General features: G+C 42.8%; 49 protein-coding genes, 1 tRNA gene, 1 rRNA gene, 1 pseudogene and 1 riboswitch (1 of these 53 running past the window's edge). Of the genes and pseudogenes, 25 read left to right on the top strand and 27 right to left on the bottom strand.

What is annotated here, in order from left to right; translation table 11 throughout:
- Together BM736_RS17550 and BM736_RS17545 are read right to left on the bottom strand one after the other, a co-directional pair.
- Window positions 1–323 carry the 5' end (the start) of a leucyl aminopeptidase gene (locus BM736_RS17550; protein WP_076414552.1) on the bottom strand. 1,225 nt of this gene lie to the left of the window's left edge, so only the first 323 of its 1,548 coding nucleotides appear in the window; its start codon is at window positions 321–323; the stop codon falls past the left edge of the window.
- Window positions 324–785: 462 nt separating this feature from the next.
- Window positions 786–1,289, bottom strand: coding sequence for a GFA family protein (locus BM736_RS17545; RefSeq protein ID WP_076414550.1), 504 nt, complete (start codon window positions 1,287–1,289; stop codon window positions 786–788).
- 460 nt (window positions 1,290–1,749) lie between these two features.
- On the opposite strand from BM736_RS17545, the gene BM736_RS17540 reads away from it, so the two are divergent.
- A complete protein-coding gene (locus BM736_RS17540) occupies window positions 1,750–1,959 on the top strand; it encodes a dodecin (RefSeq protein ID WP_076414548.1) in 210 nt (69 codons plus the stop codon).
- Between the two features lie 51 nt (window positions 1,960–2,010).
- Here BM736_RS17540 and queG read toward each other — a convergent pair whose 3' ends face one another.
- On the bottom strand, window positions 2,011–3,216 hold the full coding sequence (gene queG, locus BM736_RS17535; RefSeq protein WP_076414546.1) for a tRNA epoxyqueuosine(34) reductase QueG: 1,206 nt from the start codon (window positions 3,214–3,216) through the stop codon (window positions 2,011–2,013).
- A 417-nt stretch (window positions 3,217–3,633) separates the two neighbouring features.
- Between queG and BM736_RS17530 the strand changes: the two genes are divergently transcribed.
- From BM736_RS17530 to BM736_RS17510, 5 genes are all read left to right on the top strand, one after another.
- Window positions 3,634–5,001, top strand: coding sequence for an MFS transporter (locus BM736_RS17530; RefSeq protein WP_076414544.1), 1,368 nt, complete (start codon window positions 3,634–3,636; stop codon window positions 4,999–5,001).
- A gap of 88 nt (window positions 5,002–5,089) precedes the next feature.
- Window positions 5,090–5,914, top strand: coding sequence for an aspartate dehydrogenase (locus tag BM736_RS17525; RefSeq protein ID WP_076414542.1), 825 nt, complete (start codon window positions 5,090–5,092; stop codon window positions 5,912–5,914).
- Window positions 5,915–6,031: 117 nt separating this feature from the next.
- Window positions 6,032–6,475 carry a VOC family protein gene (locus tag BM736_RS17520; RefSeq protein WP_076414541.1) on the top strand — a complete coding sequence of 148 codons (444 nt, stop codon included), beginning with the start codon at window positions 6,032–6,034 and terminating at the stop codon, window positions 6,473–6,475.
- A 96-nt stretch (window positions 6,476–6,571) separates the two neighbouring features.
- Window positions 6,572–7,297, top strand: a complete 726-nt coding sequence (locus BM736_RS17515) for a TSUP family transporter (protein ID WP_076414539.1) — start codon at window positions 6,572–6,574, stop codon at window positions 7,295–7,297.
- Window positions 7,298–7,595: 298 nt separating this feature from the next.
- Window positions 7,596–9,215: a methyl-accepting chemotaxis protein gene (locus tag BM736_RS17510; protein ID WP_076414537.1), complete on the top strand. Its 1,620-nt coding sequence runs from the start codon at window positions 7,596–7,598 to the stop codon at window positions 9,213–9,215.
- A gap of 85 nt (window positions 9,216–9,300) precedes the next feature.
- Here BM736_RS17510 and add read toward each other — a convergent pair whose 3' ends face one another.
- The 3 genes from add to BM736_RS17495 form a co-directional block, all read right to left on the bottom strand.
- Window positions 9,301–10,296: an adenosine deaminase gene (gene add / locus BM736_RS17505; protein WP_076414535.1), complete on the bottom strand. Its 996-nt coding sequence runs from the start codon at window positions 10,294–10,296 to the stop codon at window positions 9,301–9,303.
- 110 nt (window positions 10,297–10,406) lie between these two features.
- A riboswitch (purine riboswitch) is annotated at window positions 10,407–10,506 on the bottom strand.
- Between the two features lie 36 nt (window positions 10,507–10,542).
- A complete protein-coding gene (locus BM736_RS17500) occupies window positions 10,543–10,866 on the bottom strand; it encodes a 2Fe-2S iron-sulfur cluster-binding protein (protein WP_076414533.1) in 324 nt (107 codons plus the stop codon).
- Between the two features lie 59 nt (window positions 10,867–10,925).
- Entirely contained in the window at window positions 10,926–11,600 is a 675-nt protein-coding gene (locus BM736_RS17495; RefSeq protein ID WP_143562425.1) for a malonic semialdehyde reductase, read from the bottom strand.
- A 139-nt stretch (window positions 11,601–11,739) separates the two neighbouring features.
- On the opposite strand from BM736_RS17495, the gene BM736_RS17490 reads away from it, so the two are divergent.
- From BM736_RS17490 to BM736_RS17465, 6 genes are all read left to right on the top strand, one after another.
- Entirely contained in the window at window positions 11,740–12,564 is an 825-nt protein-coding gene (locus BM736_RS17490; protein ID WP_083700303.1) for a sulfite exporter TauE/SafE family protein, read from the top strand.
- A 294-nt stretch (window positions 12,565–12,858) separates the two neighbouring features.
- Entirely contained in the window at window positions 12,859–13,794 is a 936-nt protein-coding gene (locus BM736_RS17485) for a fumarylacetoacetate hydrolase family protein (RefSeq protein WP_076414531.1), read from the top strand.
- A gap of 14 nt (window positions 13,795–13,808) precedes the next feature.
- The gene (locus BM736_RS17480) at window positions 13,809–14,354 is read left to right on the top strand and encodes a VOC family protein (protein ID WP_076414529.1); all 546 of its coding nucleotides are present in this window, start codon (window positions 13,809–13,811) and stop codon (window positions 14,352–14,354) included.
- Between the two features lie 52 nt (window positions 14,355–14,406).
- On the top strand, window positions 14,407–15,231 hold the full coding sequence (locus BM736_RS17475; RefSeq protein ID WP_076414527.1) for an alpha/beta fold hydrolase: 825 nt from the start codon (window positions 14,407–14,409) through the stop codon (window positions 15,229–15,231).
- A gap of 59 nt (window positions 15,232–15,290) precedes the next feature.
- The gene (locus tag BM736_RS17470; protein WP_076414525.1) at window positions 15,291–16,931 is read left to right on the top strand and encodes a thiamine pyrophosphate-binding protein; all 1,641 of its coding nucleotides are present in this window, start codon (window positions 15,291–15,293) and stop codon (window positions 16,929–16,931) included.
- A gap of 1 nt (window position 16,932) precedes the next feature.
- A complete protein-coding gene (locus tag BM736_RS17465; RefSeq protein ID WP_076414523.1) occupies window positions 16,933–18,393 on the top strand; it encodes an aldehyde dehydrogenase family protein in 1,461 nt (486 codons plus the stop codon).
- 40 nt (window positions 18,394–18,433) lie between these two features.
- Here the strand turns inward: BM736_RS17465 and BM736_RS17460 are convergent, their stop codons facing one another.
- Window positions 18,434–19,216, bottom strand: coding sequence for an ABC transporter substrate-binding protein (locus BM736_RS17460; protein ID WP_076414521.1), 783 nt, complete (start codon window positions 19,214–19,216; stop codon window positions 18,434–18,436).
- Between the two features lie 149 nt (window positions 19,217–19,365).
- Window positions 19,366–21,810: a hypothetical protein gene (locus tag BM736_RS17455; protein ID WP_076414520.1), complete on the bottom strand. Its 2,445-nt coding sequence runs from the start codon at window positions 21,808–21,810 to the stop codon at window positions 19,366–19,368.
- Window positions 21,811–22,450: 640 nt separating this feature from the next.
- Here BM736_RS17455 and BM736_RS17450 point away from each other — a divergent pair.
- Complete coding sequence (locus BM736_RS17450; RefSeq protein ID WP_076414518.1) at window positions 22,451–23,035, top strand: hypothetical protein; 585 nt, start codon at window positions 22,451–22,453, stop codon at window positions 23,033–23,035.
- 62 nt (window positions 23,036–23,097) lie between these two features.
- Here BM736_RS17450 and BM736_RS17445 read toward each other — a convergent pair whose 3' ends face one another.
- The gene (locus tag BM736_RS17445; RefSeq protein ID WP_076414516.1) at window positions 23,098–23,550 is read right to left on the bottom strand and encodes a hypothetical protein; all 453 of its coding nucleotides are present in this window, start codon (window positions 23,548–23,550) and stop codon (window positions 23,098–23,100) included.
- 206 nt (window positions 23,551–23,756) lie between these two features.
- Between BM736_RS17445 and BM736_RS17440 the strand changes: the two genes are divergently transcribed.
- Window positions 23,757–24,617, top strand: a complete 861-nt coding sequence (locus BM736_RS17440) for an ABC transporter substrate-binding protein (RefSeq protein ID WP_076414514.1) — start codon at window positions 23,757–23,759, stop codon at window positions 24,615–24,617.
- A gap of 82 nt (window positions 24,618–24,699) precedes the next feature.
- Here the strand turns inward: BM736_RS17440 and BM736_RS17435 are convergent, their stop codons facing one another.
- Window positions 24,700–26,595 carry a GGDEF domain-containing protein gene (locus BM736_RS17435; RefSeq protein WP_256717951.1) on the bottom strand — a complete coding sequence of 632 codons (1,896 nt, stop codon included), beginning with the start codon at window positions 26,593–26,595 and terminating at the stop codon, window positions 24,700–24,702.
- Window positions 26,596–26,987: 392 nt separating this feature from the next.
- Between BM736_RS17435 and BM736_RS17430 the strand changes: the two genes are divergently transcribed.
- Together BM736_RS17430 and BM736_RS17425 are read left to right on the top strand one after the other, a co-directional pair.
- Entirely contained in the window at window positions 26,988–27,425 is a 438-nt protein-coding gene (locus tag BM736_RS17430) for a DUF3069 domain-containing protein (protein ID WP_076414510.1), read from the top strand.
- 694 nt (window positions 27,426–28,119) lie between these two features.
- Window positions 28,120–29,814, top strand: coding sequence for an amidohydrolase (locus BM736_RS17425; protein ID WP_076414509.1), 1,695 nt, complete (start codon window positions 28,120–28,122; stop codon window positions 29,812–29,814).
- 93 nt (window positions 29,815–29,907) lie between these two features.
- Here BM736_RS17425 and BM736_RS17420 read toward each other — a convergent pair whose 3' ends face one another.
- From BM736_RS17420 to BM736_RS17395, 6 genes are all read right to left on the bottom strand, one after another.
- Entirely contained in the window at window positions 29,908–30,780 is an 873-nt protein-coding gene (locus tag BM736_RS17420) for a LysR family transcriptional regulator (RefSeq protein WP_076414507.1), read from the bottom strand.
- Between the two features lie 563 nt (window positions 30,781–31,343).
- The gene (locus tag BM736_RS17415) at window positions 31,344–33,032 is read right to left on the bottom strand and encodes an NAD-dependent malic enzyme (RefSeq protein ID WP_076414506.1); all 1,689 of its coding nucleotides are present in this window, start codon (window positions 33,030–33,032) and stop codon (window positions 31,344–31,346) included.
- 201 nt (window positions 33,033–33,233) lie between these two features.
- On the bottom strand, window positions 33,234–33,698 hold the full coding sequence (locus tag BM736_RS17410) for a DUF1456 family protein (RefSeq protein WP_076414504.1): 465 nt from the start codon (window positions 33,696–33,698) through the stop codon (window positions 33,234–33,236).
- A gap of 114 nt (window positions 33,699–33,812) precedes the next feature.
- Window positions 33,813–35,237, bottom strand: a complete 1,425-nt coding sequence (locus BM736_RS17405; protein WP_256717950.1) for a serine hydrolase — start codon at window positions 35,235–35,237, stop codon at window positions 33,813–33,815.
- A gap of 11 nt (window positions 35,238–35,248) precedes the next feature.
- The gene (locus BM736_RS17400) at window positions 35,249–36,559 is read right to left on the bottom strand and encodes an Nramp family divalent metal transporter (protein ID WP_179079070.1); all 1,311 of its coding nucleotides are present in this window, start codon (window positions 36,557–36,559) and stop codon (window positions 35,249–35,251) included.
- Window positions 36,560–36,725: 166 nt separating this feature from the next.
- Window positions 36,726–37,100 (bottom strand): response regulator, encoded by a 375-nt coding sequence (locus BM736_RS17395; RefSeq protein WP_076414502.1) that lies wholly within the window; start codon window positions 37,098–37,100, stop codon window positions 36,726–36,728.
- A gap of 119 nt (window positions 37,101–37,219) precedes the next feature.
- Here BM736_RS17395 and BM736_RS17390 point away from each other — a divergent pair, with 119 nt between their 5' ends.
- Complete coding sequence (locus tag BM736_RS17390; protein WP_076414658.1) at window positions 37,220–37,843, top strand: glutathione S-transferase family protein; 624 nt, start codon at window positions 37,220–37,222, stop codon at window positions 37,841–37,843.
- Between the two features lie 112 nt (window positions 37,844–37,955).
- On the opposite strand, the gene BM736_RS17385 is transcribed toward BM736_RS17390, so the two are convergent.
- From BM736_RS17385 to BM736_RS17370, 4 genes are all read right to left on the bottom strand, one after another.
- On the bottom strand, window positions 37,956–38,456 hold the full coding sequence (locus BM736_RS17385) for a DUF4447 family protein (protein ID WP_076414500.1): 501 nt from the start codon (window positions 38,454–38,456) through the stop codon (window positions 37,956–37,958).
- Window positions 38,457–38,591: 135 nt separating this feature from the next.
- Window positions 38,592–38,993 (bottom strand): SMI1/KNR4 family protein, encoded by a 402-nt coding sequence (locus BM736_RS17380; RefSeq protein WP_076414498.1) that lies wholly within the window; start codon window positions 38,991–38,993, stop codon window positions 38,592–38,594.
- Between the two features lie 66 nt (window positions 38,994–39,059).
- Window positions 39,060–39,848, bottom strand: a complete 789-nt coding sequence (locus BM736_RS17375) for a RelA/SpoT domain-containing protein (RefSeq protein ID WP_076414656.1) — start codon at window positions 39,846–39,848, stop codon at window positions 39,060–39,062.
- 200 nt (window positions 39,849–40,048) lie between these two features.
- Window positions 40,049–42,133 carry a M13 family metallopeptidase gene (locus tag BM736_RS17370; protein ID WP_076414496.1) on the bottom strand — a complete coding sequence of 695 codons (2,085 nt, stop codon included), beginning with the start codon at window positions 42,131–42,133 and terminating at the stop codon, window positions 40,049–40,051.
- 461 nt (window positions 42,134–42,594) lie between these two features.
- Between BM736_RS17370 and rsuA the strand changes: the two genes are divergently transcribed.
- On the top strand, window positions 42,595–43,284 hold the full coding sequence (gene rsuA / locus BM736_RS17365; protein WP_083700300.1) for a 16S rRNA pseudouridine(516) synthase RsuA: 690 nt from the start codon (window positions 42,595–42,597) through the stop codon (window positions 43,282–43,284).
- 89 nt (window positions 43,285–43,373) lie between these two features.
- Here the strand turns inward: rsuA and BM736_RS17360 are convergent, their stop codons facing one another.
- From BM736_RS17360 to BM736_RS17345, 4 genes are all read right to left on the bottom strand, one after another.
- The gene (locus BM736_RS17360; protein WP_076414492.1) at window positions 43,374–44,321 is read right to left on the bottom strand and encodes a DUF4097 family beta strand repeat-containing protein; all 948 of its coding nucleotides are present in this window, start codon (window positions 44,319–44,321) and stop codon (window positions 43,374–43,376) included.
- Window positions 44,318–44,881: a hypothetical protein gene (locus BM736_RS17355; protein ID WP_076414490.1), complete on the bottom strand. Its 564-nt coding sequence runs from the start codon at window positions 44,879–44,881 to the stop codon at window positions 44,318–44,320. The genes BM736_RS17360 and BM736_RS17355 overlap by 4 nt, the downstream gene beginning before the upstream one ends.
- Window positions 44,881–45,417 carry an RNA polymerase sigma factor gene (locus tag BM736_RS17350; protein WP_083700298.1) on the bottom strand — a complete coding sequence of 179 codons (537 nt, stop codon included), beginning with the start codon at window positions 45,415–45,417 and terminating at the stop codon, window positions 44,881–44,883. Before BM736_RS17350 ends, BM736_RS17355 begins: the two co-directional genes overlap by 1 nt.
- A 230-nt stretch (window positions 45,418–45,647) precedes the next feature.
- Window positions 45,648–46,607, bottom strand: coding sequence for an ornithine cyclodeaminase family protein (locus tag BM736_RS17345; RefSeq protein WP_076414488.1), 960 nt, complete (start codon window positions 46,605–46,607; stop codon window positions 45,648–45,650).
- 263 nt (window positions 46,608–46,870) lie between these two features.
- On the opposite strand from BM736_RS17345, the gene BM736_RS17340 reads away from it, so the two are divergent.
- The gene (locus tag BM736_RS17340) at window positions 46,871–48,733 is read left to right on the top strand and encodes a methyl-accepting chemotaxis protein (RefSeq protein ID WP_076414486.1); all 1,863 of its coding nucleotides are present in this window, start codon (window positions 46,871–46,873) and stop codon (window positions 48,731–48,733) included.
- 146 nt (window positions 48,734–48,879) lie between these two features.
- Here BM736_RS17340 and BM736_RS17335 read toward each other — a convergent pair.
- Both BM736_RS17335 and BM736_RS17320 read right to left on the bottom strand, forming a co-directional pair.
- Window positions 48,880–48,955: transfer RNA gene (locus BM736_RS17335), tRNA-Phe, on the bottom strand.
- Between the two features lie 553 nt (window positions 48,956–49,508).
- Complete coding sequence (locus BM736_RS17320) at window positions 49,509–50,270, bottom strand: outer membrane protein assembly factor BamD (protein ID WP_076414480.1); 762 nt, start codon at window positions 50,268–50,270, stop codon at window positions 49,509–49,511.
- A 122-nt stretch (window positions 50,271–50,392) separates the two neighbouring features.
- Between BM736_RS17320 and rluD the strand changes: the two genes are divergently transcribed.
- From rluD to BM736_RS17300, 4 genes are all read left to right on the top strand, one after another.
- Window positions 50,393–51,367 (top strand): 23S rRNA pseudouridine(1911/1915/1917) synthase RluD, encoded by a 975-nt coding sequence (gene rluD / locus BM736_RS17315; protein ID WP_076414478.1) that lies wholly within the window; start codon window positions 50,393–50,395, stop codon window positions 51,365–51,367.
- A gap of 12 nt (window positions 51,368–51,379) precedes the next feature.
- Window positions 51,380–52,099: a peptidoglycan editing factor PgeF gene (gene pgeF, locus BM736_RS17310; protein ID WP_076414476.1), complete on the top strand. Its 720-nt coding sequence runs from the start codon at window positions 51,380–51,382 to the stop codon at window positions 52,097–52,099.
- Between the two features lie 104 nt (window positions 52,100–52,203).
- Entirely contained in the window at window positions 52,204–54,777 is a 2,574-nt protein-coding gene (clpB, locus tag BM736_RS17305; RefSeq protein WP_076414474.1) for an ATP-dependent chaperone ClpB, read from the top strand.
- 227 nt (window positions 54,778–55,004) lie between these two features.
- Window positions 55,005–55,319: a hypothetical protein gene (locus BM736_RS17300; RefSeq protein ID WP_076414472.1), complete on the top strand. Its 315-nt coding sequence runs from the start codon at window positions 55,005–55,007 to the stop codon at window positions 55,317–55,319.
- A gap of 68 nt (window positions 55,320–55,387) precedes the next feature.
- On the opposite strand, the gene BM736_RS17295 is transcribed toward BM736_RS17300, so the two are convergent.
- Window positions 55,388–55,831 carry a DUF4124 domain-containing protein gene (locus BM736_RS17295; RefSeq protein ID WP_083700296.1) on the bottom strand — a complete coding sequence of 148 codons (444 nt, stop codon included), beginning with the start codon at window positions 55,829–55,831 and terminating at the stop codon, window positions 55,388–55,390.
- A 131-nt stretch (window positions 55,832–55,962) separates the two neighbouring features.
- Between BM736_RS17295 and pssA the strand changes: the two are divergent.
- A pseudogene (gene pssA / locus BM736_RS17290) lies at window positions 55,963–56,667 on the top strand (CDP-diacylglycerol--serine O-phosphatidyltransferase); the annotation flags it as partial.
- Window positions 56,668–57,402: 735 nt separating this feature from the next.
- Window positions 57,403–57,671: ribosomal RNA gene (locus BM736_RS17285) — 16S ribosomal RNA — on the top strand; the annotation flags it as partial.

Genomic DNA, 57,671 nt, shown 5'->3' with positions numbered 1-57,671 from the left:
GTCGAATCGCCAAGGCCTATGACGAGTAGGCGTTTTGCATCTATGCCGCTGGGCATTAATATCTCAACCTGCTGGTTACTGTCGCCATTAAAGCCCTGTAGTGTTAATGCATTTGAGATTTGTTGCTGTGATAGGGTGTCGAGGCGTGCTAAGTCGCTAGAAGCCTGATCATTAGTTTGGAAAACAACGAGGGTCTCAGCTGATGTTGCTGCCTTATGCTCGATGAATTTAAATGTTTCGGCCTGTGCGGCAAAGCCGCTAAATAGACTTAAGCCCATTGAAGCTGTGAGGGCAGTAGATAGAAGAGTTTTTTTAGTTAGCATTATTTTCTCTATGTTGAATAATCTGTATGGCAAATTCAGTGTTGGAGTAACTTGGTAATAAATTTGTTGAGTTTAACCTGCTTTTGTTACTTTCTTTGCTAGTCTACAAAACGAAAATTAGCCGAAACTGAACTGGCCTACAGGATCCATACATATGTACGCTTACTTAATTAGTGTTGGGTGTTGGTTTAAGCCAACACCCTCATATTCTGATGGGGGATAGCCTAGAAGGGGGAGTGGTTTATTAGAAAGCTGAAGGGGTTGCCTTGAGCATTGCAGGAGTATCGACAAACGATGATTTTAACTTGCGCTGAGCTCATGAATGCAAGAATCTAAACCTAGGAAGCAAGTCGTTAAGTTCGAACGTTCTGCCTAAATATACAGCCATAGAGAAATAGTAGAATCAGCCGAATCTTAATGGAATCTATTATCCAAATAACTACATTTTTTTCGAATTACGACTTATGGTTCATCCTTGTGATTTTTTGTATTATTCATGTTTTCATCAGCCTCAACATGGCTGCCAAAGGCTTTTGGATGTTGAATCCCATCTCCTGCAATCTCGTCCCAGCTGGCCTTTGAATCAACCCAGATATGGTGAGTTACTTTTAGATTGCTAGTGCCAGTACCAGTATTAGTGCCAGTATTAGTACCTGAGTCATTGTTTTTGTCATCAGGCAGCAGACCCGCAGGGATATACATCCGAGCGTCATCATTTTTCCCTGGCAAGCTTGAGCCACATTGAGTACAAAAGCTGGTTTGCCAATCATGGTTAGGTTTGGTCCAAGTCTTAATAGACGCCTCACCTTGAACCCAGTGAAAGTTATTATTATCAATAACTACAACCGCAATGCCATTTGCGCCCGTACTCCCCCTACAAATAGAACAATGACAAAAATAAACATCTTTGAGCTCACAGGCGATCTCAAACACCACCTCACCACAATTACACTTACCTATAGTCATTCATACCTCAGTAAATAATGTTCGCCAGAACAGCGTTTTTAGTTTGCTTAGTTTGTGCAGTGACACCGGATAAATTGAATATCTTCGGTTTTCATCTTACTGAATTTACATAACTTACTATCTCCTCACAATAGCAGGCCTTAATTTCCCTAAACTGAGATCTGTTTCTTGTGATTTCAGGGGGGAATCGAAAAATGTATAGGGAAACCTTTTATGAGAGCAGCAGCGACTCGCAGAACTTTCTCAAAATAAAAAGTGTACATCCCTCGCCGGTCAGGCGTTAGATAATCATGAAGTTAAAATTCAATCAGCACACCACCCAATATAAAACTAAACCAGCGTTAATCGTTATTACGCAATAATAACGTCATCCTTAGAGTGAAAATGACTCTCTTTTAACTAGACTATACTCATTACAACGCTTTACTGAACCTATTAGCCAGAGATGTTGGAGTGAGTCATGAGTCATACCTATAAACTGATTGAACTAGTCGGGTCTTCGCCTATCAGCTCAGATGAAGCGATAAAGAATGCGGTGAACAGTGCGGGGCAAAGTTTGCAGCACCTTAGGTGGTTTGAGGTGGTGGAGACTCGGGGACATATTGAAGCTGGCTTGATCGCCCATTGGCAGGTGACCATCAAGGTTGGGTTTACGATAGATGAAAGTTAGGAGCAAGTTGCGAGGAGCTAGCACCTAAACCCTCGTACCTCGATTCTGCCATCATGCATCTCTTGGTAGGCCTTTTTCGACACTGCGGATCACTCTTTGGGTCTTTCGGTTCGGTGAGCTGCTTTGCTGAAGGCTATGTTTGAGCTTCTCTTCCTGTTGGCCAATGGCCCAGTCAATATGCTCAATGACTAACTCATCGACTTCATCGGAGCATCTTCTTAGGCTAAGAGCATCGATCACGCTTTGCTGGGCTGGGGCATTACCAAGCGCTACAGCGATATTTCTCAGCCAACGTTTGTGGCCAATACGGCGAATAGGGCTGCCCTCGGTTATTTTGAGAAACTCAGCCTCACTCCAGTTGAACAGAGCCAGTAGCTCAGGCTGTTTCAACAGATCCCGGGTATGAAAATCACTCTCTACAGTGAGCGGGGCTTTACTGTTCACTGGGCATACTAGCTGGCAGTCATCACAGCCGTATATTCGGTTACCTATCTGAGTGCGAAACTCCTCAGGAATAGCCCCTTGCAGTTCTATGGTTAGATAAGAGATACAGCGTCTGCCATCGACAATATAGGGTTCAACAATTGCATCAGTTGGGCAGGATTTGATACAGGCGACGCAGGTGTTGCAGCCCTCTTCGATGGGGATATCAACAGGTAGAGGCAGGTCGATTAATAGCTCCCCGAGAAAGAACCAGCTGCCCGCATCTTGATTGAGTAATAAACTGTGTTTTCCTGTCCAGCCAAGGCCTGCTTTATCGGCGAGTGGCCGTTCAAGAATTGGTGCAGAATCTACAAAGGGGCGAAAATTGGTCTTGCCCGCATCCATGCCGTCTAATTCCGCCTGAATCATTTGGCCTAGTTTTTTTAGCCGGTTACGGATCATCTTATGATAATCGCGGCCGCCAGCGTAACGGGAGATGTAAGCAAGATTGGGATCGCTTAGGTTCGTGGCAAAGCCTGCTTGCGGTGGCAGGTAGTTCATTCTCGCCGATATGACTCGAACCGTTCCTGGATGTAACTCATGGGGGCGTGCGCGCATCATGCCATGGGCCTGCATGTAATTCATATCGCCGTGGTAACCCTTGTCCAGCCAGGCTTGCAGCTTAGGCTCCTCTGCGGCCAAATCCGTATCACAAATACCTATCTGGGCGAAGCCTAACTCCTTGCCCCAGCACTTTATCTTAGTGGCAAGTTCTCGAAGCTGGGCTTGAGTAAAGGGGTAGGGGGTGATTGTTTCAGGCGCTGTGTCAGACATAGGGTAAATAGTAAAATGGGTAATTTAGATGCCCCATTATGATACCAGTAAAGCGCTAACTTGGCTGTAGCTTTCCTCTGTTTGTTGAGTTATGGGCTTTGGCTTGCCCAAACTGAAGCGGGTTTAAGGCAATGGCCTTTGGAGAACGCTTATCTTTACTAAGCCTTTGTTTGCGCTTTTAAATATAACTATTTCGTGGTTTAGGTTTTCTTTGTTATACACCTTTTGTTATGCCTTGAGTGGTATTTAAAATAGCAGTTTTTTAGATGAAAACGCTTATTCTTTAAACCCTTACAGCTATTGCGTTTGCGTGAAATTCGCTGTTGATAAAATTCATTTTGGCTCATTTCAGTGGCTTGACACTGTGACTTGTCAGCCTCTAGTTTGAAATTAATTAAAGCAATAAGAGAGCATGCAATGAGCAATGAAGAAGTGGGGCTAGAGAGTACAAATTCTGTTGTTGAACCTCAATCATCACAGGTTGCTGCCACGGCAAAACCTGGCGGCATATTTTATGGCTGGTGGATTGTGTTGGGCGCCATTATCGGTTTGTCACTGGGTTATAGTGTCATCGCTATGTCGTTTGGCACATTTATTAAGGAGTTTGAAACTGCTTTTGGCTGGACACGAGGTCAGATCTCCTTTGGCTCGACGGTGATAGGCATTACCGCGATACTCTTTTTCCCCTATGCCGGCGTGCTTGTTGATAAGTATGGCGTTAAAAAAATCCTGCTTCCATCGACCCTATTATTTGGATTAGTCATGGCGTCAATGTCCCTACTGACTCCCTCTATTTGGCATCTCTATGCCATGTGTATTCTTATCCCTTTGCTGGGCGCAGGTACAGCACCTTTGACCTATTCGCGATTATTGGTGAGCTGGTTTGATAAGAAGCGTGGGCTTGCTTTAGGTATAGGTCTGAGCGGCGTTGGTTTAGGTACCACTATGGTGCCATTTATTGCCTCCTATTTTATTGAGCATTACAGCTGGCGTGAGGCTTATCTCGCCATTGGTGCCTTGATTGTTCTAGTGGTATTCCCCATTGCTAAGTTTATTTTGGCTGATAAGCCCAAAGATAAGGGACTTGTCGCCGATGGTATCGCCTTGTCTGATGCAGAGGTGAGTGCCAGAGCCAAAGCTGATAAAGCGATGGAGCATGTGCGAGTCGGTTATACCGCTAAAGAAGCGATAAAACAGAAAGTTTTTTGGTTGATGGTGGGCTCTTTTATTATCACCGGACTGACCACGTCAACTTTGCTGGTGCATCTTGTTCCTATGATGATGGATAGAGGGGCAACACTGCCTGAAGCGGTTGGTACGTTTGCCTATTTGGGCATGTCTATTATAGGGGGGCGCCTCCTTGCTGGTTATTTGATGGATAAGTTCTTTGCACCTTACGTGGTCGTCGTCTTTATGTTGGGGCCAATCATCGGATTAGCGGCCTTTGCTATGGGCGCGACAGGGGAGATGGCGGCACTTTCTACTGGGCTTATCGGTATTGCGATTGGCGCTGAGTTTGATGTGATGGCCTACTTTACCACTAAGTATTTTGGTAAACGCTCATTTGGGGCTATCTATGGTTATGGTTATTCAGGGTTTAAGTTAGGTGCGAGTGTCGGGCCGCTGATTATGGGACTGGCTTATGACACTTTAGGCCGTTACACCGAGGTGTTATGGGCGATGTCAGGAACCATGTTTATCGCCTGTATCTTGATTCTTATGATGGGCAAGTATCCAGAGCTGCCATCAAGAACAGTCGATTCAAACTCAAAAGTACAAGGTTAAACGTGGATAGGGAGGCTAGCTATTTTGCTGGCTTCTCCTTAGTTAAATCTATATGTGAATAAACAGATAAAAACAGAGTGAGACGAGTATGAATCAAGCGTGCAAAAAACAGATAAAGGTTGGCATTGCTGGTTTTGGCACCATAGGCAAAGTGGTTGGCAAGGCTTTAGATAGTGGCATTGAGGGCATGGAATTGGTCGCCGTGACATCAGGAAATCTTGATAAGGCGCGGAGCAATATGTCTGACTTTACCTCACCAGCTATGGTCGTTGAGGCTGGAGAGTTAGCAGGTTTGGTTGATGTGATAGTGGAGTGTGCCCCGACTCAGGCTTTTATGGATGTGGCCGTACCTGCTTTGAGCAAAGGCAAAGTTTTAGTCACAGTCAGTGGCGCTGCAATACTTGAAAACCCGCAGATCATAGATATCGCACGTGAAAGCAGCGGGCAAATTGTGTTGGCTACAGGGGCCTTGCTCGGGCTTGATGCTGTGCGGGCTGCAGCTGAAGGGACTATTCACTCGGTGACAATGGTAACGAGAAAGCCACCCACCTCCCTCATCAAAGCTAAATACGTGATTGAAAACAATATTGATCTAATAAGTATTAGCGAGCCGCTGCGGTTATTTAAAGGCAGTGCCCGTGAAGGGGCGGTGAAGTTTCCATCGAACGTGAACGTTGCTGCGGCGCTTGGTTTGGCTGGGGTTGGGGCTGATGAAACGGAACTTGAAATCTGGGCCGATCCGAGCAAAACGAGAAACACACATAAGATCAGAGTTGATGCAGATAGCGCCAGCTTCGAGTTAACCATTGAAAATGTACCTACTGTTGAAAACCCAGGAACTGGGCGGATAACTGCACTTAGCGTTATCGCTGCACTGAAAAGTTTATCTGTGCCGCTAAGGGTAGGGAGTTAGCCCTTAATACGGTAATTCACTAATCAGTAGAACACTAACTTTAATAAGAGGTTTCCCTGTATAGCTTTGCTTGCTCACTCATGGTGAGGCGCTGCTATCGGGGACGAGGAGAGAGAGATGACTAAGAAATTAATCCCATTAAAACATATTGCTATGGCATCAGATAACCCAGAGAAAAGCAGAGACTTTTTCGTTAATGTGATGGGCTGGTCTGTTGCTGGCGTAGTGGCAAGCCGCAATGCCAATGGTTTCTACATGACTGACGGCAATATTAATATGGCAATTTTAAAGTTCAGAAATGGCCCTGCCGCAGGCAAGGAATTTCCACAAGGCTATGTTGGCTTGCATCATATTGGCTTCCAGTGTGATGATATAGAAGCTATGGTTGATGGGTTTAAAGATGAAGGTTATCAGCCACGCCATGATGTTAACTTGGCACAGGGGCTAGGTAAAAACCCAGCAAAAGACAATGCTGAGTATAAGATGACGGGCCCTGAAGATATTATGGTGGATATTTCAGAGCGTGGTTGGGTAGGTACTCAAACTTACAAAACCTTATAAAGCAGCTTATGGCGCCTAGCTGCTAGGTATCAGGTGTTAGGTATCTGGTGTCGGTTATTAGATGTAAGCAGCGACAAACTTTAAAAAGGGAGGTGTATGGATTTTTCGCTTATAGCCTCCCTTTTCATACTTACCACTTTCACCTCAACTGTTGCCGGAATATGTGGTTTAGGTGGTGGATTAATTTTAGCGGTCACCTTACCTTGGTTTGTTCCACCTGCAGCCGTTATTCCTCTCCATGGTACGACACAACTTGCGAGTAACTTCACGCGTTTAGGTTTTGCATTTCGCGCTGTTTACTGGCCTGTTGTGGCGCCTTTTGTGCTTGGTTCTTTATCTGGTATCGCCCTGTTTGGGCTGTTTCTAATTAATCTTTCCAGTGAATATATTCCACTATTTATTGCCACATACTTGCTGCTGACACTTTGGGTAAAGCCGATAGAGAATGTGTTAGGGCGACTTGAAAACTTCTTTATTGTTGGCGCAGTGCAGACGGGGTTGGGTTTAGTGGTCGGAGCGCCTGGGCCTTTAACCATGAATTTACTCTTGAAGCGCCTTAAGGATAAAGATCAGATCATTGCTACCGCAGCCTTGCTGATGGGGATGAGCAATATCGCTAAGGTGCTCACTTATGCTGGTTTAGGCTTCATCTTTATTGATTACTTGCCGCAGATCGTCTCGGCGATTTTAGGGGCTGCCCTCGGATCCTTTATTGGCACTCGTCTACGAGGAACTATTGATAACCGCAAGTTTATGCATCTTCTTAAATGGCTGTTAACTTTGCTGGCGATTCAAACATTAGTCAGATTTAGTTTTAGCTAAAGCACTTCTATTCATCGGACTCATTGAGTTGAAGTGAGCTGTTTTATTTAAACCTAAAGGAATGGCTAGTGATTAGCTTACTATTTTGGCTTTGGCGCTATCGGTGGATAAATAACCTGAGAGTAAGATTTAACCTGAGTTTATTATGGTGTTTAAAACACAACTGTTCACAGAGTAAATAATAGTTATTCATCTTAAATAGATTTTTATTGTTCTGTAAGGCTAGTTTCATCTTAATTTCAATGTTAATTATATAGGGCGGTACATAAAAACAACAATTCGCTAAGGTTTCTCTAATATGACACTTCGTAGCAAAATAATGACATTTGTTGGCGTACTCTTTATCGCCTTAATTAGCATTGCAGTTTTAGGATTGCAGGCCCTCTCTAAAGCCAGTGAGAGCGACAATATTGCGCGTATTAATCAGTTGATGAAGAGTACTGTGAACATTGTCGAGCAGTTTGAGCAACTCGCTGCAACAGGTAAGCTTGATGAGGCTCAAGCAAAGCAGTTTGCGGCCCAGATGCTTAGAGAAAATAAGTATCATGAATCAGAATATGTCTATGTGGTAGATGATAAATTAGATTTTCTGGCCACCCCCCATGACCCACAATTACATGGCAGCAGTTTTAATGATTTCAAAGATGCCAGTGGCAATAGCATAGGTCAGATGGTGGAGCGATTAGTAGGTAATAAGACTCAGCAGATCATCACATATCACTGGGATTCTGAACGTGATGGCGCCATTGTCGATCTCACCTCTGTGGTACAAAAGACCCCGCGTTGGGGCTGGTATGTCGGTACCGGGATCAGTTACGCCGAAGCCAATGAGCGTTACTGGTCTGTGGCTAAGTGGTTATTGACCCTGTCGATCATCATTGCTGTGGTGCTATCTACAATGCTATTTATGTTTGGTTTGAAGATGCGTAACGCCTTAGGCGCTGAAATTGATGCCGTACGCAATATTGTCATTAAAGTCTCGAGGGGCGATTTAAAACAGAATTCAGATTTTAAATTAGCCGATAATGACAGCGTTGTCGGTGCGATAAATTACATGCAAGAAGGGCTTCAAGGTGTTGTAAAAGAAATAAAAAGTGTGGCGGATACGCTCAATGAGCAGATGGAGGAGTCTGAGCGTAGAGCGACTGAGCTAGATGGCTTAACGACGGCGATGAACGAGGAGACTCAGATGGTCGCATCGGCCATTACTGAGTTAACGGCTTCATCTGGGACGGTCGCTGATCACGCTAAACAAACGGCTGATTCAGTGAAAGCGGCAGAGCATCAAGGGCAAAACGCTCACTTGCTGACAGAGGAAGCGTCGAAGACGATTTCGTTATTAGAAACACAGATAGAGAGTGCGGGTTCTAATATTCAATTGCTTGATGATGAGGTTAATAATATTGCTAACGTGTTAACCGTTATTCAGGGAATTGCAGAGCAGACTAACTTGCTAGCGCTCAATGCGGCGATTGAAGCGGCGCGCGCCGGCGAGCAGGGTAGAGGTTTTGCCGTTGTTGCTGATGAGGTAAGGCAACTTGCCCAGCGTACCCAAAGTAGTACCGGAGAGATCCATACTATGATCACTAAGCTTCAGGCTGCGACTCAGGATGCAAAAACTTCGGTGACTCAGAGTATTGAAACCAGTGAGGAGACCGTTGCTAAGTCTCATCAGGTATCAAGCGAGCTTAAGAACATTGCAGTTTCACTGTCTGAGATCTCTCAGATGAGTCATCAGATCTCTGAGGCAGCCACTGAGCAACTTGCCGCTGGAGAGGACTCTGCAAAACGAATCGTCAATATCTCTGAAACAGCTGAAAACACCGCTTTAGTCTCTCACTCTTCCCATGAGACGAGTGCTCAGATCCAACAGCTAACTAAGAACTTAGAGAGTGAAGTAAAGAAGTTTTCAATCTAGCTTTTTCAATTTAGTGAGTCCATTTGGCTAAGAAAAAAGCCCCGAGAAACATCATTCTCGGGGCTTTTTTATAGCTGATTAGAACTTATTCTGCAAATGTCAGCAGATGTTGTTTCACTGCATCTGATGCAAACGCTTGCTCTATGCTGATACGGTAGATATTGAAGTAATCTTCGCGGCTTAGGTTGAACTCTTGCATAACCTTGCGTACTTCATCTGTCATTGTAGTGTTAGAGACAGTGCGATTATCGGTATTAATCGTAATGGGCAAACTGTCTTTGTAGAAGGCTTTTGCTGGGTGTTCACTGAGCTTATTGACAGCCTTAGTCTGGATATTACTGCTTGGGCAAGTTTCTAATCCGGTATTTTGCTGTTTAACAAGATTGTAGGCACCTTGATGACCTGTGATATGAATACCATGGCCTACACGCTCAGCATGTAGCAATGAAATAGCATCAAATACATTTTGTCCTACACCTTGCTCACCAGCATGTATGGTGATGCGATAGCCCTTTTCGAGGGCGTAATCCACATAAGGGATAAACTCACTACAAAAACCGGGGAGCTCAGCGCCAGCCAGATCGAACGCTACGACACCTTTATTAAGATAAGCTGCCCCAGCATCGATAACATCACGGATATTATCTTTAGGGAAAGTGCGTAGGATTGAGAGAATGTAATTTCCCTTGATGTCATACATAGCTTCGGCGCGCTGCATGCCTTTGACCACAGAGCCGATGATTTGATCGAAACTGAGCCCTTGTTGCTGGTGCAGTTGTGGGCCGAAACGGACTTCAAAGTACTTAACGTTCTCTTTAGCTGCGTCTTCGAAAAGCTCAAATGAGATGCGCTCAATACCAGCTTCAGTTTGCATCACTGACAGTGGTAAATCGAAGCGTAACAGATACTCTTCAAGGTTAGTGCAGGTTTCAGGCGCTATCATTAATGATTTGATCTCATTAATGTCTTGGCTAGGGATGGTGATATTTTGCTCGGCGGCAAGATCAATAATTGTTTGAGGGCGAACACTGCCATCTAAATGACAATGTAGATCGATCTTGGGTAAGCTTAAATAGTTCATGAGTCTCTACCTTTATAGGATAGTGCCAATATGGGCTGTGATTATTGATAGGGATTTTAAGACCCAAACAATAAACGCCATCTATCTATAGATAGACCATATCTGGCGTGGCATAAAGTTACAGACTTCATAATCAAGAATTTAAGGCTCTTGGTAGAAACTCCCAAACCATATCATTGGGATTATACGAAGCGATTTTTCGGACTATAGCATTAGCTAAAATAGAGTGCAATGACCAAGTTAGGCTCAGGATGATTTCACTCTCACTCGAATATTAGCTAGCTTATCAGTGACTATCACTTGGCAAGCTAGTCGAGAACTCGAACTCACATGAGTTAAGTTTTTCAGCACTTGAGTTTCACCGCTATATTGCCCTGGGATCTGGTTAAGCACTGCTGTTTCAAGTTCAATGTGGCAAGTGCCACAACTGCAACAACCATTACAGAGGGCTGCTATTCCCTCTATTTGATGATCTTGAGCCGTAACCATTAAGCTAAGGCCTATCTCAGCTTGGACCTGCTTTTCAGATCCATCAGGCTCGATAAACGTGACAGGGATAGTTGAGCTCATTAGGTTTCCTTATTGTTTTGCTACGAGCAGAGAAACTGGCAGCACAAAACTTTTCAGCTTTAAAGCATTTCACACACTTCATCGAACTCAAACCTTGGTAGACGTTGGAAAATTTTGCTGGTATCGCCATAACCTAGTGAGCAGAGAAAATTACTTTTAATGCTAGTGCCTTTGAAGAACTCTTCATCGATAGCTTGGTTATTAAAACCTGACATAGGACCTATATCTAACCCGAGTGCCCGGGCGGCAATCATTAGGTAGGTGCCTTGGATTGTTCCATTTCTAAATGCTGATGTGTTAGCGGCTAGCTCATTGTTTTTAAATAGGTCCTGCGCGCCAGGGTTATGGGCAAACAGCTTAGGCATATGTTTATAAAACGCTAGGTCATGACCAATAATAACAGTCACAGGTGCTGCTAAAACCTTATTGACGTTAAGCGGTGCTAGACAGCCTTTTAGTCTCTCTTTCGCTTTTTGGGTGCGTATAAACAGGAATCGAGCTGGGCAGGTATTCATGCTGGTTGAGCCCATTTTCACTATGTCATAAATCTGATTGAGTAACTCGTCCGGCACTGGCTTATCAAGCCAGCCATTGTGGCTACGGGCTTCTCTAATTATCAGGTCTAAGGCGTTTTCACTTAACAGTTCACCTTTCTCTTTAAGCGACGAAGCGGCTGCTTGCGCCTCCTTAATCTGAGCTAATTGTTCAGGGCTAAATGAATGTTTTGTATTCATCTTCATTTCCTTATTTCTGAGAGAGTGACAAACTGTTATCACTAAAAAGTAATATCAATACACCATATTATAGGATTGTTAGCATGTCTATCTGCTGGGTATACTAAAATCACTGACTAATATATGAAAAGGTGAACTCATGATGGATACAGTAATGTCGCTATTGCCTTTGGCGGCAATGATGTTGGCTACAGGCGTTGTAGCAGGGATCCTAGCAGGGCTATTAGGTGTGGGAGGCGGTATAGTGATAGTACCTGTTCTCGATACTGCATTGGGGTTTTATGGTGTTGATCCCGCTATTCGCATGCATGTTGCCGTGGCGACCTCGCTGGCCTGTATTGTGGTTACCTCTATCTCTTCATCTCGTGCTCATCACGCCAAGGGCTCAGTCGATTTTTCTATTGTTAAAGTGTGGGGGCCGGCGGTATTTATCGGCTCAATTTTAGGCACTGTTGGTGCTTCATATGTTGATAGTCAGATTTTATCAGCGCTATTTGGCGGTATTGCATTGTTGGTTGCGCTGAAGATGTTGCTGCCTATGGACGATGTTAACCTAAGCCAAGATGTTCCCCGGGGGCTTGTTGCACCTTTTCCACCTTTGGTGATCGGTGGTCTGTCTAGCATGATGGGGATTGGCGGTGGTACCTTAAGTGTGCCTGTATTGACCTTGATGAACCAAACCATCCATAAGGCGGTGGGCACAGCAGCGATTTTTGGCTTACTGATTAGTTTGCCTGGCACCTTAGGCTTTGTTGTATCTGGCTTGAGCGATCCGCGCTTGCCAATAGGTAGCTTAGGCTATGTCAATATCATCGGCTTCTTACTCATCTCGCCAGTCACCGTATGGGCTGCCCCTATAGGTGCCAAGTTTGCGCATAAGCTCGATAAGCGAAAGCTAGGCATGTTGTTCGGTGGTTTCTTGTTTATCGTTTCTTGCAGAATGATCTATAGGACCTTTGTGTAATAGAAGGTTCTAGCGCCTAGGCTCAAGGCGCTAACCTCTAATCCTAACCTCAAATGCTAGGTATACACTTGTAGTTTGTTATTTGAGGTTGTTTATAATTAAAGTGTTATACCAAGCTGTTAAAAATTTAGTCGATCTTTATCTCCTATCCAAGCACATTGTCTATCAAAGCTTATAAGCTAAGTACGTTGGTTTAATCGGGCTATGAGCCTAAAAGCATTAAGCCAATGACTTAGCTCTCGGAAGACACTAGCAAGAATGACAGTTCAGCTTGCGACATAGGAGAGTTGAGAGATGAGTAAATATGGGTTAGCCACATACGACAAAAATGGTGTGAGTCATGCCGCCATTATTATTAATGAACAGAGATATGACCTGCTGACGGCCTATAAGGCGATTGCGGGTTGTGAGAGCATTCCTGTTTGGGCTTATAGCATCACAGAGGCTATCGCTCAGTGGGAAACCTTTAAAGATGAGCTTGATGGATTTGCCATCAAGGTCGAAGCCTTAGTTGCTCTCAATGAGTTAACGCCTGTTGATACAAGCTGCCAAATCTTAGTGCCATTTAAGCCTGCGACCATATTTGGCACCGCTTCTAATTATCATGAACATGCAGCCGAGATGAATACTATTTTGGCGGCAAAGCCTGATAGCTCTCCTTATGTATTTATGAAAGCGAATACCAGTGTTACCGCAAGCAACACCTATGTGATCTTGCCGCCCGAGACACAAAAACTGGACTGGGAAGTTGAGCTAGGGGTGGTGATAGGCAAACAGGCGCGCCGGGTAAAAGCGGAAAATGCCTTGGATTACATTGCAGGTTATACCGTAGTCAATGATATCTCAGCTCGAGATTTGAACCATAGAACTGATTACCCCTTCAAACATGACTGGTTTCGTGGCAAGAGCTGGGACACGTTCTGCCCAATGGGGCCAGTATTTGTACCAAAGAGCAGTATTGATGACCCCCACAAGGTTGGCCTTGGCTTAACGCTTAATGGCAAGCAGATGCAAGATGGTAACACTAGCGAGCTTATCTGGGATGCGTTTGAGCAGATTGAATATCTATCTAGCATCCTTACCCTGCAGCCGGGTGATGTGATCATGACAGGAACGCCTGCTGGAGTCGGCAAAGGCATAGGTCTGTTTCTTAAAGATGGCGATGTACTTGAAGCTTGGGCCGAAGGCGTTGGCTGTATTACCAATACCATTAAAGCTGAAGTCTTATAACTAAGGAGCCTTAAATGTCTGTTGAAAATTACTATACCCCTAAGCCAACACGTTTAGGTCACCTAGTGTTAAAGGTGAAAGATGTTCAAGCTTCGGTGAAGTTTTATCAAGAGGTGGTGGGGCTCACTGTTTCTGATTGGATTGATGATCGTATGGTGTTTATGCGCGCGAGCGCTGACCATCATGATCTCGCCCTTTTGCAGCTTCCACCTAATCAGTTGGCTCAGCAAGACCCGCTACAATCACGTATCGAACACTTCTCATATCGAGTAGAAAGCTTAGATGAAATGAAGCAAATAACGGAAATGTTACTTGCTCGTGGTATCGAGATAGATCGTGGTCTTGGTCGTCATGGTCCAGGTGAAAATACTTTTATCGTGTTTAAAGATCCCGATGGTAATAATGTTGAGTTCTACTCTGACATGCTGCAAATAACTGAAAACGCCCCCTATGAGGCATCGGTTTGGGACAGCAAAATATTGCACACCTTCGATCAATGGCAGCTCAAAGAGTTTGTGGTTGAGCCACCTGAACGTATTAAAGAGATCTTACCTGAGTAAGCTTTCAAACGTGCTTAACCGCATATAACAAATTAGATGGAAGGTGATTGAGATGGCGACTATCGATATCAATGGCAACAGTTTTTATTATGAAATTCATGGTGAGGGAGAGCCAATCGTATTGGCTCACGGCTTAGGGGGCAATCATGCAACTTGGTATAAGCAGGTCGCTGTATTGGCAAAAGCTTATCAGGTAATAACCTTCGACCATCGCGGTTTTGGTAACTCATCTGATATCGAGGGAGCCGGGCGTAGCGAGTTTTCAAGCGACCTTTTAGCACTGCTTGATCATCTTAAAATTGAACAAACCGCACTGCTTGGCCAATCAATGGGTGGTGGCACGGCTATCACTTTTACTTGTCAGCACCCAGAGAGAGTCAGTGGACTCATTATTGCAGACTCTCTCCATGGGCTGGTTGAGTCTGGTGAAGTCAAAAATATCATGGACCAAGCACGTGAAAACACCGCAAATATGAGCCAGATTGAGCGTGTGCTTGGCAACAATTTTGCGCAAAACAATCCTGGCGAAGCAATACTTTATCAACAGCTAAATAGCTTCAATTGCACTGACCGTTCAAACTTAACCGGAGTGTACGCTATGGATAAGTTTACTGCCGAGCAACTGGCACAAACTGGTGTGTTGACCATGTTCCTTGCCGGACAAGATGACATATTATTTCCCATAGAGGCGATTAGGCTAGTGCAGGAGCAAGTAGAGGGGTCATTTATCGTCGAGTTTGATGATTGTGGTCATTCGGCTTTTTTTGAAAAGCCCACTGATTTTAATGACAGCGTGCTCAGCTTTTTACAGATGGCTGGTTTAGCGCCGACTAGTGGCTCTGTACACAGTAACTCAGCAGGTTACGCATCAGTGTAATTGCGTTGATAAATAACTTTAGTCCAAGCGTTTTCAATAAATAGACAGATGGTATCACTATGACAATTACTCAAGAAGAAAGTAAAACAGTAGCCAAGCAGGTGATCGACGCGTTAGTCGAACTCGGTGTTAAGCATGTATTTGGCGTACCAAGCGGTGGCTGGGTTGATTACATGGAAGCGATGCGCACCACAAAAGGGATTGATTTTGTGCTCGCTACTCATGAAGGCGGTGCAGGATTTATGGCTGATGTTTGTGGTCGTATTACAGGTGTACCGGGTGTCTGTTTTGGCACTTTTGGCCCTGGAGCGACAAACTTAGCCACAGGGGTTGGGAGTGCCTATCTAGACCGTTCACCTATGATTGCACTGACTGATGAGTTTGCACCTGATAAACGCAACCGTATTGTACAGATGAATGTCGATCATCAAGCATTGTTTGCGCCTATAACCAAGAAAACAACCCGCTTAGAGGCGGATAAGGTTAGAGAGATTATTTTCGATGCTGCCCATGTGGCGCTATCGGGCGTACCGGGCCCTGTGCATGTTGGACTCCCTGCTGGAATGAGTGCTCAAGTAACACCAGTCAGTTCAGCAATGCCTTTGAAAGTAGAAGCTGAAAAAAGCGCTAAACTGTCTGATTTAATTGAGATGAATAAGTTATTCACTGAGGCAAAAATGCCTGTCATCGCCCTTGGAATGAGAGCGGTAACCAGTGATGTTGGCGAGCAGGTGGTTGCCTTTGCTCGCGAGCATAATGTGCCAGTGGTTATTACGCCTATGGCAAAGGGGATTATGGATGAGACCCACCCTAACTATGCAGGCGTCTTGTTTCATGCCTTAAGTGATGTGGTTGGCCAGACCCATCAACAAGCCGATCTAGTGCTAAGCATAGGTTACGATGAAATTGAGTTTAATTATGAAGATTGGATCCCCAATGTACCTCTTGTTAGCGTTGATATTGTAGCGACCGACTTAGATGTGAGCCAATACACCTTAGCCTGTGATGTGATTGGTAATATCGCTCATTCAGTCGAATACTTAGCAGGTGTGGAGTGTCAAATAAAGGCTTGGGACTTAGCTGCTTTAGCTGAGCGTAAGCAAGATATGTTTAAAAGAATGTCCCCAGATAGTAATGCTTTTGGCCCCTGTGCAGCACTAGATGTATTACGAGAAAAGTTTCCACAAGATGGCATCATGACCTGTGATGTTGGCGCGCATATTCATCTTATTGGGCAGAAGTGGCCTACCCCTAAACCGGGTAAACAGATTATGACTAACGGCTGGTCAGCAATGGGGTTTGCTATTCCATCAGCGATAACGGCGAAGTTGTGTCACCCTGATACGCCAGTTTGTTCTGTGATTGGAGATGGTGGTTTCTTAATGACGGCTGGAGAGCTAGCCGTTGCGGTACGCGAGAAGCTCAATATTGTGTTTGTGCTGTTTACCGATAATGACCTCGCCCTTATTCGTATTAAGCAGGAGAAGAAGAGTAACCCAATTTACGGCACACCGATTCGTGATCGTGGCACCATAGGCGGCGATAATATTTTTGGTGTGCCTGTGATTAAGGCCTTCGATACCGATGAGTTCTCATCTGCTTTAGATGACGCGTTTAAGCAGACGGGTCCGGTGATTGTCGAAGCTATTTTGAACTCGCGTGAGTATGACCAGTTAGTACTGCGAAAGGACAAACCATAATATGAATCTTGCAGTGAAAGCGAAGTGTCTTGTGGCATCAAAAACAGAAGCTACGCTACTTATCGATGGTCAGTGGTTAAGCAGTGATAAAACCATGCAGATCGTTAACCCTTTTGATAACGCTGTGCTGGCCAATGTGGCTTGTGCGAATGAAAGTCATGTTGCCTTAGCTGTTGCGAGTGCAAAACGTGCTTTTGAGACCTATAAACATCAAGCAAGTAGTGAGCGAGCTCAGGTCCTTCGTGGTGCAGCGGAGCTGATTGCTGAGCGACTAGAACTGTTTGCCACGACCATAGCTAAGGAAACGGGGAAACCGATACAAGCCGCTAGAAAAGAGGTGACGCGTTGTGTGAACACCTTGACGTTATCAGCTGAAGAGGCAACACGACTGACCGGGGAGACCATTAAGTTTGATAGCTTTGCTGGTGGCGAGAACCGTATCGGCCATTACGATCTTGTGCCTCTTGGGGTTGTGGTCGCTATCACACCATTTAATGACCCGTTAAATCTTGCAGCCCATAAGCTTGGTCCTGCCCTTGCTGCGGGGAACTCGGTTATTTTAAAGCCTTCGCAGCAGGCGCCGTTATCTGCACTTATGCTGGTAGAAGCTTTACTTGAAGCAGGCCTACCGACTGGGCGTATCAATGTATTAACTGGCTCTGCACGGGATTTTGCCAACCCTTTAGTTGCCAGTAAAGATGTCGCTATGGTGACCTATACTGGCGGTGAAGCCTCAGGGAAGATTATTGCTAACAAGGCTGGCATTAAAAAGTTGGCGATGGAGCTAGGGGCAAACTCGCCTGTGATAGTCATGGATGATTGCGACCTTGAGAAAGCGGTTGCCTCCTGTGTCTCTGGCTCATTTTGGGCTGTAGGACAAAACTGTATCGGTGTGCAGCGCATTTATATTCAGGAAAGGGTCTATGATGCCTTCAAGGCTGAGTTTGCTAAGCAGACTTGTGCGCTTAGCGTTGGCGATCCATTAAGTGATGCTACCGATGTTGGCCCAATGATCAATGAAACAGAGGCAAAGCGGATAGAGTCTTGGGTCAGCACTGCGATCAGTAATGGGGCCAACTTGCTTGCTGGTGGTCAGCGCGAAGGAGCCTGTTACTCTCCTACGGCATTAGAGTGTGTCGATGAGAGTGAAAGTCTGGTCTGCCAAGAGGCGTTTGGACCTGTAGTGAGTCTATTTAAGTTTACCGATTTAGATGAGACTATCGCCTTAGCCAATAATATCGATTTTTCCATTCATGGCGCAGTGTTTACCAATAACATTAATACAGCGATGAAGGTTTCTCGTGAATTAGATGTGGCAGGTGTGATGGTCAATGATTCAACCGATTACCGTCTCGATGCTATGCCTTTTGGTGGTGCTAAACGCGGAAGTTTAGGCCGAGAAGGGGTTAAGTTTGCTATTCGTGAAATGAGCCAGACGAAAGTTTTCTGTATGCATTTATAGATAATACTCGCTGCTAACTCTTAGGGGGATAGCCTGAGGGCTAAAGTGGTCTAGTATAACTCTGTAAATATTTCCTGTGAATGATAGAGATGGGATCCAGTCTCTCATCTCTGTTATGAAGCAGTTGTAACCCTGAATACAGTTTTTCTAGTATCTCAGGGGTTTGCATTCTTGGACTGGTTTTAGAGCACTGTAACCAGTTCTCTCTTGAGCTTAATGTATAGTAACCGATGGACAGATCATACAGTTCGGCTATGCTCTCTTGAGCACCGATAAAGCCATCGATGCGAGATTTCATTACCTGGGCGACTCCTTGCTGATAGTTGTTTAAATCGCTTTTACGGATTTTTTGATTGTCATCAAATTCAGAACCATAGTGTGCCCCGCGTATCCTACCGATATTCCTACCTTCAAAATCACTGAGATTTTTTGCCGAAGCTTGAGCAGGGCTATTAATTATGATCACAGGTTTTTTTGCGATTAAGCCCAACTGGAAAAAATCTTTTGAATGGATTTGAGAGGTGAAGAACATAGCACAATCAATACTCCCAGCTTTAAGTTCGTGGATCATGCGCTTATAGGGTGTTATCTCTATATTGGCTTTGATATTACTTTTGGCTAATAAAAGCTGAGTGATCTCCACTAATATGCCTGCTATATGGCCACTTGAATTAGTAAATTCGTAAGGTTCACCAATATTGATTACTGCAAATTTAAGCTCTGTCTGAGAGTTGTCTAGTGCTATCTCTGCTTGGCTCTGGCTCGATATGATTATCAAGCTGGCGGCTAAGCTTAACGTTAAAATGCCTTTACGTGAATTCATGCGAGTTACTGATGATGAAAGCCTATTAGAAGAATAGGATATGTTGGGAGTTTGTACGTTATCCAAGTAGCAAAAAGGGGGCTAGGCCCCCTTTAATTAACTTCATTCTGACGCTAATTAAGCGACATGATAAATAGGCTTAGCTGAGCTTAGCTACCACCTACGCCAGCTGTACCTTGATTTATCGTCACTGAGTTAGTTGAACCCACTTGAGTCACTACAGCAGTATTAGACATATCAGTCTGAGTGATGTTGGTGTAGTTAGATGTGCCACCCGTAGTTGTGACATAAGCAACATGGCTCTTACCTGTTTGAGAGACATATAGCTCGTTCTCAGCGCCCCAAGTTGAATCTACATCAGCGAAGTTAAGCTCACCATTTTGGTCGATATCAACCAATGAACCGTTATGGGAAGACTCAGCTGAAACTAAGTTATTGTCACCAACCTGGTCAATATACATAGTGTTGTCAGACCCAGTGGAAGTCGCACCAATATCACGGCCGCTTTCACCATTAGATACACGGTTACCATCACCATTTTGAGTAATGAATAACTCGCTACCTGCACCAGTGAAGGTACCTGCACCGGCAAAGTTATTTAAACCTGTTTGGTCGATAGTGATGCTATTACCATGGCTAGATGCATCTTGTCTTACGAGTACATCGTTACCTAAACCAGTTTGTGTCACAGCGGCGCTGTCGTTGTTACCGTCTTGGATAATTTCTACATTGTTGGCAACCAGCTCACTGTCAGAGCTCACTTGACTGACGGTAGCTTCGTTACCATTACCCGCCTGGATAATCAGTGCTTCTTGCTGGAAGTCTTGAGTTAAAGATGAGTCGTTGTTATTACCATCTTGTATGACAGTTGCGTTGTTGTTTGAACCTTGCGCGATGTAAGACTCATTGCCATTACCGTTAATCTGCAGTGAGAAAACAGTGTTAGACACACCCTGAGTCACTTCGGCATAGTTGTTATTAGCATTATGCTGAATTACACCTGCTTGGTTTCCAGAATCTTGAGTTATGTTTGATTCATTGCCGCTGGCGTTAAGTTGTAATGCAAACAGACTATTTGATTCGCTTTGTTCAACATTGATGTCGTTGTTATTACCACCATCTTGGATCACATCAGCTTGGTTATCAGAATCTTGTTCTACAAAAGCCTCGTTACCGTTGCCGTTAACTTGCAAAGCAGATACACGGTTATCGTCGTTTTGGTCAATCTCTATGTAATTATTATTGCCGCCATCTTGGGTAACTGTTGCTGTGTTGTCATCACTTTGAGTCAACCATAGCTCGTTTCCATTACCATTACCTTGGAATACATTAACCGTGTTGTCGTCATCTTGTTCTATCGACGAGCTATTATGGTTACCGTTGATTTGGTTGACGTTTACAGTGTTATCATCATCTTGATCGATATCAGAAACATTACCATTTCCACCAGTCTGGTTTACAAAAACGGTGTTGTCATCATCTTGGTCTACCCAAGACTCGTTATTGTTACCACCTGCTTGGTAAACGGTTAAAGCGTTATCGTCATCTTGTTGGATATCAGAGTAGTTACCGTTACCATTCTCTTGAGTCACATGAGTAATGTTATCGTCATCTGAGTTTAAGTATGATTCGTTGTTGTTACCATTTTGCTGGGTAATGTAGGCTTGGTTATTATCTTCCTGGATAACAACAGACGAATTACCGTTACCATTTAGCTGGTTAACAACTGCTAGATTATCTTCATCATAACGGCTGTCAGCTTGATCAACGCTAGACTCGTTATTGTTACCTGTCTGAGTGATAAATGCGGTGTTGCTGTCAGCCTGCAGAACTTCCGAGCTGTTACCATTACCCATTTGGCTAACTGTGGCTAAGTTGGTTTCACGTTGATCGACATAAGAGTCGTTGCCGTTTCCAACTTGGTCAACATTAGCTAAGTTTTTCCCAACGCCATCATCACCACTTTGGTCAATGGTGGAGTCGTTTCGATTACCAGTTTGTGATGACGTCGCTGTGTTCTCTAAAGCGCTTTGACTTATCAAAGCAACGTTATCGTTACCAGTCTGTGCGAGCGTTGCCACCGTTGTGTCAGCCGCTTCGCTATTAGTTGACTGCAGGATGTCACCATCGTTACCAGAACCTGATTGAGTCAGGTTAGCGGTTGCAGAGTCTGAGTCTGTTTGGTCTACATAAGCATCATTGCCTTGACCAACGTGTTGAGTAATAGTGGCGACAGCACTGTCGGAATCTGTATTTTCGATAAGGGCTGTATCACCATTACCTGTTTGAATAGTTGTTGATAGCGCTGAAGTGACGTTGACTTGCGAGACAGTTGCAGAGTTGCGATTGCCTGATTGCTGTATATCAGCAAGGTTTAAATCTGAGTTAACTTGATCGACTTGAGCGGTGTTGTGATTACCGTCTTGATCAACTAACGCTTGGTTGTCATTACTTTCAATAACCTGATTAATTGTTGCACCGTTATTATTGCCATCTTGTTCCACAGTCGCATTGTTATTAATGCTGGCAGCAGAAGCGCTAGAAGAAGCGAGTAATGCTGCTGATATCAGCATGGCGATCTTAGAGTGTTTCATTGAGATATTCCCTTATTAGTAGTAACTGGTTTATTTTGAGTTGTTAATGCTTTTGTTTATCGACTCAAAACAAACAGACAAGATCCTTGCTGCTGGACCAAGATTTCAAAAAGTTTATTTTTTCAGTGTTGTTGCCACTAATCCTACTGCTCGATTAGTGCTCTATCTTACTCAGGCTACTTATGTTCCACCTTTAGAATGACTAAAGCTTGTTTAAGCCTGTGATTGACTAAACACATTCCGTTGTTTCTCATACGTAGGATTGAGCATGTCAATTAATTGACGACAATTATGGAGAGTTAACGACTGACTAACATCAGTCCTGAGTATTAAAGGATCTAGGCGGAAAGCATATAATTAGTTCGGTGACTAATACTTTACTACTAGCTGGTTAATTGCTGATTTATATTAAGTGACTGTTAATATTGGCTATATGTTCTAAATTAGGGAAAGTGAATGCTTGTGCTAATAAGGACGAGATAACTAGAGTAATAGTGCTAAAGTACGACTGCAGTGTGTCAGCATAAGCGATGGGAAAAAATTTGTTATAACAAATCTTCTTCATTTGAGCTGCGAACCGTTATAAGACTCATATCTACCTGCGTGATAGGTTAACTAAAACTAAGTCACTGGAGTCTCTATGAAATCACAATCAAATTTAACTCTATCTGCTATTGCTATGGCTGCATTTTTCTCTTATCAGTTTTCCTTTTCTGCTTTAGCTCATAATGAGGAAAAACCAGCAGCACAGAGTGAGCGAGGTGTTATAGGTACCACTGTTTTACCTATGTCGATTGACTGGCACCTTTCATTTGAGCAGGTGAAAGAATCACAAGTGGCTAAGCCAAGTGATGAGCAGGCAAATAGACTGACCTATGAGAGTGAGCTTTTTGGTACTGAGTTCCATCAGGAGTTTCTGTTTACCGAGCAAGGCAAGTTGAAGAATATTTTGTTTTATCACTCTATTAATGCGGATTCTTTAACTTGTGTTGAGCAATATAAGCAGATAAGAAAAGGTATGGTGTCACAGTTTGGTGAGACAAAATTGAATGAGCTTTCTATTAATCCATTGGAAAGCATAGATAGGGCTAAGTTATGTGAGTTAACCGCTATTGGAGAGTACAAACTCTTTAGCGAGTGGCCACAGGCAAATGAGAAGGTCAGTTTAGTGCTAGATACTTGGAAAGGCCAAGCCTATATCGGTTTATCCTATCATCCTATCTAAGAGTTTTTAGTTCTGAGCTATTAGCATAGAGCTCCTAGGTTTTAGAACCTAGGAGCTTATCTTTAATCAATTTGATCAAGTAAGTTTGCCATTGACTGGGGGCCTTCGACTATGGTGCTGGTATAGCTATCGACGAACTCATTGAGCTTTAATGTGTAGTTATACCCGATAGGTAAGCCACGCTCTTTACCAACGCGCTCCATCTCATGTTCAGCGGTGCGATCAAAAGGCGGGCTCACACTGACAAAGTCATAACTATCACCGGATATCTTTCTGTACCACTTCATTGGAGGGAGTTTGATCACCTTATAAACCTCCTCCCATTCCTTCATGTATTCGATAAACTCTATATGTTTACCAGGATGAATCTTCCATACGGTAATGGTATAGATTGAGTTCTCTTCTGCTACGGCCATTACAGGTGCAGAGTAACCGACTAACCCGACACTTGAAAACGATAAACCTGTTGCTATCGCTGCAGCAGCTACGTGAGTTTTTAACTTTTTAAATATCATATTATCTCCTGAATCCCTAGGCTTATAGATGAACAAGTGCCACTGAATATTCATTGATGAAGGTGATGTTGAGGGGGTATCAAGATAATGACAATTAACTGAGGTGCAGGGGAAATACAATATGTCACTTTTGCTATAGTTAAATTGGTATAAGCTAGGCCTGTGTTATCAACTCTTCACAGGCTTTAAGCATACCAAGAGGATTTATGGGAAAGTGTTTAGCTCCATTCAAGTTTATGCTCAAGGCACTGACTTTGGCTTTGATTCTGACAGTGACTGTTGCCACATGTATGCTCGTTTCATTAAATGCTCAAGCCGCTCAGGTAAGAGCTGCCGTTTCCAGCCCTGAACTACGCCTAATTACAGAACCTTGGGCACCAGTCTCCTATGAGGAGTCCGGTGCTGCTAAAGGCTTTGCTGTAGAGTTAGTTGAGCAGTTGCAGCTTTCTGTCGAAAACGAACAACAGATTGAGGTAATGCCTTGGGCTAGAGCCTTATCTATTGCAGAGACACGGGCTAATGTGTTGTTGTTTGCCACATCAATCAATGAAACCCGCCGTAATAAATTTCACTTTGTTGGCCCTATTCTGAGCAGTAAGATATCTTTGTTCGCGCTCGCTGAAGATGAGATTGAAATTGAGCGTGCCGACGAGCTTAAGACTGTAGGCGCGATAGGGGTTTACCGGGACACCATTGGCGAGAGTTTATTAAAACAAGCTGGCGTGACAAACCTCCAGTTGGCAAGTTATCCCGAGCACTCCGCTAAGCAGCTTTTTAGAGGGAGAGTTCGTTTATGGTGTCAAGCTGATGTTGCTGTGGCTAGCTTACTTGAAAAAGTAGGCGAACAGGCTACGAGTGTTAAGCCTGTATTTGTTCTCGATGAAATTGTTCTCTATTTAGCTTTTTCAAAAGGGACTCATCAGCAGGTTATAGAGCATTGGGCTGAAGCATTAACGGCTTTCAAAACCTCTGGAAAGTTTAAGCGACTTTATACGAAATACTTTGATGATACACATCTGTCAATTTCAGTCTCCGACTCGGTTGATATCCTTTGGCTTAATCACTAATTCGCTTGCTTTTCTTACTCTTTGTTCTCCTACTCTTTTCTTTTTAGCAATGTTCTCTCTTACTACGGGTTAATACCATTGATTAAACCGATTTTGCACAGTTTCTTCCATCAGACTTTGCTTGATATAGGGCGCTATCAGTGCGTTGTAGTAGCTCCGAGAAGTGCTTGTCTTGGTCTCGGGACGCAACACCTGCACTGATAGTCATCGCGAGCTTGTCTTCAATATGGCTAAAGTCTGATTGAGCAATCGCTTTGACTAAACGCTCTGCAATCTCTCTTGCTTGCTGCAGCTCTGTATTCGGTAAGATGACTAAAAACTCCTCTCCACCAACTCGACCAACGAGATCTGAGCTTCTCATTATTGAACTGGAAATATTAGCGAGTGCAATGAGCGCTTGGTCGCCAATATCATGGCCAAAGAGATCATTAATCTTTTTAAAGTAGTCCGCATCAAATAAGATTAGCGACAGTGGCGCTTTCTCAGCAAAGAGTTGCTCTCCAAGAGTGTAGGTGTGTCTTCTATTAGGGAGTTGAGTCAAATGATCTGTTAAGGCTAAAACTTCTAATAACTTGGACTTCTTAGCTTGCTTATAGGCAAAAAAGGATATGTTGATTATCACTATCAAAGCCAGGAAAATAACAGTGAATTGCAAGTATCGATTCTGTTGAAGGATCTTTAGCTCTCGCTCTTTGATCTCTTGTTTCTCTATGAGAAGCGTGTTTTCACTTTCGACTTGTTTAGTATTAAATCGAGTGCGCATCTCCGTTGTTCTATGGCTCTGCTGTTTTATATCGAGTTCATTATGTAGTCGTATATATTGCTCAAGAGAGTGATAAGCAAGTTCCCAGTTTAATAGATCTGCATAAATTTGGCTTTTGAGCATGTAAAGTTGAGTCAAGCCTCTGGAGTTTTTGACTCGGTTAAAAGCAGCTTCTGATTCCTCTATAAAGGGCAGTGCTTGCTGAGATTGATTGTTTAAAAAACTGATTTGAGCACGAAATAACATCATAAAACTATAAAAGGCTTCTTCTGAGCTTAAGACGTGTTTTTGGGCAAAGTTCAGGTACTTACTTGCTTCATCTAGGCGTTGTAGCTTAATCAGGGTGCCAGCTAAATTTACAGACACAAAACTCATGGCAAGCTCATCTTCTTCTTGGTGCCAGTAATCATAACTTTGCAGATATTTCTCTAATGCTGCTTCGTTTTCGCCTAACTCCTCTAGTGCGATAGCCATTTCGGTTGTAATACCTGTAGCTAGCTCAAGATCGCCGGAGTGAGTAAACTGAGTGACTAGCTTGTCATAATATTTTATTGCAGTTTGAGGGTCGCCAAAGCGGCGGTAGCTAGTGGCTATTTCAGCTAAGTTATAGCGACTCCATATTTCTAAATTCAAACTTTCGTATAGCTGTTGCGCTGTAAGTAGATCCTCTAATGCTGATGCATAATTACCTTGAAAAGAGTACATTGCGCCGCGTAATCCACGAGCGTCAGCAATTAGACGAGGAGACTCCAGCTGATAAGCTTTTGCGACAACTTTATTGTATTCATCAAGCGCTAGACTAACCTCACCAGAGAATTGGTAAAACCAGCCACGGCAAAGCATTAAGTCTGCAACGGTTTCTGCTGATTGTTTTATTAATTCAGATTCAAGTTGTTGCTGAACAAATGTAAGCCCTTCATCTCTTTTATCTGGATTAAAGGCGTCGATATTCCAACATAGAGCGCGTTGTAGCCTTTGGTAGTTGCTCGTGTCGTCTGCATTGATATTGGCTTTTAGGTAATCAAGTTTTACTTTTAGCTCATCGGCCGATAAAAGCTTTCCACTTTCTAGCAGCTCGAATGTCTCTAGAAAAGGATCGGTTTCTTCAGCCCTGCTAATAGGGGAAAAAGATAGCAAGATTATGTAAGTAAAAGCTATCCATAAAGGAAAATGCTTACAAAGCGCTATAACCGACTTTACCTGGAGAGGGGGCAACCTATGAGCCATTATATGTTTACGAAACCCTTCTAATTATTCTTTGTATATAGCATACAACAAATTATAGTGAACAATAACTAACTGATGCAGACTTTATATGCATTTTTTTAGCATAACATACTGTATCTTATGGGGTGCGCATTAGTCTAGTCACTTGTGTGTTTTGCTGCGTGCACTTGGTCTTTTTTGCATTTAGATTATTGGGCAGGTATAAAAGCTGGCATAATCACCGTATTAGGAAGGGTTATCTCTGTGAGAGCCGTGTTTGAGAGCATTTTAATGCCGCTAAGCAGGTCAACTATGGCTTTTAGGTTAGCGGCAACTTCTAAGCTTAATGATAGCTAATGACAAATTTCCATTTAATGAATTAAAAACTGATAGAGCAAAACATGATCGAAATTACTCCTGAGTATAAAACGCGCGTCGAACAAGTATCACTGAATGTCTGTAATGTTGTGATCCCTATGGATAAGATCCCTGAGAACCTGCTGGAAGCTTACGCAAACCTGTGCAATGAGCTACTTGAAGACAGCGATGAGAAGTTTATTAAGGGGTGGGAGGCACTGCCAAAGAGTGCTAAAAGCTTGCTACCACAATCTGATTTTCATGGCTTTTATATTGCCAATGCCTGGTTACAATTAAGCCGTGTAGCACAAGATATTTCAGAAGCTGCAGACAGTGATGATGCTATAGACGAGAAAGAGTACAACGGTATCTTTACCCGTATCTCGGATGACTCCCTTAAAGAGAGTGCTAAGAAGCTTAAAAAAGCCCGTACTGATAGAGCCTTGCTCAACAGCATTCGCGCAGTTATTGAAGGTAAGTAATAAGTTTTCTCTTGGATGAGAAATAGATCTTTTCTTTAGTATGCTAATGAGGGGATCGGTTAAGGCTATGGTTCCTCCCATGGCCTTTTTTATACTTGTAGATTAACAAGTTTCAAATATTGTATAGGCTGGTTTCATTTGGCTGTTTTGGTATTTGGAAGTTTACTGAGTATCTGAGCTTAATTGTAATCAACCGCCTGTCCGGCGAGGAATGTCTATGTGCTTCTGTGGAACGCTATTAATATATGCCTATACGCTCTGCGGTTTCAAACAACCTTCATGTTTAACTGCCAGTTCGACATCCTGTCTCTCGTTCGAAGAGTATCACGTAGTGATACCTCACCCTGAAATCTAAGCCCACAGCCGCATCTACATCAGGTGGTTCATTTCTTCGATTTAAGTGTTTTGGCTTGTAGCTAATTTTTGGACAGAAATGCGTAAGTGAAAAGAGTCTAGAAAAGCCTTATACTTATGAAATGTAAGGTAAACTCAAGAAAGTTTACACTCACTCCGCATAACCCCATATGATCTAATGATCGAGCGATAATTTATCTAGTTTCTATACCTAAATGTCACTATCTCAAATTTTAGATAGTGAGTACTTTTGTTTATTTTTTCTCTTACGTTAGCCTGTCTGAAATTGAACTCAAGATTCCCTATACTTATTTAGAGTTTGGGGAAATAGGATGAACTTATGAAGAAAGTGTATTCACTTGCACTGATAGCGGGCTTAGTCATGGGGGCTACAAGTTGTAAAGCCGAGACTACAGAGCCAGCAGAACTGGCAGATTTGATCATGACTAATGCAGTGATTTATGGTCATCAGAGTGCTGATACTTTGGCAGTCTATGATGGAAATATAGTCTATATAGGTAATGAAGATGGCGTGAATGGCTATCGTAACGCCCAAACTCAAGTAATTGATTTGGAACATGCCTTTGTGATGCCGGGGTTTATTGATAATCACAATCATGTGTTTGAAGCTGCATCATCAGCGGGTGGGAACTGCGAGTTAAATATGGATGCCTCGCTGGCTGAGCAAGTTCCCTACCTGAAGGCCTGTCGTAAACAAGCCAATGATAATGAATGGTTGATGGGTTACGGTTTTTCCATTGATGCAGTGCTTCATGAGCAGAATGACAGTACACCGCTTGAAGTGATAGATCGTATATACCCCGACCATCCCGTTGTTATCATGGAGCAAACGTCACATTCAATGTGGGTGAACTCACAAGCACTAAGGCGTGCAGGGATCACCAAAGAGTCGATTGAACCTCAAGGCGGCAAAATTCTTAAAGACGAGGAAACTGGCGAGCTTAATGGTATCTTGCTTGATAATGCCGGTGATCTGGTGATGGAGATGGCGTGGAATAGTTTAGAAAACCAGTTTGATGCTAGCTATATCGGCCTAATGTCTGGGCTGGAAGAGGCAGCAGCTCATGGTATTACCACCATAGGCGATGGTCGATTATATTGGAAGCGAGGTTGGTATGAGGTATGGAGAGCGGCAGAGAAGAATGATGAGTTAACTGCAAGAGTATCGCTTCGTCCCTGGATCTACCCTACTGACTCTATGGCTGCCCAGTTGAAATACCTGAAGAGCATTCATTCAAGTGATAAGTCTGGTTTGCTACTTGTCGATCAGGTGAAGATGTACAGTGACGGTATATTTATTAACGGTACGGCAAAATTACTGAAGCCCTATATAGACACGTATATTGCAGATGAACCTTTGGGCATTAACTATATTGCCCCGCAACAGATGCCAAGCTGGTTGGACAAACTGAATCAAATAGGCTTTGGTGCCCATATTCATGCTATTGGTGATGGGGCGATAAGGGAGTCACTTAATGCGGTTGAATATGTTCGCAATAAGGGCGCTAGCAGACCCTATACCTTAACCCATGTTGAACTGGTTAATCCTCAAGATGTGCCACGCTTTGCTAAGTTAGACATAACCGCAGATTTCCAAGTGGGCTCGGATTATGTCGCCCATCACGATCATAGCTGGGCAGAACCATTTCTTGGTGAAAAGCGTAGTAGGTTGTTGATGAACCTAAAGACTATTTTTGATACTGGAGCAAATGTCTCTTTAAGCAGCGATTGGAATGTACACAATATCAATCCTTTGGTAGGCATTGCCAACAGTATAACAATGGGGGCAACTGGTTTACCCGACATAGATACAGCCATCGATGCTTACACCATCAATGCCGCCGCTAGTCTTGGGATTAGTGAGGTAACGGGTTCAATCGAAGTTGGGAAATCTGCCGATTTCGCAATAATTGACAGTGATATTACTCAATTAGCAGTTGAAGAAATTGTTTACGCCGAGGTCATTATGACGCTGTTGCAAGGTAAAGTAGTGTTCGATGCTGAGGAGCACTAGCCTGTAGCCATTGTTATTAAATAAGTACCCTAAATGGCTGTATTGCTGGTAGAGTTCTCATCGGATGCCAGCGATGAGTGTTTTAAACTGACACTAGATTAACTGGTGCTCCTGCTTGAAAGCATCAATCGCTTTGGCTCCCTTGCTAGATAAGGTTAAGCCATTGCGCCAACAGATCTCTACTTTACGCTTGATCCCTACGCGCTCAAAATCGCAATTTAGGGGGATGAGTTGTTTATCCGAAATCATCGAACTCACATATTCATGGGGGAGAAACGCGTAGCCTTTCCCTCGTTTTAGCATAGCGATGAGGGTATTGATATCAGAAAATAGCCCGTAGTTAGGGCTGAATCCGTTTTCATCACTATGACCAACATCACCCCAAACTAATTCACTGTATTGACTTAAGTCTTGCAAGCTTATGTTAGGGAGTTTAGCCAAGGCATGCTGAGGGCTACAAACCAGCTCTTCGTGATAATAACCTAAACGGCAGTAGTCAAACTGAGTGTGATGGACTGTGTCAGATTCGTGAGTCAGAATGATATCTGTATGTCCTTCACAGAGATCTTTCTCTAGCTGGCCGACTTCTTCTCGGTACACCTCAATACTCAGGTTTGGCGTATCGAATAAAGATGCCAGCACAGGAGAAAAAGCGATATCAGGAATATAGTTTTCCATACCAATCCTTAGTGTACTTGGTTCACTTTCTGCAAGAACCTGGGCACTTTGGACAAACTTATCTAGTTGGCTCAAGCTGTGGGTGAGGTAGGGCAATAACTTTTCGCCATCCTGACTTAAGCTCGTCTTGTTACCCGAGCGATCAAAAAAGCTCACTCCCAAATCAATCTCTAAATCGGAGATCCATTGGCTAACCTGAGATTGCCGTTTACCTAGCTGTCGCGCCGCTGCAGAAATAGAGCCAGTCTCAATTGCCATTAACAAGGCTTGGAGGTGCAGTAAGTTCATTATTTTATCTCTTGTCTAATCACAAGTTTTTTTTGTATTTTTTATGCTTCATCGAGTTTTATTAGTATCAGTTAAGTTCACTGGTTTTATCTTTCATGTTGAGTTCTACACAAAGTAAGGCGTAATTAAAGTTAACTTATTGAAGTAATTAAAAATCTAAAAGATAGCTTTCTTGTAAACAATCAGTGTAGATGCGGCTGGGAGCTTCCAAAACATGGCCGGAAACCTTCCCTGCATTTCTTCGGCATTCCCCACACCCTTGTAGGTCAGATGTTTTGGTAGAGCCCACACGGATGTGTTCACGGCGTTTCGCTGAAGTCGCTGCCCATGCCCCGCCTGACAGGCGTTAGGTTACAATGGAAGTATAATCTTCAAACATACTTCCGAGTACTAAATCAACAAGAAGCAAACCAGAAGATAGCAAAAACTGTCATTCGTAGGTAATAAAAAAGCTACCAAGGTTACTTGGTAGCTTTAATCTGTTTTCGAAGCTCGAAGCTCGAAGCTCGAAGCTCGAAGCTCGAAGTTTAAACCAACTTTCTGACCTAACTCTTAGTTAAGAGTTAGAATGAAGTTCGTTTGTAACGTCGATACTCTGCAGTCCAGAAGTTTGCTTCTATTGACTGTGCTAGCAGTTCATCGGTACAAGGAAGGGCGTGCCCTTGTTCAACGGCTACTTTGCCGACAGCAAAAGCAATATGCTTACTGACACGCTGAATCTCTTCAAGAGGAGGGAGTAATGGCCCCTCTCCATCAATAGCCAGTGGTGAGCATTCTGCAAGCGCTCGGCTCGATGCCATGAGCATCTCATCGCTGACTCGCTTGGCACCAACGGCTAACACTCCTAGGCCAATGCCTGGGAAGATGTAGCTGTTATTGCACTGAGCAATCTCAAAACCCTCACCATCAATAACGACTGGTTCGAACGGGCTACCAGTTGCGACGAGTGCTTGGCCGTTAGTCCAATGAAGCACATCTTTTGGCGTGGCTTCAACGCGGCTTGTTGGGTTAGATAGTGGGAAGACGATAGGGCGAGCACAGTTTGCATGCATCGCTTTGATGATCTCTTCGCTAAATAATCCTGGCGCACCTGATACACCGATAAGTACGGTTGGTTTACCGTTATTCATGACATCTAACAAGCTAACATTGCCATTCTCGGTATTCCAGCTTTCAATCGTCTCTGATTTTTGAGCTAGTTTTTGCTGGAAGTTTAGCAGGTTAGGCATGTTGTCTTGTAGCAGTCCCCAGCGGTCAACCATAAATACTTGGCTACGAGCTTGGGTTTCATCAATACCTTCAGACACCATTTGTGCAATGATGGCTTCGGCAATACCACAGCCCGCAGAACCTGCACCTAAAAAGGCAACGCGTTGTTCACTTAATTTACTCTTTGCAGCTTTACATGCAGCAAGCAGTGAACCAACGGTTACGGCAGCTGTACCTTGGATGTCATCGTTGAAACAGCAGTACTGATCTTTGTAGCGCTCAAGTAATGGCATGGCATTTTTCTGAGCGAAATCTTCGAATTGGATCAAGGCATCAGGCCAACGGCGGCTGACAGCTTGCATAAATGCTTCGACAAACTCAGTGTACTCTTCACCGCCAATACGCTGATGGCGCCAGCCCATGTACATAGGATCTTCGAGTAAGTGTGGGTTATCTGTGCCCACGTCTAAGGTAATAGGCAAAGTATATGCAGGGCTGATCCCACCACAACTGGTGTAAAGAGACAACTTACCAATTGGTATTCCCATGCCACCAATACCTTGATCGCCAAGCCCTAGAATACGCTCACCATCAGTAACCACGATAATTTTTACTTTCTGACGCGTCGAGTTATTTAGAATGTCATCGATGCGGTCTTTATTCGGGTACGAGATAAATAGGCCGCGGTTACGGCGATAGTTCTTAGAGAAACGTTCACAAGCCATACCCACAGTTGGGGTATAGATAATAGGCATCATTTCGGTAATATGATTTTGAACCAAGCGATAGTAGAGCGTTTCGTTAGTATCTTGTATGTTTCTCAGGTAGATATGTCTATCTAAATCATTGGTAAAATTGGTGTACTGATCATAAGCACGGGACGCCTGCTCTTCGATGGTTTCGATAACGTGAGGAAGAAGACCTTCCAGGTTAAAAAAGACTCGTTCTTCATCGGTGAATGCACTGCCCTTGTTAATCAAAGGGGCTTCGAGAATAGCGGGCCCAGCGAAGGGGAGGTAGAGGGGGCGTTTATGATCGTCCATTGGTAACCTTTTGATAGTTGTAGTTATGGATACTGCAGTAAAAGAAGATTATCATGAAATGTGATCTTTGTTCTGTTTTGAACCCTTTTTTTAGCTCTTTTTTAGGTCTTTTTTTTATTTCGCAATGTGGAAGCGTTTAAAACAAAAAGCACAGCCTGAGCTGTGCTTTTTTATATTGTGCTTTTTGATTAAATCAAGCTGCTATTTACCGCGGTGCTTAATAGAAAGGCCGGCAAGGAAGTTTCTCAGCACCTGATCGCCACACTCTTTAAAGTGTTTATGACCTGGTTTTCTAAACAGCGCGCCAAGCTCAGATTTAGACATACTAAAGTCAGCTAAAGCTAATGTGCTGATAATGTCATCTTCACGCATCTCTAAAGCAACCCTTAGCTTTTTGAAGATAAGGTTGTTATTGATCTGTGCTACAGGCTCTGGGATCTCTGCGCCCTCTTTAAGGCCACGATTTTCGATAATCAAGCCATCTAAGAACAGACACATGGTCTTATCGTTACAAGGTTGGTAACCTTCTTCTGCTTCTTTCTTTAGCAGGTTGATAAGTTGCTCTTGAGAGACCTCATGTTTTACCTTAGCAAAGATTTTAATCATCTTGGCATTTTGGTAATCAAACACGAAACGTATACGGCGTAAAATATCGTTGTTTATCATAGCTATCTATTATTCTCTGGTTGATTCCGCATCTGCGGGATCTTGTGTTTGCTATTATAACCGAGTTTAAGCTTTTGCCTGAATTAATTTATATTGTCTAAGTCGTTTATTTATCTAAATCTCGTTACTCTCATGGCCTTGTTTGGCAATAAGAGATTGTCTGATCAACGTACGTACCTTGTTATGTAGCTCAAATACTCTATCTAAGTCATTAAGATTTAGGGAGATATTTTCCAGTATGATTAGGTCTAAATTGAATTCTGGATAGTGCAGTGACATAGACATGTAACCAGCAATGTAACCAGTGTGGCTGTACTCTGTTATTCCATCTTCTCGATTTATTCTCAGGCCATAACCGTAACTCATATCAGGCCAAAGGAACGAGATCTCACTGTATGAGCTTGTCATCAAATTATAACTTTTGGGGGTCATTAATTTGCCCGAATGCAGTTTCTGCTGAAAGGTTGAGAACGCTTTAGCGGTAGATATTAGCCCGCCAGCAGGGAGTAAATCTGCTGTGTTTTCTAGGTTTGATGGTGTCAGGGTATTGCCCACTTCATTGAGGCCAATCGCAAGGGATGGAGCGCGCTGACGAATATTATCTACAGTGCCCACTTCTGCATAAAGTCCACTGATCCCATTTTCCATGGCGAAGCGTGTGATCTGTTCAGAAAAGGGTTGTTGGTAGGCTTTTTCGAGTATTTCTGCAAGTAGCGAGTAGCCTAGGTTAGAGTATTTAAATTGGTTACCGGGAGTAAAATGATTAGGGGTCCCGAGTTTACTAACTCCTGATGTGTGACTAAGTAGTTGATGAATAGTTATTTTTTGATTGTAGCGATGCGGATTAAATAGGCTTTCACTCTGCGCTTCTGTATCTATGCCATAAATTATTGAAGGGCTTACTTCTGTTTGGTCAGTTTCGGTTGTTGTACAGTCAATTGTTGCACAGTCATTTGAACGATTTAGCTTGGTAGAAGGCGCTTCTGATAATTTAGTCACTTCTTCAGTGGTTGGTGCTACTTCAAATTTTGCATCAAATTCTTCTGAGCTTCCACCTTCAATGGCTTGCTCTACATCGGCGAGTTCTGTTTCAGTATACGGTCCATCAAACAGGTAACTATTGATTGAGGTATTTAGGTCAAGGTTCCCTGAATCTATAGCTCGCAAGACGAGTGTGGCCGTGATCTGTTTTGAGAGTGAGGCTATGATGAAGCTTGATCTTTGGTTGATCCCTCGTCCTTTATTCATTTTCAGCAAAGGTTCGTTATTTTGTAGCAAGAGAACACTGCCGCTAAAGGGCTGTAGCGAGTTATCTATCGTATCTTTAATCTCAGCGCCTAAGCTTTTTGGGGCAATCCCCCCCTGTGACTTTAAGGCTTCTTGCTGATTATTAAGTGGAGGGAAATCGGCAAATACTGGTTTTACCATTAGGATATTGAGCAGTACGATAAGTGATAAGGCCAGTAAAAACCTTATGTAAGCTGAAGTGCTGCATTGAATAACTGACAGGCGTACATTCATTTCTCTTACTAATCTCATTGAGTACATCCCTATTTTGTCATCATCCAGTAGATAAATAGCAAAGCAAAGCCGATGAGGTATGTCATACCTAGCATTGACAGCAGCTTCATTTTCCAGCCGTAACGATCAGATTCCGCCAATGCTTCACTTGTCATTAACTTATAGTTTAACCAAGCGAAAATTACAGTGGTCATAAAGGCGAGTATCATTACAAACTCAAGCAAGGGCAGCAGCGCCCCTTTAAAAAACAATACAATGGCTAGACCAAGCGCACTCACGATTAACATGACAAACGTTAATCCTTTTTCAGTTGCGTTTTTTTGAGTGATTAAATGCCAGCCCAAGTTAAGCGTGCGACTATAGCCGTCGATAACGGTTACAGTGGTACTAAAGATACACAGTAACGCCACCGCGCCTATCAAGTAACGGCTGCTATCTCCCAGCACTTGGCTGTAAAGGTCGATCAATTGACTAGCGAATGTTGCCCCTGAGGCTGAAAAGTGCTCGCCGCTTCCATGCATAACTAAAGCACCGAGCGCTAGAAATATGACCGCGAGTATTGCGGTTGTCAGATAACCAAAGTTGAAATCAAATATCGCCTGCTGTTTAGATATTTGTTGTGTTTTGCTTTTTTCGAGTAGCCAAATCGAGTTCCAGGCACTGACTTCAATCGGAGCAGGCATCCACCCCATCATAGCCACGAGAAAACCGATATAGCCCCACTGCCAAGGAGATTGAGAAATAAAGCCCGGCTGTACTACCGGTGAAGCATTAAAGGCTAAAGCTACAGCCGCTAAGGTAGATAGAGTTAGGCATAGCATGATCACCTTAGTTAGCTTATCGAGTAGCGCATAATGGCCTAAGATAAGCACCGCAAGACTAGATAGCAAAACAATCAGTGCAAGCACATCTATAGAGAGAGGGATGAAAAGCGTTAACATAGCGGCAGTCAACATAGCAACGCCCGCAGTACTGGCTATGGCTGCTATAGTGTTTAGGCAAGTAAAAAGTAAAAGGTAGCCCTTTCCTTGCTTTTGATAGCCATGAAGTAAGCTTTCCCCAGTTGAAGCGGTATAACGCGCCCCCGCAGCAAAGAAGGGATATTTAAGTAAGTTAACCGCTAGAATAAGCCAAGCCAATTGCCAACCAAATTCAGCACCTGCACGAGTTGAAGCGACAAGGTGAGAGGCGCCAATTGCTGCTGCCGCCATCAATAATCCTGGTCCTACCGCACTTAAAAGGTAGCGAGACCGAGATAAAAGAGTCCCAGTATTAATAGAGGAGTTTAAAGGAGAATTTTGTTGATACTTAACTTGAGACTCTGTTTGTGGCTTATCCATTAGATTCATCTTAGTTTGTCTGCTCCATAACAACTTAATATTCGTATCGATGCATGTTGACACGCATAGCCTGATTATTAAAAGTATTTTTTGCTAATTGAAAAAGTTAATTAGCAATGGATTATGAATACCTAGCTTGTCATCTTTGCTAGTGGGGGGAGGAAATCTAATGAGGAAGGTTTGCGAGTAAAATATCTTTAAACTCTTTTCTGTTGAATGGTTTAGTCAGTGCGGCAACAATATTAACCTTTTTCATTTTAAGAATGGTGAGCGTTGAGGAGAGAGTCATCTGGTCTAAGCCAGACATAATGATCACAGGCTTATGCCCCTCTAAAGTGATCAGTTTATCTATATGGGCTATGCCGACCATATTGGGCAGTTGGATATCAGCGACGATAAGATCTGCATCTAAGTAGGCTTGATCGTCAGGCAAGCTATCAAAATGCACTATATGTTCAAAGCCGCTCGACTCAGCAAGTTTGCTAATCTGCTTGACCATAAACTCATCATCTTCAATCAGTAGGAGGGTTGCTTTAGACATAAAACAGCTTTCATGAATTGACCTAGTAATAGTGTAGTTGTTCTGCTTCAGGATTTCATAATTAAACTTTTTTTGCTTTAATGGAGCCAGTATTTTTGTTTAACTTTGAGGGAGTAAAGATGATCAAGTTATATGGTGTGCCTCGCAGCCGTTCATTACGTGTATCGTGGACATTAGAGGAGCTAGGTTTAGATTGGCAATATCAATTTATTAACTTTGCCAAGGGAGATAGCCGCAATCCAGATTTTTTGGCTGTGAACCCTTGTGGTAAAGTTCCTGCGTTAATCGATGATGAGTTGGTTATCACAGAATCAGCAGCGATTGTTCTTTTTTTAGCAGAGAAGTACGGAGATCGTAAGCTATTACCTGAACAGGGAAGTGATGCATCAGCCTTACATCATAAATGGGTGAGCTTCATCATTTGTGAGCTTGAACAGCCATTATGGACCATAGGTAAACACAAATTCGCTTTGCCAGAAGAGATACGTCAAGAGAGCATGTTTGCTGTCGCCAAATGGGAGTTTGATAAGGCGGCTAACTTAGCTGAAAACTGGTTACCGGACAGTGACTTTTTACTTGGCGATGAGTTAAGTGCTGCGGATATTTTGCTCGCTCATACTCTACTTTGGGCGACACGATTTGAACAAGATATCCCGCCAAAGCTTGCCAGCTATAGGGACAGGGTGACAGCGCGTCCGGCAATGGCGAAGGCGCTTGAGAAAGAGATGGCTGGAGCTGCATAACCTCGCTTTTAGCTTGTTATTGCAAAGTATTAGCTGGCAACTTTGACTAGCCTTTAAAAGAAAAAGCATCTATTTAGATGCTTTTTCTCATTTATGTTTACGAAACTCGAAACTAGATTTGTGTAGCTGCCCATTTAGCCCGTATTTCACGGCTCTCTTTTAAGCCCTCTTTTTCACGATAAGCCTTGTAGGCTTCAACATCGAGAGGCACCAGAGTCACATCGACTTCAAGCACTAGCTTACACTCTTTTTTAATACGCCAAGCGGCCATATTATAAAGCTCTGTTAGCGGTAGTGAGCCTAGGAACTCAGGGTTGTATTGTGCGTAGCTTGCTTGATTAGGGTAAACCACGAAGCTAAGCTGACGTTTAGGCTCTTTCTTAAATAGCTCTTCGATACCATCGCAAGTGTTGAGCACCTGCATCTCAATGATCTCATCTATCTCTAACAGCTTTTTTTCTGCTAGACCTGAAACAGGTGTTTCACCAGCTTCCCAGGCTAGGACATCAGCTTCAGTCGATTTACTTAAATCTGCAACTTGCGCTGCAGTAATACCGAGAGATAGGCGCAAAAACTTTATTTCGGTGGCATTCAGGGCGATATTTTTTGACATGGTACTTCCAAAATTTTAGTGTCTACACAGCTACATCTGCACTTTTGGCAAGGTACAGCTGTTAGCTATTGTAAAGCTATGTACATAGAGATACTTGAACGAATAGATAAACTGCTAGAATATAGAATCAGAGGCTTAACTTTGCAACCAGACCTCTTCAGCCCATTGCCAGAATGTTTCCCAAGTTTCACTTTCTAGCTCGTCTTCGCTCCACAGCATGACCTGACCTTCTTGATCGATACAGTAAAAGCTATTGCCCTGTTGGCATATGGCTACGTATTCACGTGACATCCCTATTGACCAAGCGTAGGCGGTGACTTCAGCAAGGTATGTGTGGGAGTAAGGGTCACTGACGGTGACGGGCTCTAAGCTACCGTAGATGACATCGCTGGCATAGAGTAGGTATTCCTTTAGCTCAGCAGGAAGAGGCATTAAAATCTCCTCTTCGACCACTACAATTTGTTCAAATGTAGGGAGCTCTAAAGGGATAGGAACCGTTTCACTTTGTTCCTGAAGTTTCTCTATGATTTCGTGCATTGTCTCTTCGCTGGTTATCTGTTTATGGGCTCAAGTATATCTTGTATGAGTTGGCATTGTTAGCAATTAGGCAACTGATGCTGTGATCAAGTCTGCTGCATCGATACGTTTATACTGTAGCCAAGCTTTATGATATTGCTTATGAGACATCTGGCGAAGACGCGTTATCTGTGCTTTTTCAATATCGTTTAGCATTCTGTTTTCACTTGATGCTATTCCTTCGATAGTTTGTACCTCTTCATAAACTTGGTGCTCTGCACCACTTTTAATTTTTGCTATCTCATGTAGATGCAGTTGTACCTCAGCTATCATGCCTGACTTTGGTAGTTTTACGAGCATGTTTATATCGCGATAGCCCGACTCCTTAGGTGTGGCGAACCGGTTCTTAACTTGAACCATTTGGCTTTGTTCATTTAGCGCTTCATATGCTGTCACTAGGTCATGGATATTATCAGCAACTAAAGTTGCTCTTGCGAGATCGGTCAGTTGGCTAGCATCTCCATTTAACTTAGTATTTACCTTATATGATGCGCGTTGATAACTTTTTACCTCAGGCAGTAAAGGTGTCAATTTATGAGAGTGAGCGATTTGAGTGAGTAGCTTACTAAGTTCAGCTTGAGCACCGTGAGCTTGTGAATAGAGGGTGTCTAAATCACTACTGGTCTGTCTAGGCGGGTGGTATTGAATGCTCTGTATCGAGGTAAGCCCAGTCAGGTTTTTACTTAGTGCCTGTCGAACTGCGTAGTTATCACTCTTCTCTTTGACACTGGTTTGTATTTCGTTGGTGGCAGCAAAACCGGTCCGAGTGGACAAAAGGAGAAGGAAAATAAAAAAGGTTCGAAATAAACGGTTCATACTATTAATTAACATCAAATTAGCTCCATGACTCAAAAAAGACAACGAAATAACTAAACGATGTGATTAATCTATCCCCCTACTACTTAATCTAGGCTGAACGGCAAATTAACTTTTATTCATAATAGGTTTAAAAAGTTTAAGGTATAAAAAAAGAGTGCTTAAAGCACTCTTTTTAAAGGTTAATTTAGGTTTGTAAATTACCAGATTTTCACACGTTTTTCAGGGGCGATATACATGGCATCCCCCTCTTTTACGTCAAAGGTTGTGTAAAACTGTGGCATGTTTGACAGGGCGCCCAGAGAGCGGAACTTAGCAGGTGAGTGTGGGTCGGTTGCAACACGGTTACGCATCGACTCCTCTTTAATCTTAGCTCGCCAGATCTGTGTAAAGCCGATGAAGAATCGCTCATCGCCAGTTAAGCCGTCAATGACAGGCGCTTCTTTACCATCGAGTGATTTCTTGTAGGCTTTGTAAGCGATAGTCACACCTGATAAGTCACCAATGTTTTCGCCTAACGTTAGCTCACCATTGACATTCAAGTCGTCGAAAACGGCGTAACCATCATATTGCGCAACTAAGGCTTTACCACGTTCGGCAAACTCAGAGAGATCTTGCTCTGTCCACCAGTCACGCATATTACCTTCACCATCAAACTTTGCACCTTGGTCATCGAAACCGTGGCCCATCTCATGTCCGATAACAGCACCAATACCACCGTAGTTAACCGCATCATCAGCTTGCATATTGAAGAATGGTGGCTGCAAGATAGCTGCTGGGAAAACAATTTCGTTCATGGTCGGGTTGTAGTAAGCATTCACCGTTTGAGGTGTCATATGCCATTCCCACTTACGGATAGGACCTGCAAGTTTTTCCAACTCTTTTTCATGCCCAAGCTCATTGGCGCGAATACCGTTGCCAACTAAATCATCAGCTTTAATAGTCAGCTTAGAGTAATCTTCCCATCTGTCTGGGTAACCAATTTTAGGGTCGAATTTAGCCAGCTTGTCTTTAGCTGCAACCTTAGTGTCTGCACTCATCCACTCTAGGTTGTCGATACTGGTTCCGTAAGCACCACGTAAGTTCTCAACGAGCACTTGCATACGCTCTTTGGCTTCAGGGGCAAAGTGGCGTTTAACATAAACTTTGCCTACGACTTCGCCTAATACACTGTTAACTGTACTTACGCCGCGCTTCCAACGAGGTTGTTGCTCAGCTTGTCCGTTTAACGTTTTGGAGAAAAATTCGAAATTCTCATTATCAAGCTGTCCTGTCATCTCTCCAGCAAAGTGAGTTAATAGCTGCCACTTCATGTAAGTTTGCCAAGTCGAAAGTTCATTGGCCTTAAGCACTTCATTGAAACCTTCAATAAAGCTTGGTTGATTGATGATGATATCTTTTTGGTCTGCAACACCTAAGGTAGATAAGTAACCATTCCAGTCGATATCTGGCGCTAAGGTGGCTAGGTCTTTAACTTGATATAGGTTGTAAGTTTTGGTGCTATCGCGGGTTTCTACTACGTCCCAATGTCTGCTTGCGATGGCCGTTTCTAGTGCTAGAACCTGCTCAGCACTCGCTTTAGGCGCTTCAAAACCTGCTAAGGTAAACATCTTTTCTATGTGTTCAACATAAGCCTTACGAATATTGACGAAGCGTTCTCCATCATTGAAGTAGTAGTCTTTCTCTGGAAGGCTTAGGCCATATTGCCAGATATGAGTCGCGTAGCGACTTGAGTCTTTGGCATCAACATCGATATAAAATGCGAGCGGGGTGCCTGAGCCAATGATCTGACTGTGAGCAAAGTAACTCACTAGGTCTGCTTTGGTTTTTAGCGCGTCAATTTTCTCAACTTCAGATTGAATAGGCGCTGTGCCGAGTTGGTTTAGCGTATCAGTGTCCATAAATGAGCGATATAGGTCGGCCACTTTCTGTTCGTCACTGCCTGCTACGAGATTTGGGGTAGCTGCAACCTCTTCAATAATGGCTTTAACATCATCTCGAGACTTTTCACGAAGATCGTAGAAGGCACCTGTGCTGGTTCTGTCACTTGGAATAACAGTGTTTTTGAGCCATGTACCGTTAACGTAACTATAAAAGTCGTCTTGTGGGCGAACGGACTTATCAAAATTAGCGAAATCAATCCCAGAGGTTAATGCTATTTCTACTGCTGCAGCTGTTTCTGTTTTACTGGTTTCGGGTGCTTTTACTTCAGCTTCCTTATTGTTGCATGCCGCCAAGCCTACAATCAGTGAGGCACATAAGCCTCCAACGAGTACTTTCTTCATACTGTATCCTTTCATTGCCCATATTTGGGTCATTATATTTTGTTAGCTTCTGTATTTAATATTGTGAGATGTACCGCTTTGATAGTTCTGATAACCGAAAGATAAAGTAATAACTGGTCGGTAAACCTCTCAAAACCCAGTGCACTTGATGATAAGTGACACACTGTCACACATGTTAAGTCCAATTTGGTTGTGTAAACAAGGCAGGGGGGATTATCCCTGTCGATTTATTTTGGAACATCTGTAAGTAAAGGTTTCCTTATCCGTAAACGTAAGTCTCTTAATCAGAGTCGTCTCCCTCTTACCATACAGAGACAATCGTGGACGAAATAGCGGGCTGTTTTACTTTTTATCTGATTAAGTGAACCGAACTTATTGAGTGTGATTTTTTTAAGTTTTGCCCTTTACATCACAGCCCTTCATAATAGCGCCACTTTCACCTTAAGAACTTGAGAATACTTGTGCGCTTAGACAAATTTATCTGTGAATCAACCGAGCTGACTCGCTCTATGGCCAAGAAAGCATTGCACAAAGGAGTTGTGACTTGTGATGGTGTCGTAATTAAAGATTCAAGTTTTAAAGTAAAAGAGACGCAAACTGTCTGTTTAGATGGTGATGTGATCTCGATAGTGGGCCCGAGATTTTTAATGCTCAACAAGCCTCTTGATACCATATGTGCCACATATGATGAAGTTCACCCCACAGTAATAGACCTCCTTGATATAGAAAAACCAGATGATCTGCATATTGCTGGAAGGTTAGATATAGACACTACAGGTTTGGTTTTGATCACGACAGATGGTCAGTGGTCACATAAAATCACTTCACCAAAGAAGGATTGTGGCAAAAGCTACCTAGTTAAACTTGTTGAAGAGCTTGATACGGGGTTAATTGAGACTTTTTCTCAGGGGATTCAGCTAAAAAGTGAAGATGGACTGACCAAGCCTGCTGTACTTGAAATTATAGATGCTCATACTGCCCGTTTGACGATTACTGAAGGTAAATACCATCAAGTGAAGCGTATGTTTGCGGCTGTAGGCAATAAAGTTGTTGGGCTTCATCGAGAAAGCGTTGGGGAGATCTGTTTAGACGATGACCTAGAGCCGGGTGAATGGCGTTACCTTACAGATGAAGAGATTGCATCTGTTTAAGCTTAAAGTTATCGCTTCCAAGTGTTAAGAACCACTTTGATTAACACACAAGTATAGAGATGCAAATTAGCATCTCTATACCGAACTTATCAGCCTCTTTTTAGCTCGATATCCCCACTGATGGTGCTGATTTTTATATCAGCCTTGGGCTCACCGCTCTGAAACTTGAGAAAAGAGGTGGGCGAATACTTCTCTTTTTTAGGCTTATCTTCACTAAAGTTATTGTGAATTTTCCCACCAGGGCCGCCGTTAAGGTTAAACCTAGCATCAATAGTTTTAGGCAACTTGATTGAGATATCACCACTGACACTGTCTAGATTAGCCATTGATGTTAACCCCTTAATTGATAGCGCTATATCCCCGCTAATGCTTTTTACATCAAGGCTTTTCAGTTGCTGTAATCTGATTGCACCATCACCAGAAACTTGCTCAATAGACACCTTAGTAGCCATCGAATCTGCTTCAAGATTACCGCTGACTGATTTGTAGCTTATCTCTCCATCACTTTGCTCATCTTCAATACTGCCGGATACTGTTTCAAGCCGTGTTTTTCCATTGAGTCTTGAAGAGACTATATCACCTGATACCGTGTGGAACAGTACTTGCTCACTGATGTCATTGGCACGAATGTCACCACTGACCGAGTTAACTCTGATATCTCCAGCTAATGAGGCTAATTGATAACTTGATGAAACACCTTCTGCATATAAGGTCAGATTTCGAGGAACTATGATTGTTAGCGAAGAGCCATCTTTGTCGTTGCCGCGGAATTGACGGGGCATTTGATCTTCAATGGTGACTGATTGACCCTGTTTTTCGAACAAGAAGCCTTCACTTAGCTCATCTAAAGTACCTTTAACACTGATAGCTTGTTTATCCCAGCTCTGAATGTTGACCTCGCCTCTGAGTACTTTGATATTAAGTTTAAGATCGCTCTCTACTTCTATTTGTTTATCAACACTCTGTGCTGCTAGGGTTAAGTTGCTTAATAAAATTAATGGAATAAGTAAAAACTGACTGAGTTTGATTCTTTTCATATTATCTCTCCTTGTGAGTGTTGTGATATGGGCAGCTTTTGTCCCTGTCTTAATAGCTCTATCTCTCTTTGTTGCGCCCATAACCAGAGTTGCCATAACTGATTATCTGTAGGGTTTTGCATTAATGCTTGGTAAATCTGCTGTGCAGCTTGCCGCAACTGTTCAATGCCAGTTTCAACAGGTGAGCTATATGGACTCGATTGCCAGTTGATGAGACTAGCTGCTTGTTTGAGTTCTGATACCTGCATTTCATGGGCTAATTGTATGTTTTCAAGCGTTGCGATTAGCTCTGAATGATCTTTTGATGTATTTGTCATCAGAGGCAATGAGTCCTTAATTTCAAAAGGAAGCTGACTGCCTATAAGTACTGCAAATAGCATTAGGCTAGCGGCAAGCAGATACCACGAGGTATTTCGTTTAGCTGGGTATTTAGGGTTAATATTTTCTTGTAAGGGCACGTTCAGCCGCTGCTCAATTTGATCCCATAGGTCTTTCTGTGGTGAAAGCTCTTTAGGTAAGTCAGAAGTTAAAGATGCGAGTTTTTGCTGTTGATTACTCATTAGAGCATCTCCTGAAGTAGCTTCTTAGCACGGTGGAATTGTGCCTTACTGGTGCCAACTGCAATATTTAGTAACTTAGCTATCTCGTCGTGCTTATAACCTTCAATTTCAAATAACACATAGACGAGCCTTGCTCGTTCGGGGAGCTTAAGTAGTAATTTATCTAAGCGCTCATATTCAAAACTGTCATGACCTAAGTCGATTTGCTCTGTGAGAGGTAAAAACCTTGCCCAGAAGCTTTTATGTTTCTTGATGCTGGTTAATGCTTGATTAACGGTAAGGCTATGAAGCCAGGTCGCAAATTGGCTATCCCCGTTAAATTGAGGCAGTTTCTGCCATAAACGAACGAATGTATCTTGAGTTGCTTCTTCGGCTAGATCTATTTGGCCAGCGAGCCTGAAACAGAGAGCGTAGACACGCTTGTGGTGCAATTTATAGATCTGCTTAAAGGCAGATTTATCTCCCAGCTTGGCTCTCTTTACCAGCTCTGGCTCTGAAAGTTGCTCCTTTTCGATGAACTGTATCTGTACACTCACTGAATATTCCCTGTGTAATACAATGATGGAAAACAATCGATACCTAATTAGACAGGCGCTAGTTAGCAAAAGGTTTAAAGGTGGTGAAAATTTTCTACAAAGGTATAACACTTAATAGGGGAAGTGAACTGCAGGGAGTTTGTGTATAGATTTGGAACAGGGGCTTTGTAGAGCCCCATAACCTTCAGAGATTGATTAGAGAGTGTAGTGGTTTAGCTTGCCAGTATGAGCTACTCACTTTTGGCTTTCAGTTGTGAGTAGACGAGTTGAGCGCCAACAAGATCGGCGAGCGCTGTGCCAACAGTTTTAAATAAGGTGATCTCCTCATCACTCCTTCTTCCAGGTATTTGTCCGTTGCAGAGTTGGGCAAGCTCGCCAATGACAGAGTCAGTGCTGTACACACCTTCAGAAATTGGAATTAAAATTTCTCCAGCCTCAGCGAATACATTAACTTTTGAGTCGACGTACACTGATGCTTTTAATACTAGCTTGGTATCACATTCACGTCTGTCATGGTTATGATTGCCAACAAAGTCAGTATGGGTACCAGCTTGAACCCAATCGCTATTAAAAAGCGGGCTTGGAGAGCCTGTTGCACAGCTAATAATATCGGCTTGTTTTACTGTTCTTTCGATATCATCACATACAGTAACTTTAATATTTGGCTTTAAAAGTTTAATGGTCTCAACCACTTTTTGCGCTTTATTAGGGTCTCTTCCCCATATGGATATTTCGTTAATGGGCCTTACACTTGCATGAGCTAATGCCATAAATGACGCTAAGCGCCCTGTACCGAATACGAGCAACTTACAAGCATCTTTCCTTGCTAGAAAATCACTGCCTAAAGCTGAGATTGCAGCTGTACGCCAGTAGGTAACACTAGTGCCATCTACAAGTGCTTGTGGGACACCGGTTTTACGGTCAAAGATCATGATTTTTGAGTATAAACTTTCTAATTCGCAATCTTTAGAGGGGTTGCTAGGAAAGTATGTAAAGGCTTTAACTGCGATCGTTTTGTCGTTCCAGGAGGGGAGTACCGCAAAAGCATCACTGTGCGATGTACCCTCATCTAGGTTAAAGACTTGGCGCTGTGGCATACCCGCAGGTTTAGAGAATGTATCTTTGAGTTCTGAAATTAGTCTTGGAAAGTTAAGAGATTCGTGAACTGTTTTGGCATCTATGACCTGCATAATATCTCCGCAAATTGCTTTCTTTGGGATATTGTATACCTTTGTGTTGGTTAGATAAAGAATGAGTGAATGCATTAAGACATTTTCAGCCAGTTGAAGTTAAATATCTTTATGAAAAACCGAAAAAATAGTTAATTATACTGCTCAAACTGCCGATATGAGTACAAACGGGTGAGACTGTTCCGTTCAAGTTAGTTTTTTCTTAACTTTTTATTGATTTACTACTATTTTTAAAAGAGTGCTTGTTTAAGGGGACCCTCCATATGCTCATCCGTCATAAATTGCTGCTTAGTGCGGCCGTGTCAATATTGTCACTTATCGCCATGTTTGGATTACAAAGATATTCAAGTGGGGTTCAGGCTGATCTTTCTATTGCTGCGCAAAGTGTTATCGAGCTAGAAAATGAAGTATTGAGCCTTCGTAAGGATGAAAAGGACTTTTTTGCTCGACTAGAGATGAGTTATTTAGAAAAACATAAATCGAATGCTAGCGAAATGAATTCGGTGATGAATACATTAAGGCTAGAGTTTGATACTTATGATATTCCAACAAGTGCATTAGATAGTTTTGGAAAAAGCCTAGAACATTACAAGCAATCGTTTGAAACTGTGGTGCAGTTACAGCAAGAGATTGGCTTAACCCCAAAAACGGGGTTATATGGCACACTCAGGCAAGCTGTACGGGATGTTGAGACATTAGTAAAAAAATATGATCAGCCTAGGCTTATGGTCGTGATGTTGCAGCTTAGGCGAAATGAGAAAGATTTTATGCTGCGACGGAAATTGAGTTACGTTGATAAGTTTAATGGCAATATTGCTAAGTTTCAGCAGGTGCTATCTCAATCGGTTTTAGATGTAACGGCCAAAAGTCAGATCTCCTCTCTCATGTCTAGCTACCAAAGAGACTTTGCTACATTAGTGAGTAAAGAGCAGCAGTTAGGGTTAACTAAAAATGATGGACAGATGGCGGCATTGCGAGAAGCGGTTAAAACTGCAGAAGCAGACTCGATGATGTTAAAAGAGCAGGCTTTATCGGCAATTCATGACGCTGAAGATTCAGCATTTACGTTGGGTGTTAGTATCTTTGTTTTAATTGCGATAATCCTACTTAGTTTTACCATCTTTATTATTCGCAGCATTATGGAGCCAGTCGACCGTATCACGAGAGCTATTTCTAATATTGAGAAAAATAAAGATCTCACTATACGATGTGATGCTAACGCTGAGGATGAGTTGGGGCAAATAGCTAAGCATTTCAATAGTATGGTAGAAAGCTTTCAGCAGCTCATTGAAGAAGTTATTGAGTCTGTTCAGATTATGAACCATTCATGCGGTGAGCTTTCTATGAATGCCACTAAAGCATCTGAAGGGGTTGGGCAGCAGCTGAACGAGACCGATATGGTTGCTACTGCAATCACAGAGATGGGCGCGACGATTGATGAAATTGCTAAAAATACGGAGCTAGCAGCAGATAGGGCCAGCAATACCCACGAGAATGCACAAAAAGGTCAGCTTGGTGTAGAGCAAACGATTGAAAAAATTCAGTCTTTAGCTGAGCAATTAAATGGTTCTGCTCAAGTTGTTGCAGATCTAGAGAAAGACAGCGAAACCATAGGTAGTGTGCTTGATGTCATTAGAGGTATTGCGGAGCAAACTAACTTGCTTGCACTCAATGCGGCAATCGAAGCGGCGAGAGCTGGTGAGCAGGGCAGAGGCTTTGCTGTCGTCGCTGATGAAGTTCGAAGCTTGGCAATGCGAACTCAAGAGTCGACAGAGGAGATCGCTGGGATCATTCAAACCTTGCAGTCTAGAACGCGCTCTATTGTTCAGTTGATGGAGGAAACCCAAAAGCAGGGGGGAGAGAGTGCTGAGCAAGCTGCTTCTGCAGGAACGCTTCTTGAACAGATAAATACAGATGTGACAAATATCATGGATATGAGTACGCAAATTGCCGCTGCTATTGAGGAGCAGAGCATGGTAGCCTCTGAAGTGAATAAGAACGTGGTTATTATCAGAGATATTGCGCAGGACTCCTCTGAGGCAGCTGATGAAAATGCTTCGGCATCAAGCGAAGTAAAATCTCGTGCTGAGAGCCTTCAGCAAGCGGTAAGTATGTTTAAGATATAAAGCGCTGATTGATAATTAGTAAAGGCGCGACGCCTTTACTAAAAGGGCTAAGTTAAGCGTGATGGGCTTATTGAAATTTGGGCATAAAAAAACCTCGCTTAGCGAGGTTTTTTTATTTTAGATGCCTTAGCACCTAAATGAAATATTGGTGCCCGAACCCGGAATCGAACCAGGGACACGAGGATTTTCAATCCTCTGCTCTACCGACTGAGCTATTCGGGCAACGGGCGTCATTAGAATGCTTTTCAGCATTTGAGTCAACTGTTTTCTGTATTTTATCTGTATGGCTAGGCTTGTTTGGGCGTCTTTTGTGCTAATCGAGTGAAAAAATACCAATTGCAATAAAAGTTTGACCATTCAGCGGGAGATCAAAGCGCTGTAGGCAAGAGACGGGGATGAAGCTAATAGTTAATCTATATCGAAAACCCGCAACGAAGCTTAAAGTGCTTTGAGACCCGCACTGCGTGAGCGTCTCAAATTCTCCACTTCTGCTTTGCATTGATTTAAAAGGGAATAGCCATTTCTTCATCAATGCGCCTTGAATTAAAAAATTTGAGATGCTCTGAATTGTTCAAATACTTAATACAATTGGTATAAGCTCAATGCAAAAACTTTTATTGTCATTTACTTGGTTGGAGCACATTGCCTGCAACTGGTTTGTGTAGAGCTCATTAAGTGGTAATTGTTTAGGGAGTGAGCAAGGCACTAACTTATAGGTAAAAAAAAGCTCCCAGCTTTGATAAGCTGAGAGCTTTAATTGGGTCATTAAGCTAACTTACTTTGTGAGATACTTATTGTCTGGGTAGTTTGCCTTCATGACGGTGAGTACATTCTCTTTGAGCTTATCTTGCCCAAGCTCTGAGTATGCATCAGCCATAATCTCTAAAGCACGTTCTGTTGATGGAGTACCTGGGAAAGTTTCCAATACTGACTGTGCTCGAGTCGAAGCCGCGCTCCAAGCATTCATTTTGATATAATACTCAGCGACATTAATTGAGTATTTTGCTAAGCGATTCTTTAGGTGCTGCATACGCTGAGCGGCATCTGGAGCGTATTTACTATTTGGGTAAGACTTAATCAAACGATCAAAGTCTTTAAATGCATCTTGAGCCACTTTAGGGTCGCGATCTGTGCGGTCAATGTTCAACATATCGTGGAACATATAGCTATCAGACTGCATATTTACCAGTCCGCGCATGTAATACACATAATCAATATCTTTATGTGTCGGGTTTAACCGGATAAAGCGATCAATATTAGCGATACCAGAAGCAGGGTCATCTAGCTTATAATAAGCATAAATCAGGTCTAGCTGTACTTGAGTTTTGTGTGGCCCAAATGGATAGCGAGAGTCTAATGCTTCCAAAGAACGTACAGCTTTGCTGAAGTTTCCAAGCTCCATTGAGGTTCTAGCCTGGGAATATAATACATCAGGCGATGATTTATTAACCGATAGATCTTCTCCTTGCTTACTACTACAAGCGGTGATGGCTATTGAAAATAGGGCTATTAAGGTCGCTTTAGCAAAATTATGCATACTTTATTTCGATTCTTTTAAAGTTGTGGTTAAGATTTTTTCCATTTCGATATAAAATAGAAACAATTCGATTGTAACAGATCGCTCACATATTTGGACCCCGAAAAGCGGGTACGGTTCCTATGACACAAGAGATTAATCTAAAAAGCGAGATAACATCAACACAAACTGGACAAAGATTGGATCAAACTTTGGCTGAGCTGTTCCCTGATTATTCTCGTACACGCATCAAAGAGTGGATCTTAAATGGTTCAGTGACTATTGATGGTGAAGTTTCTAGCAAGCCAAGAGAGAAGGTTTTAGAAGGCCAAGAGATAATTGTTGGTGCAACTTTAACTGAAGAGACTACGGCTAAAGCGCAAGCAATCGAATTAGACATTGTTTACGAAGATGACCATATCTTAGTGATTAATAAGCAAGCTGGCCTCGTTGTTCATCCTGGTGCAGGAAATCAAGATGGGACTTTGATGAATGCGCTATTACATCATTGTCCAGGTATCGAGTTAGTTCCTCGAGCAGGAATCGTACACCGACTTGATAAAGATACCACAGGTTTGATGGTGGTAGCTAAGACCGTTGAGGCTCAAACGCATTTAGTTTCAGCACTTCAAGCTCGTGAAATTACTCGAGAGTATGAAGCAATAGTGTTAGGCGGATTAATCTCTGGCGGTACAGTCGATGAGCCTATTGACCGTCACCCGACCAAGCGTACTCATATGGCTGTTGTCCATAATGGTAAGCCTGCTATGACTCATTACCGTGTCGCTGAAAAATTTAGAGCGCATACACGTTTAAGACTTAGACTTGAATCTGGTCGAACGCACCAGATCCGTGTTCACATGTCCCATATTGGTCATACTTTAGTTGGCGATCCTGTTTATGGTGGCCGACCTAGACCACCTAAAGGGGTAACGCCAGAGTTTTTGGAGCTGTATATGGGCTTTAAACGTCAAGCTTTGCATGCTGTTAGGCTTGAACTGGCACATCCATACACATTTGAAATAATGAGCTGGCAAGCACCTATTCCTGAAGATATGGTTGCTCTGACTCAGGCATTGAGAAAAGATACCGAAGATAACCCTTCGGTCGTTAAGTAAGCGGTTTTTCTAATGGAAAACAGTTGGCATATTCCCAAAGGCGTTAATATTGCTTTTACCACCCGTAATGGTGGTATCAGTAAGGCGCCTTATGCCAGCTTAAACTTAGGTTTACATGTGGGAGATAGTGAAGCTGATGTATTGAAAAATAGAGCGCTCATTGAGGAGCGTTTATTTTTACCTCAGCCTCCTGCTTGGTTAGAACAGATCCATAGTACTAGAGTTGTGGATGCTGACAACCAAGAACTTTGCCAAGCTGATGGCAGCTTTTCATCAAAGCGCCAAAAAGTTTGTGTTGTTATGACTGCAGATTGCTTACCTGTACTTATTTGCGATAAGCAGGGAAGTGAAGTATCTGCAGTACATGCAGGATGGCGAGGCTTATGCGATGGTATTATTGAAGTTGCGCTAGAGAAACACTCTGCTGCTAATTCAGAGCTCATTGCTTATTTAGGCCCGGCTATCGGCCCTACAGCTTTTGAAGTTGGCGATGATGTGCGTGAGATGTTCATCTCCCTGCACCCTGAAACAGCCAAATTTTTTGTTGCTGTGAAAGCTTCAAAAAAATATTTAGCTGATCTACAGGGGATAGCAAGGTACCGACTCGCTTTAGCTGGCGTCGATGAGGTTTATCAAAGCGACGCTTGCACTTTTAACCAAGAGTCTGACTATTTCTCTTATCGCAGAGATGGGGTCACGGGTCGCATGGCATCATTTATCTGGTTAAGTTAAACATTTTCACAAATTTCCTTTCATACTTATCATCTCAACCTTGAAAAAATTCTCAAACACCCCAATCTTTTAGCTATATAAACTAGTTCTTTTTTGGAGGCTGTATGCGACTCGATCGTATGACCAATAAATTTCAAACCGCGATTTCAGATGCGCAATCATTAGCGTTAGGTCGAGATCACCAGTTTATTGAGCCTATTCATTTGATGATGGCCCTTCTCAATCAAGATAACGGTTCGATCCATCCCTTGCTAACTCAAGCTGGCATTCAGGTGAGTTCACTGCGCTCTATGTTAAGCCAAGAGCTGGAAAGGTTACCGCAAGTGGAAGGGACTGGTGGAGATATTCAGCTTTCACAGGCATTAATTCGTCTTTTAAATCTCTGCGATAAATTGTCTCAAAAACGAAAAGATAAATTTATTTCAAGTGAGCTGTTTATTCTTGCAGCTCTTGAAGGTAAAGACCCATTAGCTTTGAGCCTAAAAAAGGCTGGTGCTACGACTGAGCTAATGGAACAAACGATTAAACAGGTTAGAGCGGGCAAAAATGTTGATGACCCCAATGCTGAAGATCAACGACAAGCCCTTAAGAAGTTTACTGTCGATCTTACTGAGCGAGCAGAGCAGGGAAAACTTGATCCTGTAATAGGTAGAGATGACGAAATACGCCGCACTATTCAGGTACTGCAGCGAAGAAGTAAAAATAACCCAGTGTTAATAGGTGAGCCAGGTGTTGGTAAAACAGCCATCGTTGAAGGCTTAGCACAGCGAATTGTTAATGGTGAAGTCCCCGAGGGGATTAAAAATAAGCGAGTGCTTTCGTTAGATATGGGCTCATTGGTAGCAGGTGCTAAGTATCGTGGTGAATTTGAGGAACGGTTAAAAGCTGTCCTCAATGAGCTTTATCAAGAGGAGGGACAAGTGATCCTCTTTATCGATGAGCTTCATACTATGGTTGGTGCAGGTAAAGGCGAGGGAGCGATGGATGCAGGTAATATGCTTAAACCCGCTCTTGCCCGCGGTGATCTTCATTGTGTCGGTGCGACAACGTTAGATGAATATAGGCAATATATTGAAAAAGATGCAGCATTAGAGCGACGTTTCCAGAAGGTTTTAGTTGAAGAGCCAAATGTTGAAGATACGATAGCGATTTTACGTGGCCTCAAAGAGCGTTATGAATTACATCATCATGTCGAGATAACCGATCCGGCCATTGTCGCAGCGGCTAGTATGTCACACCGCTATGTTTCCGATCGTAAGTTACCTGATAAAGCAATCGACCTGATTGATGAAGCGGCATCGAGTATCAGAATACAGATAGATTCAAAGCCTGAAGTACTCGATAGACTCGAGCGTAGAAGCATTCAGTTAAAACTTGAAGAGCAGGCGCTAGCTAAAGAGGCTGATGAGGCCAGTATCCGCAGATTGTATTCACTCAGAAAAGAGCTTAAAGATGTTGATGTGAAGGCTGCCGAACTTAATGAAATTTGGCATACAGAAAAAGCTGCATTAGCTGGAACTCAGCATATTAAAGCGGATCTTGAGCAAGCTAGGTTAGATCTTGATGTGGCTCGTCGTGCCAGCGACCTTACTCGGATGTCTGAACTTCAGTACGGGCGTATTCCTGCACTTGAGAAACAGTTAGACCTAGCTGCACAGGCAGAGATGCAGGATATGACCTTATTACGGAATAAGGTCACTGATGTTGAAATTGCTGAAGTACTGTCTAGAGCTACAGGTATTCCTGTATCTAAAATGCTAGAAGGTGAAAAAGAGAAGTTGCTGCAGATGGAACAGGCGCTTCATGAGAGAGTGATTGGTCAAAATGAAGCTGTAGATGCCGTTTCAAATGCCATTCGAAGGAGCCGTGCTGGACTTGCAGATCCTGAACGACCAATCGGATCTTTCCTATTTTTAGGACCGACTGGTGTAGGTAAAACTGAGCTGTGTAAATCTTTAGCTAAGTTTTTGTTCGATACCGAGTCGGCGATGGTAAGAATAGACATGTCGGAGTTTATGGAGAAACATTCTGTAGCTCGATTGCTTGGTGCACCTCCCGGGTATGTGGGTTATGAAGAGGGCGGATATTTAACTGAAGCTGTCAGAAGAAAGCCATACTCCGTCATCTTGTTAGATGAGGTGGAAAAAGCTCATTCTGATGTTTTTAATATCCTGTTGCAGGTCCTTGATGACGGCCGTTTAACTGATGGCCAAGGTCGAACTGTAGACTTTAGAAATACAGTGGTCATTATGACCTCAAATTTAGGCTCAGATATTATTCAAGAAAGATTTTCATCACTCTCTTATCCAGAAATGAAGTCTGAGGTGATGAATGTGGTTACACATAGCTTTAGGCCCGAGTTTTTAAACCGAATAGATGAAACAGTGGTTTTCCATCCTTTAGGTGAAAAGCACATTGCTCATATTGCTAGTATTCAGATCGAATCACTTAAAAGCAGGTTAGCTGAAAAAGATTATGAGTTAATACTAAGTGAAGAAGCGTTAGCATTAATTGCTCGTGCTGGCTTTGATCCTATCTATGGTGCAAGACCCCTTAAAAGAGCACTGCAGCAAGAGGTTGAAAATCCACTTGCACAGAGGATTTTAAGTGGGGCTTTAGTTCCTGGAAAAGTGATCAGAGTTGAGTGTGCTGGAGATGAACTGGCATTTGTCCAGTAGTCAAGGAATCAGCTAATCCTGATGTTTAAGTAAATGTGAAGCGTTTATAGTTATCAACCAACTTGCACTCAGGTTTGATGCATGATTATTATGGATACAGATTCATTGTCTTAAGCTGAGTCAAGTACCGTATAGGGAGTTGACTTACAAGGTAACTCTAGTATTTAAAGTTAGGTTTTAATCTGTTTGAGTACTAGGCTTTGTAAGTCTCACAAGGAGTAAAAATAATGAAAATGAAATTAGCATTGGTAACATTAGTAACTTTATCTGTTGTGGGCTGTAGCTCTTCTGCACCGGAATCAACTCAAAATGTAGAAGCCTATATCGGGGTTGGAAATACTGACTATGATAGTCAGTATCACTTTGGTTACAACCAAGGCTGTAAAGGTGCAATATCAGTTAAAGCTGACGGCGGAGAGTTAGCGTCTTTTAAAGATAAAGTCTTAGCCGGGCTAGATCAATTTGATGCTGGTTGGAGCGCAGGAGCGCAAGCGTGTCAAGATGGAACAAGCCGTTCTATGTACACAGTCAAGCAAGGCTAGTAATTTTGTGCATTAGATAAAAACAGATCCATAAGGATCTGTTTTTTTATTTAGTACTGAAGTTAGCGCTACTTACAAAACAACTTTATTCTCTCCTTCTGTTGCTTTATCTTCTCTTGGCGCTGCTCTTCTGTCACAGCGGTAACTGCTCCTGTCTCACCATCTTTGCTATTGAGCTTAGTATGCGTCGTAAGTAAATCTAGATTGTATTTAGCATTTTTACAGATCTCTTTAGCTTGCTCTTTATCATTCTCATTAATTAAAGCTGCATCTTGCTGAGCTTGAGTCTGCTCCTCTTCTTTACGAGGGGTTGGCGCAACAGTGCCTATAAGTTTGGGCTCTATGTCTTCACTGTATATCTTTTTAGACTTGCTCTGCTGTTCATGCCCTTCAGGGATCTGCTGACTGTAATGAGTGACACCGTCTTTATCAACCCACTTGTAAATGACTGTGGCAGATGAAGGAGAGGCAAAAAGCAAAAGTAGGCAGATAGCTAGAAAGGTTTTGTACATAAGCTCTTCCATGTTTGTGTACGCATTAGATGTTAATGAGCTTACCTTATTGAATCCAAGCAAGTCACGGTTAAATATGCAACAGTAAAAGTATGGTATATTTTTTATACTTGATACATATTTTAACAGTCATGAAAAACTTAAATAAAGAGACAGTAAAACGTAAAGGGATTTACCTTTTACCTAATCTACTAACGACAGCGGGCTTATTCTCAGGCTTTTATGCAGTCGTTGCATCGATGAATGCTAAATTTGAAGTCGCAGCCATTGCTGTATTGATCGCTATGGTTTTTGATGGTCTTGACGGTCATATTGCTAGGATGACAAATACTGAAAGTCAGTTCGGGGCTGAATATGACAGTATGGCTGACATGGTTTCGTTTGGCGTCGCCCCAGCTCTTATAGTATATAACTGGGCATTAGTAGAGCTAGGGAAGTTTGGCTGGCTTGCTGCATTTATCTATTGCGCAGGTGCAGCACTTAGATTAGCAAGGTTTAATACTCAAGTGGGGATCGCTGATAAAAGATATTTTCAAGGGCTGGCAAGTCCTGCTGCTGCAGCTGTAATCGCTGGTAGTATATGGTTAGGTAGTCAAAATAACATAGACGCTAGCAAGGTGAGTTGGCTAACAGCGTTAATAACCATTTTATTAGGCCTCTTAATGGTCAGTAACTTTAGGTATCTCTCTTTCAAAGATATTGATTGGAGGAGCAGAGTTAACTTTTTAGCTATTTTGGCTTTTGTTGGCGTTTTGGTATTTGTTTCTATTGAACCAGCACTCATTCTTTGTTTGCTTAGTTTTATTTATGCTCTATCAGGGCCTTTAATAACTATATAGCATTCGAAAAATTAAGCTATCAGCCAACAGCATCCGTAGTACAAGTCACAAAGAGTAAGTAATAGACGAAACTCATAAATAGGTAAAATACGTATCCTTAAATGCAGCGTTGGCATAATTATATAGACTCTCCAATCTTCCTCTCCGCCTCAGCTCCCTCTTAGTTAATAAAAAATTAAAATAACAGTGCATAACCAGTAAAATGTGCCAGACTTAGTCTCCTGGTTAGAGGGGCTGTTGGCAAAAGTATCATTGGAAGGTACTTTTACTTTCAATTTGATGCATAAATGCGCGCTTGTCAGCTTTATATAATTAATGACTTGCCATCACGGCTGACATCTCTATAATGCGCCCCCACTGACACGGCAAACCAGTCTTCTTAAGCGGTAAGCTAACTAAGGCAAGTAGCTAGTCAGGGCAACAAGTAAACACTTAGAAATTTAATTTTTCAAAAGCACTTGACGCCAACCAAGGGTTGTGTAGAATACGCACCCCTAGCCCACAGCGGCGAACGTTCTTTAACAATACGAAACAAGAAATCTGTGTGGACATTCACAGGTGTTGAGTTATTCGAAATTGYYTCTYASGARRCAATCAAAAATTTAACTCAATGTAACGATGAATGTTCATAGCAATATGTACAAACGTTTTTAAGATTCTTCCGAGTCTTCTAAACGAATCAGAATTCATTGAGCCGTTCTTCATCCTTAATCGGGTGAGAACAAAAAACTTTAATTGAAGAGTTTGATCATGGCTCAGATTGAACGCTGGCGGCAGGCCTAACACATGCAAGTCGAGCGGAAACAGRAAGGTGCTTGCACCTTTGCTGTCGAGCGGCGGACGGGTGAGTAATGCCTAGATATCTGCCTAGTCGTGGGGGATAACAGTTGGAAACGACTGCTAATACCGCATACGCCCTACGGGGGAAAGGAGGGGACCTTCGGGCCTTTCGCGATTAGATGAGTCTAGGTGGGATTAGCTAGTAGGTAAGGTAATGGCTT

The organism is Shewanella sp. UCD-KL12, from assembly GCF_001957125.1.
In the GTDB taxonomy this organism is placed as follows: Bacteria; Pseudomonadota; Gammaproteobacteria; order Enterobacterales; family Shewanellaceae; genus Shewanella.
The sequence above is the reverse complement of the archived record's forward strand: the minus strand, read 5'-3'. Positions and strand labels throughout refer to the sequence as shown.

What these genes read in the sequence shown, in the direction of transcription:
- BM736_RS17545 (WP_076414550.1), bottom strand. Translation starts at nt 1,289, where the DNA reads ATGACTATAGGTAAGTGTAATTGTGGTGAGGTGGTGTTTGAGATCGCC.
- BM736_RS17540 (WP_076414548.1), top strand. Translation starts at nt 1,750, where the DNA reads ATGAGTCATACCTATAAACTGATTGAACTAGTCGGGTCTTCGCCTATC.
- queG (WP_076414546.1), bottom strand. Translation starts at nt 3,216, where the DNA reads ATGTCTGACACAGCGCCTGAAACAATCACCCCCTACCCCTTTACTCAA.
- BM736_RS17530 (WP_076414544.1), top strand. Translation starts at nt 3,634, where the DNA reads ATGAGCAATGAAGAAGTGGGGCTAGAGAGTACAAATTCTGTTGTTGAA.
- BM736_RS17525 (WP_076414542.1), top strand. Translation starts at nt 5,090, where the DNA reads ATGAATCAAGCGTGCAAAAAACAGATAAAGGTTGGCATTGCTGGTTTT.
- BM736_RS17520 (WP_076414541.1), top strand. Translation starts at nt 6,032, where the DNA reads ATGACTAAGAAATTAATCCCATTAAAACATATTGCTATGGCATCAGAT.
- BM736_RS17515 (WP_076414539.1), top strand. Translation starts at nt 6,572, where the DNA reads ATGGATTTTTCGCTTATAGCCTCCCTTTTCATACTTACCACTTTCACC.
- BM736_RS17510 (WP_076414537.1), top strand. Translation starts at nt 7,596, where the DNA reads ATGACACTTCGTAGCAAAATAATGACATTTGTTGGCGTACTCTTTATC.
- add (WP_076414535.1), bottom strand. Translation starts at nt 10,296, where the DNA reads ATGAACTATTTAAGCTTACCCAAGATCGATCTACATTGTCATTTAGAT.
- BM736_RS17500 (WP_076414533.1), bottom strand. Translation starts at nt 10,866, where the DNA reads ATGAGCTCAACTATCCCTGTCACGTTTATCGAGCCTGATGGATCTGAA.
- BM736_RS17495 (WP_143562425.1), bottom strand. Translation starts at nt 11,600, where the DNA reads ATGAATACAAAACATTCATTTAGCCCTGAACAATTAGCTCAGATTAAG.
- BM736_RS17490 (WP_083700303.1), top strand. Translation starts at nt 11,740, where the DNA reads ATGATGGATACAGTAATGTCGCTATTGCCTTTGGCGGCAATGATGTTG.
- BM736_RS17485 (WP_076414531.1), top strand. Translation starts at nt 12,859, where the DNA reads ATGAGTAAATATGGGTTAGCCACATACGACAAAAATGGTGTGAGTCAT.
- BM736_RS17480 (WP_076414529.1), top strand. Translation starts at nt 13,809, where the DNA reads ATGTCTGTTGAAAATTACTATACCCCTAAGCCAACACGTTTAGGTCAC.
- BM736_RS17475 (WP_076414527.1), top strand. Translation starts at nt 14,407, where the DNA reads ATGGCGACTATCGATATCAATGGCAACAGTTTTTATTATGAAATTCAT.
- BM736_RS17470 (WP_076414525.1), top strand. Translation starts at nt 15,291, where the DNA reads ATGACAATTACTCAAGAAGAAAGTAAAACAGTAGCCAAGCAGGTGATC.
- BM736_RS17465 (WP_076414523.1), top strand. Translation starts at nt 16,933, where the DNA reads ATGAATCTTGCAGTGAAAGCGAAGTGTCTTGTGGCATCAAAAACAGAA.
- BM736_RS17460 (WP_076414521.1), bottom strand. Translation starts at nt 19,216, where the DNA reads ATGAATTCACGTAAAGGCATTTTAACGTTAAGCTTAGCCGCCAGCTTG.
- BM736_RS17455 (WP_076414520.1), bottom strand. Translation starts at nt 21,810, where the DNA reads ATGAAACACTCTAAGATCGCCATGCTGATATCAGCAGCATTACTCGCT.
- BM736_RS17450 (WP_076414518.1), top strand. Translation starts at nt 22,451, where the DNA reads ATGAAATCACAATCAAATTTAACTCTATCTGCTATTGCTATGGCTGCA.
- BM736_RS17445 (WP_076414516.1), bottom strand. Translation starts at nt 23,550, where the DNA reads ATGATATTTAAAAAGTTAAAAACTCACGTAGCTGCTGCAGCGATAGCA.
- BM736_RS17440 (WP_076414514.1), top strand. Translation starts at nt 23,757, where the DNA reads ATGGGAAAGTGTTTAGCTCCATTCAAGTTTATGCTCAAGGCACTGACT.
- BM736_RS17430 (WP_076414510.1), top strand. Translation starts at nt 26,988, where the DNA reads ATGATCGAAATTACTCCTGAGTATAAAACGCGCGTCGAACAAGTATCA.
- BM736_RS17425 (WP_076414509.1), top strand. Translation starts at nt 28,120, where the DNA reads ATGAAGAAAGTGTATTCACTTGCACTGATAGCGGGCTTAGTCATGGGG.
- BM736_RS17420 (WP_076414507.1), bottom strand. Translation starts at nt 30,780, where the DNA reads ATGAACTTACTGCACCTCCAAGCCTTGTTAATGGCAATTGAGACTGGC.
- BM736_RS17415 (WP_076414506.1), bottom strand. Translation starts at nt 33,032, where the DNA reads ATGGACGATCATAAACGCCCCCTCTACCTCCCCTTCGCTGGGCCCGCT.
- BM736_RS17410 (WP_076414504.1), bottom strand. Translation starts at nt 33,698, where the DNA reads ATGATAAACAACGATATTTTACGCCGTATACGTTTCGTGTTTGATTAC.
- BM736_RS17405 (WP_256717950.1), bottom strand. Translation starts at nt 35,237, where the DNA reads ATGAGATTAGTAAGAGAAATGAATGTACGCCTGTCAGTTATTCAATGC.
- BM736_RS17400 (WP_179079070.1), bottom strand. Translation starts at nt 36,559, where the DNA reads ATGGATAAGCCACAAACAGAGTCTCAAGTTAAGTATCAACAAAATTCT.
- BM736_RS17395 (WP_076414502.1), bottom strand. Translation starts at nt 37,100, where the DNA reads ATGTCTAAAGCAACCCTCCTACTGATTGAAGATGATGAGTTTATGGTC.
- BM736_RS17390 (WP_076414658.1), top strand. Translation starts at nt 37,220, where the DNA reads ATGATCAAGTTATATGGTGTGCCTCGCAGCCGTTCATTACGTGTATCG.
- BM736_RS17385 (WP_076414500.1), bottom strand. Translation starts at nt 38,456, where the DNA reads ATGTCAAAAAATATCGCCCTGAATGCCACCGAAATAAAGTTTTTGCGC.
- BM736_RS17380 (WP_076414498.1), bottom strand. Translation starts at nt 38,993, where the DNA reads ATGCACGAAATCATAGAGAAACTTCAGGAACAAAGTGAAACGGTTCCT.
- BM736_RS17375 (WP_076414656.1), bottom strand. Translation starts at nt 39,848, where the DNA reads ATGAACCGTTTATTTCGAACCTTTTTTATTTTCCTTCTCCTTTTGTCC.
- BM736_RS17370 (WP_076414496.1), bottom strand. Translation starts at nt 42,133, where the DNA reads ATGAAGAAAGTACTCGTTGGAGGCTTATGTGCCTCACTGATTGTAGGC.
- BM736_RS17360 (WP_076414492.1), bottom strand. Translation starts at nt 44,321, where the DNA reads ATGAAAAGAATCAAACTCAGTCAGTTTTTACTTATTCCATTAATTTTA.
- BM736_RS17355 (WP_076414490.1), bottom strand. Translation starts at nt 44,881, where the DNA reads ATGAGTAATCAACAGCAAAAACTCGCATCTTTAACTTCTGACTTACCT.
- BM736_RS17345 (WP_076414488.1), bottom strand. Translation starts at nt 46,607, where the DNA reads ATGCAGGTCATAGATGCCAAAACAGTTCACGAATCTCTTAACTTTCCA.
- BM736_RS17340 (WP_076414486.1), top strand. Translation starts at nt 46,871, where the DNA reads ATGCTCATCCGTCATAAATTGCTGCTTAGTGCGGCCGTGTCAATATTG.
- BM736_RS17320 (WP_076414480.1), bottom strand. Translation starts at nt 50,270, where the DNA reads ATGCATAATTTTGCTAAAGCGACCTTAATAGCCCTATTTTCAATAGCC.
- rluD (WP_076414478.1), top strand. Translation starts at nt 50,393, where the DNA reads ATGACACAAGAGATTAATCTAAAAAGCGAGATAACATCAACACAAACT.
- pgeF (WP_076414476.1), top strand. Translation starts at nt 51,380, where the DNA reads ATGGAAAACAGTTGGCATATTCCCAAAGGCGTTAATATTGCTTTTACC.
- clpB (WP_076414474.1), top strand. Translation starts at nt 52,204, where the DNA reads ATGCGACTCGATCGTATGACCAATAAATTTCAAACCGCGATTTCAGAT.
- BM736_RS17300 (WP_076414472.1), top strand. Translation starts at nt 55,005, where the DNA reads ATGAAAATGAAATTAGCATTGGTAACATTAGTAACTTTATCTGTTGTG.
- BM736_RS17295 (WP_083700296.1), bottom strand. Translation starts at nt 55,831, where the DNA reads ATGTACAAAACCTTTCTAGCTATCTGCCTACTTTTGCTTTTTGCCTCT.